Origin of the sequence: Kribbella sp. NPDC051137 (assembly GCF_040682535.1) — a bacterium.
Taxonomy (GTDB): domain Bacteria; phylum Actinomycetota; class Actinomycetes; order Propionibacteriales; family Kribbellaceae; genus Kribbella; species Kribbella karoonensis.
This window is the reverse complement of sequence record NZ_JBFBBI010000008.1, coordinates 56,493-113,964: the sequence shown is the minus strand read 5'-3', so window position 1 is coordinate 113,964 and position 57,472 is coordinate 56,493. Positions and strand designations below refer to the sequence as shown.

The following is a 57,472-nucleotide window of genomic DNA, read 5'->3' as shown; positions in this document are numbered from 1 at the left end:
CAGCCCGCTCAGCGCCCAGCCGCCGCCACGCCGCGAGTGCCCCTTCACCATCGTCACCTGGCCGCTCATCGGCCCGTCTCCTCTCGGAACAGCGTGGACACCGACCGCAGCGCGAAGGTCGCGATCAGGATCGTGCCGATGACCACGATCACGCCCGCCGCGGACGCCCGCCCGTAGTCGTGCGCGGTGTAGAAAGTCTGGTAGATCGTGTACGGGAGGTTCGCCGTACCGAGGCCGCCGGAGGTGATCGTGAAGACCGCGTCGAAGTTCTGGACGACGTAGATCGACCCGAGCAGCGCCGACAGCTCCAGGTACTGCCGCAGGTGCGGGAGCGTCATGTAGCGGAAGATCTCCCACTGGTTCGCGCCGTCGATCCCGGCCGCCTCGATGACGTCCAGCGGCCGGCTCTGCAGCCCGGCCAGCAGGATCAGCATCATGAACGGCGTCCACTGCCAGACCAGCGCGAAGATGATCGACCACAACGGCTGGTTGCTGATCCAGTCCGGCTGCGGAGCGTTGTCCCCGAACAACCACTTCAGTACCCCGTTGAACAGGCCGTACGTCGGGTTGTAGAGCGCGTGCTTCCAGAGCAGCGCGGCCGCGACCGGGACCACCAGGAACGGCGTGATCATCATCGTCCGGACGGCACCCCGGCCGCGGAACTTCCGGTCCAGCAGCAACGCGATCAGCAGCCCGAGGACCAGGCTGATCAGGACGACGCCCGCGGTCAGCAGGATCGTCACGAAGATCGCGTTCCGGGTGTTGGAGTCGGTCAGCACCCGGCGGAAGTTCGCGAACCCGGCGAACCCGCGCTCGTCCGGGTAGTACGCGTTCCAGTCCATGAACGACACGATGATCGTGACCACGAACGGCAGCTGGGTGACGACGATCATGAAGATCAGCGCCGGCAGCAACGGCCCACGACGGGCCCAGTCACCGGCCTTGCGCATCGCCGTGCCCTCGGAGCCCGCGGCCCGCGCCGCACGACGGCGGCCCGGCCGCGCTTCGGTTTCGGTACTCATCGACGTCCTCGCTTCGCTCCGGGCGCCGATGAGGCACGAGGCACGCTGCGTTTGATGATGAACTCGCTTCGCTCGTTCATGAGGCCCTCACTTCGCCATCCGCGAGCGATACCGCTCGGCGACGTCGTCTGCCAGTTTCTGCCCGTGTTTCAGTGCGTCGTCGACGCTGGTCTTACCGGCGATCGCCGAGCTCACGTCCTGACTGATCTGGGTCCCGAGGTCCGGGAACTCCGGGATGTCGACGAACTGGATGCCCGGCGCCGGCCGCGGCTGGACACCCGGGTTGTTCGGATCCGCGTGCTCGATCGCGCTCTTGGTCGGCTCCGCGAACGCGGCCGCCTCCTTCAGGTACTCCGGGTTCTCGTACGTCGACGCCCGCTTGCCGGCCGGAACGTTGGACCAGCCAACCTTCTGGCCGACCAGGTTCTCGTAGTCCTTGCCGGACGCCCAGGAGATGAACTTCCAGGCGTTGTCCTTCTTCTTCGACGCCTCCTGGATGCCCCAGGACCACGCGTACAGCCAGCCGGAGCTGTCGGTCTTCACCACCGGCGCCGGTGCGTAGCCCATCTTGCCCTTCACCGGCGAGTTCGGCGCCTCGAGCGATCCGGCCGCCGACGTCGCGTCGTACCACATCGCCGTGTTGCTCTGGATGGTGTCGTTCAGGCACTCGGTGAAGCCCGCCTGCGGCGCACCCGCCTCGCCGTGCGCGCGGACCAGGTCGACGTAGAACTTGGTCGCCTCGGTGAACTCGGGCGAGTCGACCTGCGCCTGCCAGTCCTTGGTGAACCAGGTCCCGCCGAAGGTGTTCACGACCGTGGTGAGCGGGGCGAACAACTGGCCCCAGCCGGGCTGGCCGCGCAGGCAGATGCCGCGCATCCCCGGCTTCGCGTTGTCCACCTTGGCGGCGATGTCCGCGACCTGCTGCCAGGTCGGCTTCGCCGGCATCGTGATGCCCTTCGACGCCAGGATGTCCTTGCGGTACATCAGGAACGACGACTCACCGTAGAACGGTTCGCCGTAAATCTTGCCGTCGTCGCCGGTCATCGACTGGGTCATCGGCTTCAGGATGTCGTTCTGGTCGAACGACGGATCCTTGGCGATGTAGTCCGACAACGGCGCGATCCACTTGGACTTCGCGTAGATCGGGATCTCGAAGTTGCTCACCGACGCGACGTCGTACTGACCGGCCTGGCTGGAGAACTCCTGGCTGATCTTGTCCCGGACGTCGTTCTCCGGCAGCACGGTGAAGTTCACCTTGATACCGGTCTGCTTGGTGAAGTTGTCGGCGGTCAGCTTCTGCAGGTCCACCATCTGCGGGTTGTTCACCATCAGCACGTTGATGCTGTCCGCACCGCCACCGCCGGCACCGCCGCCCCAGCCCGCACAGCCCGTGACCGCGGTCATCAGCAGCGCGACCCCGACCGCTCCGCTGCGTTTGCGCCTAGTCAGCACATCTGCCTCCGCTCATTTGAGCACGCCTCCGCTCACACCATGAGTAGACCGGGAGGGCACTTGACCTGTCAAGAGTCTGTGCAACACTTGTGTCCGGTGGTGCTCATATGAGCGGGGAGGGTTGTGATGGAGACCTTCGGGCCGGCACAGCTGGTACTGACGGCGTCGATCGCGCGGCGGTACTACGTCGACGGGCGGTCGAAGGTGGAGATCGCCGACGAGTTCCGGCTCAGCCGGTTCAAGGTCGCGCGGTTGCTCGACCAGGCGCGCAGCAGCGGGCTGGTGCGGATCGAGATCAGCCACCCGGGTGCCATCGACCTGGACCTCTCCGCCCGCCTGCAGGAGGCGCTCGGGCTGCGCCGGGCGATCGTCGTCGACACCCCCGAGGTGGACGAGCCGGCGCTACGGACCCAGCTCGGCAAGGCCGCCGCGGACCTGCTGTCCGAGATCGTCACCCCCGACGACGTGCTCGGGCTGGCGTGGGCGCGCGCCGTCACCGCGATGACCGAGCAGCTCACGAGCCTCGCCCCGGTGCCCGTCGTACAGCTGACCGGGGCGCTCACCCGGCCGGACGTCGAGGCGAACTCGGTCGAGCTGGTCCGGCACACCGCGCGGCTCTCGGGCGGTCCGGCGTACCTGTTCTACGCGCCGCTCGTGGTACCGGACGCCGCGACCGCGCGGGCGCTGCGGCAGCAGCCCGAGGTCGCCGAGGCGATCAGCCACTTCGACTCGGTGTCGAAGGCGGTGGTCGGCCTCGGCTCCTGGGACGCCGGGCAGTCGACGCTGTACGACGCGATGGACGAGAAGGCCTGCGAACAGCTCCAGCGCCGCGGCGTGGTGGCCGACATCTCCGGGGTGTTCGTGGACGCCGACGGGGTCGCGGTGCAGAGCCGGGTCACCGACCGGGTGATCGCGATCAACGCCGAGCAGATGGACGCGATCGACGAGGTGATCGCGATCCCGTACGGTCTCGCGAAGGTGGACGCCGTCCGCGCCGCCGTCCGGAGCGGGCTGGTGAACGCGATCGTTACCCACGCACCCCTGGCGAAGGCGCTGCTGAACGAGACAGACTAGCGCGCGATGCCTGACGAGACATTGCTGCTCGGCGGGACTGCGAACCGCGGGTTCGTCGTGCGGGTCGGAGACACCGTCCGACGACCGCTGCGCGCCAGTAGTACGGCGACGCACGCGCTGCTGGAGCACCTCGAGCGGGTCGGGTTCGACGGTGCGCCGCGGTTGCTCGGCGTCGACGAGCAGGGCCGCGAGGTGCTGTCGTACCTGCCCGGCGAGACGGTGCAGGCGCCGTACCCGGCGTGGTCGATGACGGACGAGGCGCTGGACAGCGTCGCCGTGCTGCTGCGTGAGTATCACCAGGCGGTGGCCGGCTTCCGGCCGGCCGGACTGGAGTGGGCCGAGCCGGTGCCTGCCGATTATGTGACCGGGCTGATCAGCCACAACGACCCGAACCTCGACAACGTGGTGTTCCGGAACGGCGTCGCGGTCGCGCTCATCGACTTCGACCTGGCCGGGCCCGGGTCGGCGCTGTGGGACGTGGCGACCGCGGTACGGCTGTGGGCGCCGCTACGACCCGACGCGGACATCCACGACGTACGCCGTGGTCGCTCGCTGGGCCGCTTCCGCCGCTTCGCGGACGCCTACGGGCTGGCCGGGGCGGATCGCCGGCGGTTGGTGGACGCGGCGGCCGACAACCACGTGTGGTGCATGGACTACGTCCGCCGCGGCGCCGAGTCCGGCCACCCTTGGTTCCGCCAACGCTGGACCACCGGCGAGGCGGAACTCACCGACCGCACCAACACCTGGTTCAAGACCCAGACCGAGGCTCTCCACCAGGCTCTGCTCTGAAGACCGCCGCGTTGCGTTCGCGGACGGCCTGGACCTCGGCTTCGACGCGGCCTTCCCAGTACTTCTCCTGCAGGCGCCGGATCCAGTGCGGGATGAAGACCGCCGGACTCGTGGGCAGCCACGGTATGTCGGCGTCGGTCAGCAGCGTCAGCACGAAGCCGAGGACCGTCACGCCGACGAGAACGGCCCAGCCGTGCCGGCAGATCCACGGACCGTCGTCAGCGATCAGCCCGCGCCGAGTGACCGCGCCGACCGCCAGGAACACTGCCGAGAGGGCGACGACCGCCACCAGCGCACCGAAGACCCACCCGTGCACGTCGGCCCAGGGTCCCTGCCGGACGAGCATGAGCACGACGGTCACGGTGGTTGCGATCGCGGCCAGCCCGTAGAGCGCGGCGCCCAGCTTCAGCTTCGGCATATCTGGTTATCGCGGGAGGGGATTGGCTGTTACTGCACGAAGTGGAAGAGAATGAGCCGGTGCGTTCACGGGTGGTGTTGCTGGCAGGGCCTTCCGGCGCGGGGAAGTCGCGGCTGGCGGAGCAGGTGGGGTTGCCGGTGGTGCGGCTGGACGACTTCTACCGGGACGGGGACGACGAGGCGATGCCGCGGTCGCCGCTCGGGATCGTCGACTGGGACGACCCGCGGTCCTGGGACGGCGAACGTGCGGTCGCGGCGCTCGAGCAGTTGTGTACGACGGGGTCCGCGGACCTTCCGGTCTACGACATCGCCGCGGACGGGACGGTCGGCCACCGTCCGCTCAGCATCGGCGACGCTCCGCTGATCGTTGCTGAGGGCATCTTCGCGGACCAGATCACCGGCACCCTGCGGGAGCGCGGCCTGCTCGCGGCGGCGATCTGCGTCTACCACCACCAGGTCGTCACGTTCGCGCGGCGCTTCCAGCGCGACCTTCGCGAGCACCGCAAACCCCCGCTGACGTTGCTCCGTCGCGGTCTGTTGCTGCTCCGGGACGACCCCCAGGTGGTCGCCCGCTGCGTCGTCGCCGGCTGCGAACCCCTGCACCCGAAGGCCGCCCGGGCCCGGATCGAGACCCTTCTCACCGCGTCGACCCGGTCCTGAAAACAAGATTGTTCGCCTGAAGTTAACCAACTTCTGTTGGTATCGGTGCCGATCATCGGATGCACTCGGGGGCGAGTGGCCGAACGGAGAGGGACCGTGACACGGAATGCTGCAGGTGTTGCCGTTGTAGTGACCGCGTTGCTGCTGGGTGTGACGGCCTGCGGAAGCGACGGAGGTAGTTCGGCGAGCGCTGCCGAGAAGCCGGTCGCGAAGCACTCGGCGCTCACCGGTAGCGCGGGCAAGACCACGAAGAGCGCCCTCGCCGACCTGGTCGTGCTGCCGCGCGGGTACGTCGCAGACCCCGGCAACCCTACCGGCGCCTTCACGGCGACGTCGTACCTCAACACCTGGTCCGCCGACCCGGCGCTGGACCGCGCGCTGTTGCTGAACGCCGGCTTCGTCGAGGGGTACCGGGCGACCCGGCTCAGCCCCGACAAGAAGAAGCGCTACACCGTCCAGCTCTTCAAGACCGGCTCCGCCGCGAAGGCCCAGGCCCTGCGGAACGGCCTCTGGAAGCAGGACACCCACGACCACCCGTTCGCCCTCCCGGGCGCGCTCTCCGACGCGAACGTCGAGTACGACGGCGGCACCGACCTGTCCGTGGCCACCGCCGAGGCCAGTCTGGCGATCGGCGCGACGGTCGTGGAGCTCACCGTCCGCGAGACCGCTGCCCTGGGCACGACGCTCACCCCGGACACCGGCCTCATCACCACGCTCGCCAAGGACCAGCGCACCCGCCTGACCGCGCCGTCGAACTGATCAGCCCGTGATCCGGTCGATCACCAGCGGACCCGGCTCGTAGGAGTCCGCGACCGCGACCGCGTCGGTCAGCGACTCCAGCGCGCGGTCGATCCGCGTCGCGTCGTCGGTGTGCAGCGTCAACAGCGGCTGCCCCTCCTGGATGCGGTCCCCCGGCTTGGCGTGCAGCTCCACACCGGCCACGGCCGAGACCGGGTCCTCCTTGCGCGCCCGCCCGGCACCGAGCCGCCACGCGGCCACGCCGACGGCGAGAGCGTCCAGCTTGGACAGTACGCCGGACGCCGGCGCCGGTACGACGTGCTGCTCGCGCGCGACCGGGAGTACGGCCGCCGGGTCGCCGCCCTGGGCCGAGATCATCGCCCGCCAGGCGTCCATCGCCGTACCGTCGCGGAGCTTCTCGACCGGGTCGACGCCGGTGACACCGGCCGCGGTGAGCATCTCGTTGGCGAGGGCAACGGTCAGCTCGACGACGTCCGCGGGACCGCCCCCGGCCAGCACCTCGACCGACTCGCGCACCTCCAGGGCGTTCCCGGCGGTGCGGCCGAGCGGAACCGACATGTCCGTGAGCAGGGCAACCGTCTTCACGCCGGCGTCCGTGCCCAGGGCGACCATGGTCTCGGCCAGCTCGCGGGCGTCGGCGAGTTCCTTCATGAACGCGCCGGAGCCGACCTTCACGTCCAGCACCAGCGCGCCGGTGCCCTCGGCGATCTTCTTGCTCATGATCGAGCTGGCGATCAGCGGGATCGCCTCGACGGTGCCGGTCACGTCGCGGAGCGCGTACAGCTTCTTGTCCGCCGGGGCCAGGCCGTCACCGGCCGCGCAGATCACCGCGCCGACCTCCTCCAGCTGCCGCATCAGCTCGTCGTTCGACAGCGCCGCGCGCCAGCCCGGGATCGACTCCAGCTTGTCCAGCGTGCCGCCGGTGTGGCCGAGACCGCGGCCGGACAGCTGCGGTACGGCGACCCCGCAGGCCGCCACCAACGGGGCCAGCGGCAACGTGATCTTGTCGCCGACGCCGCCGGTCGAGTGCTTGTCTGCGGTCTTCCGGGACAGCGCGCCGAAGTCCATCCGCTCGCCGGACGCGATCATCGCCGCGGTCCAGCGGGCGATCTCGCGGCGGTTCATGCCGTTCAGCAGGATCGCCATCGCGAGCGCGGACATCTGCTCGTCGGCGACGTCGCCCTTGGTGTAGGCGTCGATCACCCAGTCGATCTGGCCGTCGCTCAGCTCGCCCCGGTCGCGCTTGGTCCGGATCACGTCGACAGCGTCGAAGCTCATTACTCCTCCAGGAACTCAGGTCCGAACGCCTCCGGCAGCAGCTCGCGCAGCGGCCGGATCCCGCTCGTGGTCTCGATCAGCAGCGCCGGGCCGCCGTGCTCGTGCAGCAACTGCCGGCAACGCCCGCACGGCGTCAGCAGGTGCTCGTGCCGATCCACACAGGTGAACGCCACCAGCCGCCCGCCGCCGGTCCGGTGCAGCTCGGACACCAGCCCGCACTCGGCACACAGGGTGATCCCGTACGACGCGTTCTCCACGTTGCACCCGGCAACGATCCGCCCGTCGTCGGCGTACGCCGACGCACCCACGGGGAATCCGGAGTACGGCGCGTACGCGCGACGCATCACCTCGACGGCCGCCGCCCGCAGCGCCGGCCAGTCGATCTCACTCGGTGACGTAGGGCTCACCGTCGGCCTTCGGGGCTCTGACCCGGCCGACCAGGCCGGCGACCGCGATGATGGTGGCCAGGTACGGCGCCATCAGCAGGAGCTGCCCGGGGATCGGGGTCTGGATGATCTGCAACTGGGACTGCAGCTGGGTCGCGAAGCCGAAGAACAGCGCGGCGACCGTCGCGCCGATCGGGTGCCAGCGGCCCATGATCAGCGCCGCCAGGGCGATGAACCCGTTGCCCGCGGTCATCTCCTTGCTGAACGACCCGGCGTACCCGACCGTGAAGAACGCACCGCCGAGACCCGCCAGGATGCCGGCCGTGAGGACCGCGGAGTACCGGATCCGCTTGACCTTGATGCCGACCGTGTCGGCGGCCTTCGGGTGCTCGCCGACCGCCCGGATCCGCAGGCCCCAGCGGGTCTGGAACAGCACGAGCGTGACCACGACCACCGCGAGGTACATCAGGTAGACCAGGATCGTCTGCCGGAACAGGATCGGCCCGATGAACGGGATGTCGCCGAGCCCCGGGATCTTGATCGCCGACAGCACCGCCGGGGTGTTCAGCGCGTCCGCCTTCGGCTGCATGAACTGGTCGAACAGGAACCCGGTGATACCGGTCGCGAAGACCACCAGGACGACGCCGAGGACGACCTGGTTGACCAGGTACTTGATCGAGAACACCGCCAGCAGCGCGGCCATCACCACACCGCTCGCGGCCGCGGCCACCAGCGCCAGCGCGCCGCTGTGCGTCGTGCTGGACACCAGCGCGGCCGTGAACGCGCCGACCAGGAACTGGCCCTCGATCGCGATGTTGATGACGCCGGAGCGCTCGCACAGGACGCCGGCGAGCGCTCCGAGGATCAGCGGGGTCGCGAAGTTCAGCGTGCCCTGGAACTGGTTCGCCAGCGGGAACGTCTTGCCCGCGGACGCCCAGCACAGGAACGCGCCGATGAAGCAGATCCCCAGTACGGCCGCCAGCCAGCCGACGTACCGCGGCGGCACCCGGCGCCGGACCGACGGTACTGCGTACGCGACCGCCGCCGCGACGCCGAGGATGCCGAGGATCAGGCCGACCGGCTGCGCGGGCATCCCGAGCAGGTTGTGCTGCAGGTCGCCGGAGACCAACTGGAACGTCGCCTTGCCGCTCTTGGTGAAGATCGCCAGGCCGAGGCCGATCAGCGCGAACACCAGCATCACGCCGCCGACCCGCTGCCGACGGGTCCGCTCGGCCGGCGCCTCGATGACCTCGGGCTTCGGCGGCGCCGCCGGGACGGCGTCGGGAGTCGTCTCGCTCATCCGTTCCAGCCTTTCGCGAGGACGGCGCCGGCTCCGCGTTCCTTGGGCAGGAAGCGGAAGACCGAGCGCACCAGCGCCGGGGCCGCGACGAACAGCACGATCACGGCCTGCAGGACGGTGGTCAGGGTCAAGGGAGTCTGGGTGATCAGCTGCATCTGCAGGCCACCCGCGTTCAGCGCGCCGAACAGCAGGCCGGCCAGCACCGTGCCGATCGGCGTACCGCGGCCGAGCAGCGCGACCGTGATCGCGTCGAACCCGACCGACGCCGCGACCCCGTCGGTCAGCGGCAGGTCGGTGCCGAGCACCTGCTGGACGCCGGCCAGACCGGCCAGGGCACCGGCCACGACCATCGCGATCACGTACGCCTTGCCGACCGACATACCGGCGGTCCGGGAGGCGTCCGCGTTCGCGCCGACGGCCCGCAGCTCGAAGCCGATCGTCGAGCGGTTCAGCAGCCACCAGACGAAGACCGCGGCCAGCAGCGCGAGCACGAACCCGAGGTGCAGGCGGGTCCCGCCGAACTTCGGGAACTGCGCGTTCGCGTCGACGATCGGCGAGATCGGGTCGGTCCGGCCGGGGCGCCGGAACGCCGAGGTGGTCAGCAGCCAGGACAGCAGGTACAGCGCGACGTAGTTCAGCATGATCGTCACGATCACCTCGTGCGCGCCGGTCCTCGCCTTCAGCAGACCGACCACGCCGCCCCAGAGCGCGCCGCCGACCAGACCGGCGACGAGCGCCACGATCAGGTGCAGCACGGGCGGCAGATGCCACGCGAAACCGACGTACCCGGCCAGGATCGCGCCCGCGATCAGCTGGCCCTGGGCACCGATGTTGAACAACCCGGTGCGGAACGCCAGCGACACCGCGAGGCCGCCGCAGATCAAGGGTGTTGCCTGCGTCAACGACTCGCTGATCGGCGTCCACCCGCCGAACGCGCCGGCCGCCAGCGACTTGTACGCCTCGCCGACCGCGCTCGCCGCGGCGGAGAAGGTGTCGCCCGGCGCGGCACCGAAGTACCCGATCGCGGTCTGCACCTGCTTGTCGCCGACGATGATCAGGATCGCGCCGACCACCAGCGCCAGCACGATCGCGCTCAGCGAGACCAGGCCCTGGACCGCCCACGAGGGCAGGCCGGACCGCTCCGGTTCCCTGGCCGGCGCGGGCGCGGGCGCGGCTTCCGTTTCAGTGCTCATCAGATGGTTCCCAACGTGGTCGGGTGTTCGATCGCCTCGTCGTGCGCCTCGTGCTTCGACGCGCCGGCCATCATCAGGCCCAGCTCGTCGCGCGGCGTGTCGGCCGGTACGACGCCGACCACCTTGCCGCGGTACATCACCGCGATCCGGTCCGCCAGCGCGGCGATCTCGTCGAGTTCGGTGGACACGATCAGGACCGCCGTCCCCTGGTCGCGTTCCTGCACGATCCGGCCGTGCAGGAACTCGATCGAGCCGACGTCCACGCCGCGGGTCGGCTGCGAGGCGACCAGCAACTGCAGCGGACGGGACAGCTCGCGGGCCAGCACGACCTTCTGCTGGTTGCCGCCGGACAGCGACGAGACCGGCAGGTCGATGCCCTGGGTGCGGATGTCGAACTCCTCGACCCGGGCGTGCGCGTTCTTCTCGATCTCGGCGGTCCGCAGCGACAGGCCGTTGCCGTACGGCGGCTTGCGGTACAGGTCGAGCACCAGGTTCTCCGCGACCGAGAACGAGTCCACGAACCCGTCCTGCCAGCGGTCCTCCGGCACGTATCCGATACCGGACTCCAGCCGCTCCCGGGTGGACCGGGTGGTCAGGTCGGCGCCGTCCAGCGAGATCCGGCCGGCCGCGACCGGGGTCAGGCCGAGCAGCGCCTCGGCCAGCTCGGTCTGGCCGTTGCCCTGGACACCGGCCACCGCCAGGATCTCGCCCGCCCGGACCTCCAGGTCCACGTCGTCGACAGCGGTGAACCCGCGCTCGTCGATGACGGTCAGCCCCTCGACCCGCAGTACGACGTCCTTCGGCTGGGCCGGCTCCTTGTCCACCACCAGGTCGACCGCGCGGCCGACCATCAGCTCGGCGAGCTCCTCCTCGGAGGCCGACGGCTCCGCCTGACCGACCACCTTGCCGCGGCGGATCACGGTGATCTTGTCCGCGATCGCCTTGACCTCCTTGAGCTTGTGGGTGATGAAGACGATCGACGTACCGTTCTCCCTGAGCTGCCGCATCACGCCGATCAGCTCGTCGATCTCGGCCGGCGTCAGCACCGCGGTCGGCTCGTCCAGGATCAGCACCTGGGCGTCGTGGCTGAGCGCCTTGATGATCTCCACCCGCTGCTGGATGCCGACCGGGGTGTTCTCCACCAGCGCGTCCGGGTCGACCGCCAGGCCGTACCGGTCGGAGAGCTCGGTGACGAGCGTGTGCGCCTTCTTGCGGTCGAGGACACCGCCGGCCCGGGTGCTCTCCCGGCCGAGCATGATGTTCTCGGCGACGGTGAACACCGGGACCAGCATGAAGTGCTGGTGCACCATGCCGATGCCGTGCCGGATCGCGTCGCTGGGCGAGGTGATCCGGACCTTGTCGCCGTCGATCACGATCTCGCCCGAGTCGGGCTGCAACAGCCCGTAGAGCATGTTCATCAGGGTGCTCTTGCCGGCCCCGTTCTCACCGAGCAGGCAATGGATCTCGCCCGGCTCGATCACCAGGTCGATGTGGTCGTTGGCGACCAGCGAGCCGAAACTCTTGGTCAGCCCGGAGAGCTCGAGATGCATGCGCAGCCTTCCCTTCAGACGGCGAGCCAGGAGGCGACCTTGTGGGTCTGCCTACCTGGCTCGCACCGTACTACGCAAAAGTGTGGCGGATCAGGACGCCTTGGGCTGAACCTTCGACTCGATGACGATCTTGCCGCTGATGATGTCGGCCTTGATCGTGTCCAGCTCGGACTTCACGTCGGCCGGGATCTTGCCGTCGAAGTCGTGGAACGGCGCGATCGCCGTACCGCCGTTCTGCAGCGTCCCGGTGAACTGGGTGTTGTCGAACTTGTTGTCCAGCACCGACAGGACCGCGTCCTTCACGGCCACGTCCATGCCCTTCTCGACGCTGGTCAGCAGCGTCGAGCAGTACTCCGCGGCGCTCACGCAGCCGTCGGTGTCGACCCAGATCGCGTTGACCTTGCCGCCGCTGGCCTTGGCCGCCTGCAGGCCGCCGAGGCCCGACGGGCCGGCCACCGGGAACAGGATGTCCGCGCCCTGGGTGATCAGGTTCTGCGCGTTGTTCTGGCCCTTGGCCTTGTCCTCGAAGTCGCCGGTGAACAGGCCCTTCTGCTTCTGGTCGTCCCAGCCGAGCACCTGTACGTTCTTGCTCTTCTGCTGGTTGTAGTAGCGCACGCCCTGGGCGAAGCCGTCCATGAAGATCGTCACGGTCGGGATCTGCAGGCCGCCGAACGTGCCGACCTTGCCGGACTTGGTCATCGCGGCGGCCAGGTAGCCGGCCTGGAAGCTGGTCTGCGCGGTGTTGAACAGCAGCGGCTTCAGGTTGGCGATCGGGGCCTTCGGCGCCGAGTCGACGATCGCGAACTTGATGTTCGGGTTCGCCTTGGCGGCCGCCTCGGTCGCGTCCTCGAGCTTGAAGCCGACGGCGACGATGACGTTGCACTTGGCACTGACCATCGCGGTCATGTTCGTCGTGTAGTCGTTGTCCGACTTCGACTCGGCCTTGACCTCGGTCAGGCCCTTCTCCTTGACCGCGTCCTGCAGACCCTTGTAGGAGGTCTGGTTGAACGACTTGTCGTCGAAGCCCCCGGAGTCGGAGACCATGCAGGCCTTGAAGTTCTTGTTGGCGTCGCTGCCGCTCGAGCTGTTGTCGGTCGGCTTGCTGCCACAAGCGGCAACGGCGAGCGTCAGCACGCCCACGATCGCCGTTCCCCGCACGTACTTCTTCACCGGACGTCTCCTTCGTCGACCAGAATCCTTTAACCGGCACGCCTTCCCCCACGTACCATCCGCAGACTATAGGGCGCGGTCCGTCTTTCTTTGAACGTCGAGCAGGCCTCGATACCGGAAAGTGACCGGCGTTTGCGTCACATTTCGACAACTTCTCCGGCGCGGTCACCGGCTGCTGTTTCCAGATCACGGTGTGCACGCTCCGTGCTTACGCTCACGTTCTGTGGTCGGCGCGCTGGGTGAAGGGGGATGACACAATCGCGGGATGAGTCATCAGCTACTGGTCGCGGACGTCCTGGCGCGGGTCGAGGCGGTGCGCGAGGACATGGTCGCCGTACGCCGTGACCTGCACGCCCACCCCGAGCTCGGGTGGCACGAGGTACGGACGACCGAGCTGCTCGAGAAGCAACTGGTCGGCGCCGGGCTGTCGCCGCGGGTGCTGCCGACGGGGACCGGGCTGATCTGCGACATCGGCGCCGGCGACACGTGCGTCGCGCTGCGGGCCGACATCGACGCACTGCCGGTGCCGGACGGCGTGGAGGCGCCGTGGCGGTCCCGCGTCGACGGGGTGGCGCACGCCTGCGGGCACGACGTACACACGTCCGCACTGCTCGGTGCGACCCTGGTGCTCGCCGGGATGGCCCGCGACGGGCAGCTCGACCGGCGGGTCCGGGTGATCTTCCAGCCGGCCGAGGAGGTCATGCCCGGCGGCGCCCTCGGGGTGATCGCCGCGGGCGGGCTGGACGGCGTACGGCGGATCTACGGGCTGCACTGCGATCCGCGTCTGCAGGTCGGCCAGGTCGGGCTCCGCGTCGGTGCCCTGACCGCCGCCGCCGACCGGCTTCTCGTCCGCCTCACCGGACCGGGCGGGCACACCTCCCGCCCGCACCTCACCGCCGACCTGGTCTACGCGCTCGCGACGCTCGTCTCCGAACTCCCCGCCGCCCTCTCCCGCCGCGTCGACCCACGCGCCGGCATGTCGCTCGTCTGGGGCCGGATCACCTCCGGCTCGGCCGCCAACGCCATCCCGTCCCGCGGCGAGGCCGAGGGCACCCTGCGCTGTCTCGACGTCAGCGCCTGGCGCCTGGCCGCCGAACTCATCCCCGACCTCGCCGCCCAGATCGTCCGCCCGTACGGCGTCGAGGTCGACACCGAGGTCACGCACGGCGTACCGCCCGTCATGAACGACACCACCGCGATCAGCGTCCTGCAGAACGCCGTACGGCAAACCCTCGGGACGAGCGCCATAGCCCAGACGGACCAGAGCCTCGGCGGCGAAGACTTCGCCTGGTACCTCGAACACGTCCCCGGCGCCATGGCCCGCCTCGGCGTCCGCCCACCCACCCAGGAGTCGGCCGCCGACCTCCACACCCCCGGCTTCACCCCCTCCGAAGAAGCCATCACCCTAGGCACCACAATCCTGACCTCAACCGCCCTCCTGGACTAAAGGACACCGGCGTCGTCGGGCGGCGGCGGCCTTTAGAAGGTGTCGGCGGGGACGTAGACGCCCCAGACTTCGCGGAGGGTGTTGCAGACTTCGCCTACGGTGGCTCGGGACTTGAGGGCCTGTTTCATCGGGTAGAGGCAGTTGTCGTTGCCTTCGGCAGCTTTCTTGAGGGCGGCCAGGGATTCGTCGACAGCTGTTTGGTCGCGGTTGGCGCGGAGGGACGCCAGGCGGGCGACCTGCTGGGCTTCGATGGCGGGGTCGACGCGGAGGGGTTCGTACGGTTCCTCCTCGGCGATCTTGAACTTGTTCATGCCGACGACGACCCGTTCGCCCGCGTCGATCTGCTGGGCGATCCGGTACGCCGAGCGCTCGATCTCCTGCTTCTGGAAGCCCTGCTCGATCGCGGCCACCGCACCGCCGTACTCCTCCACCTGCTCCATCAACGAGACGGTGGCGGTCTCGACCTCGTCGGTCAGCGACTCGACGACGTACGAGCCGGCGAAGGGGTCGACGGTCGCGGTGACGTCGGTCTCGTAGGCGAGGACCTGCTGGGTGCGGAGCGCGAGGCGGGCGGCCTTCTCGGTCGGGAGGGCGATCGCCTCGTCGTACGAGTTGGTGTGCAAGGACTGCGTGCCGCCGAGGACCGCGGCGAGGCCCTGGATCGCGACCCGGACGAGGTTGACCTCGGGCTGCTGGGCGGTCAGCTGTACGCCGGCCGTCTGCGTGTGGAAGCGGAGCATCAGCGACTTGGGGTTGCGCGCGCCGAACTCGTCCCGCATCACCCGCGCCCAGATCCGCCGCGCGGCCCGGAACTTCGCGACCTCCTCGAGGAGCGTCGTACGCGCGACGAAGAAGAACGACAGCCGGGGCGCGAACTCGTCGACGTCCAGCCCGGACGCGACCGCCGCGCGGACGTACGCGATCCCGTTCGCCAGCGTGAAGGCGATCTCCTGCGCGGGCGTCGCACCGGCCTCGGCCATGTGGTATCCGGAGATCGAGATCGTGTTCCAGCGCGGCAGCTCCGCCTTGCAGTACGCGAAGATGTCGCTGATCAGCCGCAGCGACTCCTTCGGCGGGTAGATGTAGGTGCCGCGGGCGATGTACTCCTTCAGTACGTCGTTCTGGATCGTGCCGGTGAGCTTGTCCCCGGAGACGCCCTGCTCCTCGGCCACCAGCTGGTACAGCAGCAGCAGGACGGACCCCGGCGCGTTGATCGTCATCGAGGTCGACACCTGGTCCAGCGGGATCTTGTCGAACAGCACCCGCATGTCGTCGATCGAGTCGATCGCCACCCCGACCTTGCCGACCTCGCCGTGCGCGATCGGGGCGTCGGAGTCGTACCCCATCTGGGTCGGCAGGTCGAACGCCACCGACAGGCCCATCGTGCCGTGGTCGATCAGCTGGTGGTACCGCTGGTTCGACTCGGCCGCGGTACCGAACCCGGCGTACTGGCGCATCGTCCAGGGCCGCTGGGTGTACATCGTCGGGTACACGCCCCGGGTGTACGGGTACTGCCCGGGCTCGCCGAGCTTGGCCGCCGGGTCGAAGCCGTCCAGCGGCTCGTACACCGGCGCGAACTCGAACCCCGACTCGCTGCGATGACTCATCCCCCCAAGGTATTCCGAACCACCGCCGCACTGGTATGCACCAGCGCACGTCACCGATGTGTGCTCCAGCACACGCCCGGGGTAGATTCCGTCCCCTCGATCGCGAAAGGACGCCGATGTCGTACAGCCCAGCCGCGGCACCACAACCGACCCGGCGCCCCGCCCGGAAGGCGGTCTGGCCCTTCGTCCTGTCCGGCGTACTGGCCTGCGCGCTCGTCGCCGGTGCGGTCGTCTTCTTCGTCGTACGCCGGGACACGCCGGCCGCCACCGGTCCCGCGGACTCGGCGACGGCCGGCTCCAGCCGCATGCTCGCCGAAGGTGTGACCGCGGGCGGCACGATGACGGGCGCCGCGAAGACACTCGCGACGGCCTTGACGGGGCGCGGGCTCGAGTGCAGCGTGCGGTTCACCACCGCTGACGGCGGTCATTCAGGCTGTTTCCTCGCGGCCGGCGGCGGGACGGTCGCGGTCGAGTATCAGTACCAGGCGGACGGTGCGGTCAACGCGCTGACCCTGGTGATCAAGGGCAAGAGCGAGACGGCGCCGATCCTGCAGACGTTGACGGCGACGATCGGGCAGGTCGTGTTTCCGGCCGACAGGTCGGCCGTGCTCACGACGATGCGCCAGAGCTGGGGCGGCGCCGTGGAAGGAAAGTGGGGAAAGTACGAGATCGTCGGCCGCGGCTCGCCGACGCGGCTCGACGCGGAGAAGTTCGGCAACAAGCAACTGAAGGTTCCGTCCCTGCACCTCGAGACCACTGAGCTCGGGTTGGCGAAAGCACTGAACGCCGACGGATACACCTGCGCCGGCATCCAACCGACCTGCCAGGGCCAGTACGCCGGTAAGCCGGGACTCGCGCTCAAGTTCTCCGGACCGGACGACGGCGGCATCACCTACCTCGTCGCGACCGCCGCGACCGGCACCACCAGCGAGAAGGCGTTTGCACAGCTCCGGAGCACGGTCTTCGGGCATTTGCGGGGCGACGCGGTCGCACCGGTGCAGGAATGGATCTCCCAGCACCTCGGCGGCGGATCGCACATCGCCTACGTGGCCGGCTGGCGGGTGGACCTCGAGGTGACCGCCGGCAAGCAGATCCGGTTGACGCTGTTCAACGAGGAGTTCTTCCTGCAGATGACCTGAGTCAGCGGCGGAACGCGAGCGCTTCGGGCGACAGGTGCTCGTACAGATCACATGCCAGGTCGGTGAGGGTGTCGGCGAGGGACTGGTCGGTGAGGCGGCCGTACGCCATCACGTTCACCTGGCCCTGGTGGGCGGACTGGAAGATGAAGTGGGCCTGGTGGGCGCGCTTGTCGTTGGTCAGGAAGGCCGTCACCGACGGTGTCAGCACCGCCTTGGCGAAGTCCGGGCGGGCCGTGCCGGTGGCGAAGAGGGCGTCGTACGCCGGGTCGCCGGTCAGGTACTCGTCGTCGAAGCGCGGGATCGTCCCGGGCGGTGCGAGCGCCTTCGGGACCGTCATGCATTCCGGCCACAGCGCCGGTACGTCGATCTTCACGCAGACGGCCCACCGGCGCTGCCGCCACAGCGCGGCGACGTGTTCGTACCGCTCGATGTGGTGGCCGCGGTGGTCGAGCTTCTGCAGGAACGCGATCGCCCCGGCCGGCGACTCACCCAGCAGCTCCGGCGGCATCGTCGAGATCGGCCCGTCGCCGGGTCCACCGCCCTCCAGCGCGAACGCCGGTATCAGCTCCAGCAGCCGGCCCGCGAAGTCCGCCAGCGCGCCGAGCTGCGGCGGCTCGGTCACCTTGCCGTCGCGCCAGACGACCAGGGTGGCGCCGTCGATCCCGAAGTGCGGCGGCTCCGGGTCGTCCAGCAGCAGCTCCATCACCCGCGGGTTCACCACGTCGTACGCGAACTTCCGGTCCTCGCCCGTCACCCTGAACCGCTCGTTGAACTGACCGCTCTCGAGGTCGATGTCATGCCCCCGTGCGACGTCGCCGCGCGCGGACCGCCGTACCGTCAACGCCGGCAGTGCGCTCGGCAGCTCGACGACGGCCGCCGCGCAGATCCCGCTCCGCAGACCGCTCGATCCGGTCGACGAGGACTGCGGCAGGTCCGGCGTGTAGTACCAGCTGAACTGCATCAGCAGCCCGGGCCGCCCCGCGATCGTGTTCCCGGACAGCAGGTCCTGTACGTCGTGACTCGTGCCGTCGGAGAACGGCGTACCGCCGAAGCGGTCGAGCAGCCCGTCCGTCCCGGTCGTGTACCGCCAGCCGTTCCGGGTCCCCCACCAGCTGATCAGGTTCTTGTCGACGTCCCGCTGGGTCGCGCGGCTCGCCCACCACCACAGCAGCGCGCCGAGCACGACCACCACTGCGACCACGATCCCCAGAGTTCGCATACGACCAATCAAGCACATCCCGGGTGCGGGTCAGCGCCGCCTGGCGGAGAACCGGTGTTCCGGACGGCCGGTGGCGCCGTACGCGAGGTCGAGGTCGACGAGGCCGCGCTGCACCAGCGCCGCCAGGTACCGCTGCGCCGTGGGCCGGCTGAACCCGAGGGTGTCGGCGACGTCGGCCGCACTCACCGTCGTCGCGGCGCCCGCGACCGTGTCGAGCACCCGCGCCATCGTGGCGGGCAGCCGGCGACGTTGCCGGGCGTCCGTGGCCGGTGACCGGAGCATGCTGTACAGCGTGTCGACGGTGTCCTGGTCGGCCTCCCGCGCCTCGCTCAGCCGGAGCCGCCATTGCTGGTACGCCTCGAGCTGCTCGCGCAGCGCCGGGAACGCGAACGGCTTGACCAGGTAGTAGATCGCGCCCAGCTGGATCGCCGCCCGGACCGACTCGATGTCCCGGGCCGCGGTGATCAGGATGAAGTCCGGTACGCCGGTCCCCGACGACGCCGACGACTCCGCTGCCAACTGCCGGACGAGGTCGAGCCCGGTCCGGTCCGGCAGGTACATGTCGAGCAGCAGGAGGTCCGGCCGGGCGGCGGTGATCAGCTCATGCGCCTCAGCCGCCGTGTGTGCCTCACCGATCACGACGAACCCGGGAACCTTCGCAACGCTCCGGGCGTGCGCCTGCGCGACGTGGAAGTCGTCGTCCACGACCAAGGTGCGGATCACGACACGGTCTCCTTCGCCCGGCTGCGCAATGGCAGCTGCACCTCGAACCTGGCCCCCGACGGTGACGCGACGGTAATCGTGCCGCCGGCCCGCCGGACCAGCCGGTGCACGAGAGCGAGTCCGACTCCGCGCCGCATCCCGCCGGCCCGCGGCTCCTTGGTGGAGTACCCGTCCGCGAACACCTCGTCCAGCTTGCCGGCCGGGATTCCCGGACCGGTGTCGGAGACCACCAGGTGCACCTGACTGGTACGGCCGTTGAGTTCCACGGTCACCCGGCCGCGGGGATGCGTCGCCGCAGCCGCACCGGAGACGGCGTCGATGGCGTTGTCGATCAAGTTGCCGAGGACGGTCAGCAGCGGCGTGTAGTCGAGATCGGCCACCGGGAGCTCGCTGCCGGGCGCGAGCCGCACTTCGACGTCCCGCTCGGCCGCGACGGTCGTCTTCGCGATCAGCAGCGCGGCGACCACCGGCGGCGCGATCCGGGACCGTACGACGTCAGCGGCCAGCGAGGACTGCCCGATCACCTGTTCGGCGTACGCCGTCGCCTCCTCGACCTCGCCGATGCCGAGCAGCACCGACAGCACGTGCAGCCGATTCGAGTACTCGTGTTCCTGCGCCCGCAGGGCCGTCGTCAGCGCCTCCACCGAGTCGAGCTGGCGGACCAGCGCCTCCAACTCGGTACGGTCCCGGATCGTCACGACACAGCCGGCGTTCCGGCCGGCCACGATGACCGGCATCCGGTTCAGCACCAGCAGATGTTCGTCGGTGACGACCACCACGTCGGTGCCCTCGACGGCGCCGGAGAGCAGGTCGCGCAGCCGTCCCGCCGGAACCAGCTCGTCGAGCCGCTGGCCCAGCTGCGCGGTCTGCAGCTCGAGCAGCCGGCGGGCCTCGTCGTTCAGTACGTTCACCCGCCCGCCGGGGTCGAACGCGATCACGCCCTCCCGGATGCCGTGCAGCATCGCTTCGCGCTCCTGGACCAGCGCGACGATCTCGGCGGGCTCGAGGCCGAACGTGACGCGCTTGATCGTGCGGGCCAGGATCAGCGAAGCGACGACCCCGACCGCGAGTACCAGCGCGGTGTAGAAGACCACCGGCCAGACGACCTGGCTGACCCTGGCCGCGACGTCGCTCTCCCGGATGCCGACCGAGACCTCGCCGATCGGCGTACCGGCGGCGTTGCGGATCGGCACCCGCGCGTTCGCAGACCGGCCGAGGTTGCCGTTGTCAACGCCGGTGTGCACCCGGCCGTCGAGTGCCACCACCGGCTCCTCGACCCGCTGCCCGATCAGGGCAGCGATCGGGTGCGTGTACCGCGTTCCGTCCGCACCGATGACCACGACGTACCACGCGCCGGTGTCGGCCACCACGTGCGCGGCGGCCGCGCGCAGCTCGGGGCGAGCCGACGGATCGGTCAGAGCCTGCGCGGCCAGCGGCAGATCCGCGACCGAGGAGGCGATGTTCGCGGCCCGCTCCTCGACGTTGGCGTCGGCGGTCTGCCGTGTCACCGACACGTACAGGGCCAGGCCCGCGGCCATCGTCACGCCGACGATCGCGAGTACGGCGAGCAGGATCCGGGACGCCAGGGTGGCTCGCGGTAATCGCACGCGGCACCTCCTTCCGGCTCGGCGATCACCCCAGGGTGGCTGAGAAGAACGCACAAAACCACGGCTATCGCGACTAACTTGCGCAACGCGGACAAGGGTTCCGGCCGCAGTCTCCTGCTTCCTAGTGTGACGCCACTCACGACAGAAGGAGCCAACATGGCGGCCATCGAGCTACGCGGGGTGACCAAGCGTTTCCCCACCGCCGACGGCGGAACGTACACGGCGCTCAAGGATCTGGACCTCACCGTCGGCGAAGGCGAGTTCTGCGCCGTCGTCGGTCCGACCGGATGCGGCAAGTCCACCACCCTGACACTGGTGTCCGGGCTCGAGCAGGCGTCCGAGGGGCAGGTCCTGGTCCGCGACCAGCCGGTGACCGGTATCACCCCGACGACCGGATTCGTCTTCCAGCAGGATGCGGTCTTCCCGTGGAAGACGGTGCTCGACAACGTGTCCGCTGGGCCGGCCTTCCGCGGCGTACCGAAGGCCGATGCCCGGGCTCAGGCCCGGGACTGGCTGCGCCGGGTCGGGCTGACCGGCTTCGAGGACCGGTACCCGCACCAGCTCTCCGGCGGCATGCGCAAGCGGGTCGCGCTGGCCCAGAGCCTGATCAACCAGCCGGACATCCTGCTGATGGACGAGCCGTTCAGCGCCCTCGACGTACAGACCCGTTCGATCATGTCGACCGAGCTGTTGTCGCTGTGGGACCAGACCAAACCGGCGGTCGTCTTCGTCACCCACGACCTCGAGGAAGCGATCGCGCTGGCCGACAAAGTGGTCGTCCTGACGGCCGGACCGGCGACCGTGAAGGCGGAGTTCGGCATCGACCTGCCACGGCCGCGGATCGTTCAGGAGATCCGCTTCGATCCGCGCTTCGTCGCGCTGTACGAGCACATCTGGACGGCCCTGCGCGCAGAGGTCGAAGAGGCGTACGCGCGCAGTACCGCGGTGGCGGCATGAGTGGCCGGCGGTCCCGGACGGCGCGGCGCCGGCTGGTCCTCGGGCTGCGGATCGGTGTGCTGGTGCTCTGGCTCGGCGGCTGGGAGCTGGCCGCCCGGACGAAGCTGGTGGATCCGTTCTTCTTCGGCCAGCCGAGTGCGGTCTGGTCGCAGATCGTCACCTGGATCACCCAGGGCACGGCGCAGGGCAGCCTCGGCGAGCAGATCTTCGTGACGATGGAGGAGGCCGTGATCGGCTTCGTCATCGGCGTCGCCGCGGGCGTCGTGGCCGGCATCGCGCTCGGCCGGAGCAGGCTGCTCGCGGACGTACTGGCGCCGTACATCAAGGTGATGAACTCGGTACCGCGGATCGTGCTGGGCTCGCTGTTCCTGGTGGCGTTCGGGCTCGGCCTCACCTCGAAGGTGCTGCTGGTCATCGTGCTGGTCTTCTTCGGCGTGTTCTTCAACGCGTTCCAAGGCGCCCGCGAGGTGGATCGCAACCTGCTGGCCAACGCCCGGCAGCTCGGCGCGTCCCGCTGGCAGGTCACCACCCACGCGGTGCTTCCGTCGGCGTTCACCTGGATCCTCGCCAGCCTGCACGTCAGCTTCGGGTTCGCGATCATCGGCGCCATCGTCGGCGAGTTCCTGGGCGCCGAGAAGGGCCTCGGGATGCTGATCAAGACAGCCCAAGGCAACTTCAACCAGAGCGGTGTCCTCGCCTGCATGGTCCTGATGGCCGCGGTCGCGCTGCTCGCCGAATTCCTCATCACCCGGCTGGAGCGGCGACTGCTGCGCTGGCGCCCCGCGCCGGCCGGCGACGCCGACCTCGCCTCGCTCTGACCCCACACCCCTGCACAGCAAGGAGAAACTCATGAGAACACGTACCGCGGTCGTCGCGGCGACGGCGTCCGCCGTCGCGCTGGCGATCACCGGCTGCGCCAACAACGCGCAGGGCGGGTCGACCCAGGCAGTCGCCGGATCGACCTCCAGCGTCAGCGGCGACAAGGTCACGATCATGGTCGGTGGCCTGGACAAGCAGATCTACCTGCCGTTCATGCTGGCGAAGCAGCTCGGGTACTACGACAAGGTCGGCGTCAACGTGGCGCTGGTCGGTGAAGGCGCCGGCGTCGACGCCACCACCGAGATGATGGCCGGGAAGGTACAGGGCACCGGCGGCTTCTACGACCACACGATCGCCCTGCAGGCGCAGGGGAAGAACGCCGAGGCGGTCGTGTCGATGCTGCAGGTTCCCGGCGAGGTCGAGCTGTGCCGCAGCGACCTCCAGGGCACCGTGCACAGCCCCAAGGACTGGAAGGGCCGGCACCTCGGGATCACCGACGTCGGATCCTCCACCGACTTCCTCACCCAGTACCTCGGCACCCAGAACGGCATCGACCCGTCGCAGACCACCCGGATCGGCGTCCAGGCGGGCAACACGTTCATCGCGGCCATGCAGCACAAGCAGATCGACTGCGGCATGACCACCGAGCCGACCGTGTCGAAGCTGCTCCAGGACAAGACGGCGTACATCCTCGAGGACATGCGGACCGCGGCAGGCGCGACGAAGTCGCTCGGCGGCACGTATCCGGCCACCTCGCTGTACATGCAGACGAGCTGGGTGCAGTCGCACAAGGACGTCGTACAGAAGCTGGTCACCGCGTACGTCGCCACGCTGAAGTGGATCCAGACGCATACCGCCGCCCAGATCGCGGACCAGATGCCGGCGGACTACTACGCCGGTGTCGGCAAGGCCGCGTACACCGCCGCGCTGGACAGCGAGAAGGGCATCTTCAACCCGACCGGCATCATGCCCGCCGACGGCCCGAAGACCTGCCTCGCCGTGCTCGGGGCCTTCAACCCGAAGGTGAAGGGCAAGTCGATCGACCTGACCAAGACCTACACCAACGAGTTCGTCCAGGCCGCTCAGCCGCTCAGCTGACCTGGATCAGCCGCCGGGTGGTCACCAAGTGGCCACCCGGCGGCCCTTGAGCCGTCGACAGGGCATCGACGCCGTGTCACGAGAGTGTCGCCCAGGGTTCATGAGCGGTGAGGAACCTTCGAAGTGTGCGAATCGTGATGGTGGCCGAGACCTTCCTGCCGCAGATCAATGGCGTGGCGAACACGGCTCGCCACGTCGCCGACCGGCTCCGCGCCCGCGGGCACGACCTGCTGATCATCGCCCCCGGACCGGGCCCCGACAGGTACGGCGACGTCCCGGTGCTGCGGGCCCGCAGCTTCCGGACGCCGGGCTACAAGGAGTACCCGGTCGGTCTGCCGGATCCGTCGATCGAGCGGGCGATGGCCGACTTCAAGCCGGACCTCGTGCACCTCGCCTCGCCGTTCATCATCGGCGCGTACGGACTCCGCGCGGCGCGGAAGCTCGGCGTACCGACGGTCGCGATCTTCCAGACCGACATCGCCGGCTTCGCCCGCCAGTACCCCTGGTACGCCGCCGCGGACCGCGGCATCTGGCGCTGGGTGAGCCGTACGCACTCCCGCGCCGACCGCACGCTCGCCCCGTCGACCTCGGCCGTCGACGCGCTGGTGCAGCGCGGTGTGCCGCGGGTCCACCGGTGGGGACGCGGCGTGAACCTCGACCTGTTCGACCCGTCGAACCGGGACGAGCAGTGGCGCCGGGAGATCTCGCCGGACGGCCGGCCGATCGTCGGGTACGTCGGCCGGCTGGCCGCGGAGAAGAAGGTCCGGCGGCTCGCCGAACTGACCGGCCTGGACTGCCGGATCGTGATCGTCGGCGACGGGCCGGACCGCGCCGCACTGGAGAACACGTTGCCGACGGCAACTTTCCTCGGGATGCGCCGGGGCGCCGACCTGGCCCGGATCTTCGCCGGGCTGGACGTGTTCGTGCACACCGGTGAACACGAGACGTTCTGCCAGACGATCCAGGAGGCGCAGGCCTCCGGCGTCGCCACCGTCGGCCCGGCCGCGGGCGGCCCGCTCGACCTGATCCACCCCGGCGAGAACGGCCTGCTGTTCGAGCCCGGCAAACCCGGTTCGCTGCGGGACGCCGTACGGACGCTGCTCGATCACCCGACCGCCCGCGGACGGATGGCGGCGAGCGGCCTGCGGCGGGTGCAGTCCCGGACCTGGCCGGCCGTCGTCGACGACCTGGTGGACCGGCACTACGCCGAAGTACTCCGGGACGCCGCCGCCGTACGGCGCGTCGCATGACGGGCTTGCGGATCGCGCAGCTGGCGAACTTCGTCGGGCCGACGTCCGGCGGGATGCGGACCGCGATCGAGCACGTCGGCCAGGGGTACGTCGAGGCCGGCGCCGAGCGGATCGTGATCACGCCGGGCGAGAAGGACGTGGTGATCGACACCGAGCTCGGCACCGTGGTCCGGGTGAAGGCCCCGAAGGTGAGCGGCGGCTACCGGCTGATCACCAACCCGTGGACCGTGATCGACATGCTGAAGAAGTTCGGGCCGACCACGGTCGAGATCTCGGACAAGTCGACGCTGCTCCCGGTCGCCCGCTGGGCCCGGCGCAACGACATCGGCACGGTCCTGTTCAGCCACGAACGCCTGGACGCGATGCTCGCGCTCGGTGCCGCGCGACCGGGTCAGCTCGGCGGGAACGACGTACTGCGGCCGGGCCGGATGCTCGGCGAGCGTCAGGTGGGGTGGGGTGCCGACGGGGTGAAGTACAGCCAGCTCCACATGGTCGCCACGGTCGCGGCGCTGTACAAGATCCTCGGCCGGACGTACGACGCGGTCGTCGTGACCTCGCGCTACGCGGCCGCCGAGTTCGACGACGTGACCACGCCGCTGGTCCGGATCCCGCTCGGGGTCGACCTGGACACGTTCCACCCGTCGCTGGGCGAGCCCTCGGATGACGGCGTACTGAAGCTCGTCCACGCCGGGCGCCTGTCGCGGGAGAAGAGCCCGCACCTCGCCGTCGCCACCGCCGCCGAGCTGCACCGCCGCGGCGTGAACCTGCGGATGGACGTGTACGGCACCGGGCCGCACCTCGACGAACTGCTGGAGATCGCGGGCGACGCCCCGGTCCACTTCCACGGGTACGTCGACGGCCGCCGTACCCTCGCCAAACACCTCGCCGAGGCCGACATCGCGCTCTCCGTCTGCCCCGGCGAAACCTTCGGCCTGGCCGTCCTGGAGGCGCTGGCCGCCGGCACCCCGGTGGTCACCGCGAACACCGGCGGCGCCCGCGAACTCGTCGACGAAACCTGCGGCCGCTGGGCCCCCGCCAACCCAACAGACCTCGCCGACGCCGTCCTCGCCCTGTCCCGCCTCCCCGGCCGGAGAGGAGCAGCCCGCCAGCGCGCGGAGCTCTATACCTGGCAAACCTGCACCAACCGGATGCTCACCCTCCACAACCGGCTGGCTCAGGGGCGGCTCGCGGCCTGAGCCGAACACCTTCTGTCGTTCGGTACCCGGTTCAGGTCAGGTGGTCGTAGTCGCCGCGGACCCAGGCGGCGTGGCGGTCGGCGGAGCGGCGGACCACTGCTTTGGCGTCGGTCGGGATCGAGGCGCCGAAGTTGTTGTAGAGGCGGTCGTACTCGAACGGGTCCAGGGAGCGGGCGACGCGGTCGACGACGGCGCCGGAGAGCGGGATGCGGTTCGGGTAGCTGCGCATGAAGCTGACCGAGGTGCGGTCCGGGTTCGCGAAGATCGTGTCGCCGGACAGGATCACTCCCTTGCCGTCGGCACCGTTCGCCCAGTGCACGACCGCGCTGCCGGGGAAGTGACCGCCGGGTTGCAGGACGGTCACGCCGGGTAGCGGGGTGAGTCGGCCGGACCAGGTACGGATCACCGGGTCCTGGCGGGCGACCCACTCCTTGTCCGCCTCCGCGACGTACACAGGGACGTTGCCCAGCCGGTGGCTCCACTCGACCTGGACGCCGTACATGTGCGGGTGGCTGGCGATGATCGCGGCCACCTCGCCGAGTTCGCGGACCCGGCGGACGGCGTCGTCGTCCAGGTACCCGATCGGGTCCCAGAGCAGGTTTCCCGCGGTCGTTGTCAACAGCATCGACTGCTGGCCGATCCCCACCGGCGGCTTCGAGCGGAGGCCGTACAGGCCGGGCTCGACCTCGTCGATCGTCACCTCGGTACCGGCCAGTTCGTCGAGCGTCGTCCAGTGCTGCCCGTCGGCGGGCACCCACTGCCGCTCGTCGTTGCAGATCGCGCACACCTCGACCTGCTCGGAGTGCTCGACCGCACAGGTCGCACAGATCCAGAAACTCACCGTGTTGTTCCCCTCATCCGTCATGCCCTGAAGTCAACGAACTCAAGTCAAGTTGAAGTCAAGCCCTCCGTCGAGGGCCACTCGCGGCGCGTCCGGATGGGCCATCGACGCGACGGATCTCACACCTGACAGGACCTTTCGGCCAGTACAGCGGGATTAGCATCGAACCGACCTGGATTCCGCCAGGTTTCTTCGGTCCGATCGGAGGACGGGTTTGCCCAGCAAACCAGCCGGCACGCTCTACCGCGGCCGGGAGGGCATGTGGTCATGGGTCGCGCACCGGATCACCGGTGTCGGGATCTTCTTCTTCCTGCTGGTGCACGTGCTGGACACCGCGCTCGTCCGGGTCTCGCCGCACGCCTACAACGAGGTGATCGGCACCTACAAGAACCCGGTCGTCGGACTGCTCGAGGTCGGGCTGGTGGCGGCGATCCTGTTCCACGCGTTCAACGGCGTCCGGCTGATCCTGGTGGACTTCTGGGCCAAGGGCCCGCGCTACCAGCGGCAGCTGATGATCGGTGTGCTGGTGCTCTGGGTCGTGCTGTTCGTGCCGTTCGTCATCCGTCACCTCTCGCACGTCTTCGGAGGCTGAGATGACCGATATCGCCGCACCGCGGACAAGCAGCCGTCGCAGCCGAAGCAACTTCGAGCTCTACAGCTGGCTGTTCATGCGGCTGTCCGGGCTGGCCCTGGTGATCCTGGTGCTCGGGCATCTGTTCGTGAACCTGATGCTCGGCGGCGGGATCACCGCGCTGGACTTCGGGTTCGTGGCCGGCAAGTGGGCCAACCCGCTCTGGCAGGTCTGGGACCTGCTGATGCTGTGGCTGGCGATGCTGCACGGCACGAACGGCCTGCGCACGATCATCAACGACTACGCCGAGAAGGACCAGACCCGCTTCTGGCTCAAGGCCCTGCTGATCACCGCCGCGATCGTGGTCGTGGTCCTCGGCACCCTGGTGATCTTCACCTTCGACCCCTGCCTCGACCCCAACTCCACGTTGTCGGTCTGCAAATAAAGGATCTTGATGCAGCAGCACCAGTACGACGTCATCATCGTCGGCGCGGGTGGCGCCGGGATGCGCGCGGCCCTCGAGTCCAGCAAGCGCACCCGGACCGCCGTACTCACCAAGCTCTACCCGACCCGTTCGCACACCGGCGCGGCCCAGGGCGGCATGTGCGCCGCGCTGGCGAACGTCGAGGAGGACAACTGGGAGTGGCACACCTTCGACACGGTCAAGGGTGGTGACTTCCTGGTCGACCAGGACGCGGCCGAGGTGATGTGCAAGGAGGCCGTCGACGCGGTCCTCGACCTGGAGAAGATGGGTCTGCCGTTCAACCGGACCGCCGAGGGCAAGATCGACCAGCGGTTCTTCGGCGGTCACACCCGCAACCACGGCGAGGCCGTCGTACGCCGGTCCTGCTTCGCCGCGGACCGTACCGGTCACATGATCCTGCAGACGCTGTACCAGCAGTGCATCAAGCAGAACGTCGAGTTCTTCAACGAGTACTACGTTCTCGACCTGCTGATGACCGACGGCAAGGCGAGCGGCGTGGTCGCGTACGAGCTGGCCACCGGCGAGCTGCACGTGTTCTCGGCGAAGTCCGTGATCTTCGCGTCCGGCGGTTTCGGCAAGGTCTTCCGGACCACGTCCAACGCACACACGCTGACCGGTGACGGGATGGGCATCGTCTGGCGCAAGGGCCTGCCGCTGGAGGACATGGAGTTCTTCCAGTTCCACCCGACCGGCCTGGCGGGTCTCGGCGTACTGCTGTCGGAGGCGGCCCGTGGTGAGGGCGGCATCCTGCGGAACAAGGACAACGAGCGCTTCATGGAGCGCTACGCGCCGACCGTCAAGGACCTGGCGCCGCGGGACATGGTGGCCCGCGCGATGGCGAACGAGGTCCGCGAGGGCCGCGGCTGCGGTCCGGACGGCGCGTACGTGATGCTCGACCTGACCCACCTGGAGCCGGCACACATCGACGCGAAGCTCCCGGACATCACCGAGTTCGCGCGGACCTACCTGGGCGTGGAGCCGTACACCGAGCAGATCCCGGTGTTCCCGACCGCGCACTACGCGATGGGCGGCATCCCGACCAACATCAAGGGCGAGGCGCTGGCCAACAACGAGGAGGTCATCCCCGGCCTGTACGCCGCGGGCGAGGTCGCCTGCGTGTCCGTGCACGGTGCGAACCGGCTGGGCACCAACTCGCTGCTGGACATCAACGTGTTCGGCCGGCGCGCGGGGATCGCGGCGGCGGAGTACGCCGAGACCGCGTCCTTCGAGGAGCTGCCGGCCGAGCCGGAGAAGTACGTCGTCGACCTGGTCGAGGGCCTGCGGAACTCGACCGGCGAGGAGCGGATCGCCGCGATCCGGTCCGACCTGCAGGCGACGATGGACCTGAACGCGCAGGTGTACCGGACCGAGGGCTCGCTGAAGCAGGCGCTGGTCGATATCGAGGCGCTCAAGCTCCGCTACGCGAACGTGGCCGTCCAGGACAAGGGCAAGCGGTTCAACACCGACCTGCTCGAGGCGGTCGAGCTGGGCTTCCTGATCGACCTGGCCGAGGTCCTGGTCGTCGGTGCGCTGGCCCGCAAGGAGTCCCGCGGCGGGCACTTCCGCGAGGACTACGACAAGCGCGACGACGTGAACTTCATGCGGCACACGATGGCGTACCGCGAGGTGGACGCCGACGGCAACGTGGACATCCGCCTCGACTACAAGCCTGTCGTGCAGACCCGCTACAAGCCGATGGAGCGCAAGTACTGATGGACGTCAAGGTCAAGATCCTGCGGTACAACCCCGAGGTCGTCGACGAGGCCGAGTGGAAGACGTACTCCGTCACGCTCGAGCCGACCGACCGGGTGCTGGACGCGCTGCACAAGATCAAGTGGGAGCAGGACGGCACGCTGACGTTCCGGCGGTCCTGCGCGCACGGTGTCTGCGGCTCGGACGCGATGCGGATCAACGGCCGGAACCGGCTGGCCTGCAAGACGCTGATCAAGGACCTGAACCCGGAGAAGGAGATCACCGTCGAGCCGATCAAGGGGCTCGCGGTACTCAAGGACCTGGTCGTCGACATGGACCCGTTCTTCGAGGCGTACCGCTCGGTGATGCCGTTCCTGGTCACGGACGGTCACGAGCCGACCCGGGAGCGGATCCAGTCGCAGGCCGACCGGGACCGCTTCGACGACACCACCAAGTGCATCCTGTGCGCGGCGTGTACGACGTCCTGCCCGGTGTTCTGGTCCGACGGGCAGTATTTCGGCCCGCAGGCGATCGTCGGCGCGCACCGGTTCATCTTCGACAGCCGCGACGAGGGCACCGAGCAGCGGCTGGAGATCCTGAACGACAAGGAAGGCGTCTGGCGCTGCCGGACCACCTTCAACTGCACCGAGGCCTGCCCGCGCGGCATCGAGGTCACGAAGGCGATCCAGGAAGTGAAACGAGCGCTCATTTTCCGCCGGGTCTGACCTTGCGCTCTCCTCACGGTAGAATTCTGCCGCCGACCTGACCCTGCCTTGCGGGGGAGATCTCTGCCTTGGGGGGTGACAGTGGAGCCGCGCCTGCGTGAGCTGTCCGACCGCTTCTACCGTCGCTCGGTGGAGCTGTTGGAGCGCTGCGGCCTGCCCAGGAGCATGCCGCCGTTCCTGGTCGTCGGGGTGCTCGCGGCGGTGACGTCGATCGTCGTCGCGGTCCTGCACCTCTCCACACCCGAGGCCGTGGCCGACAGGCCGCCGACGGTCTCACCCGCCGTCGCCGGGCCGCCCGGGACCTCGGTGGTGAGCTCGGCCCGCGCGCAGGTGCTGTCGATGACGATGGCGACCCGCAACCGCTGGGCCGCCGGCTGGTCGGACTGCACCACCGGTCCCTCCTGCAAGTACGCCGCGGTGATCGACCGCGACGGTGTCCGTGCCACCGCGCCTTTGTGGCCGGTGCCGTACGTGACGCTGCAGACCGGGACCGAGGCGATCGCGGTCGCGCCGCCGGTCGAGGGCACGCTGGACGGCAGCGCCTCGATGATGTTCCGGCTGACGTACGACGGCCCCCAGCTGACCAAGCTCCGGTACCGGGTGCCGACCACCACGTTCTCGTCGGGCGAGGTGCTGTCCGACCAGATCGTGCCGGGCCGGATCGTGGTGGTGAACCCGCAGGAGTCGACGGTCCGGGTCCTCCAGGGCCGCGGCACCCGCTCGCCGATCTGCGACAACTCCGGGCGGTGCTGGATGCTCAGCGGGATAGCCCGTACCGACATCGTCTGGACCGACGACGGCGGCAGGACCTGGGGTGCCCAGTCGCTCGACACCCACAACCAGCTCGGCAAGCTCGCGGTCAGCCCCGACGGGCAGACGCTGGTCAGCACCACGGTCGTCGTCACCGACTCCGGGCAGCAGGTCGCGAAGATGGCGATCTCCACCGATCGCGGCAACCACTGGACCGCGGTGCAGAACCCGCCGCCCAGCCTGAGTACGCCGCCGGTCGCGTTCGACGACGGTACGGCGATGATGATCGGCGGGCCGCCCGGCGCCCGGCCGCGGGTGTACCGGGTCAGCGAGGGCGCCGCGAAACTGAACGGCGGGTATCCGGGTGACCTGGCCGACCTGTCGGGCGACCAGCACCTGCTGTACGGCCCGGAGGTGCCGAAGCGCCGGACCACCCAGGTCGTGCTGAGCACCGACGGCGGGGCCACCTGGACGAAGTTCGCACCCCGCTGAGCCCCGCTGAGCCCGGCTGAGCCCGCGGCTCAGTGGTGCTTGGTGGCGCCCTTGAGGGTCTTGTCGACGGCGTTCCTGGGCCCGTAGACGGCGATGCCGACCAGGTCGAGCTCCGCGGTGCGGACGGCCTTCACCGCGGCCCGGTTGTCCTGGTCGTTGCCGGTGGCGAACAGGTCCTGCGTGAACACCGAGTGCTCGATGCCGCGGCCGAGGGCGCGTTCGTGCGCGGTGGTCATGAACTCCTTGGACCCCTCGAACACCATCACCGGCTGGCGGAACATCGGGAGGTACCGGGCCCCGTCCGCATCTTCGTACGGCTCGCCGATGATCTCGGGATGCGTCCCGGCGATCCCACTGACCAGGAACGCGGTCACGTTCAGCCGCTGCCAGACAGCCAGATCGTCCCGCAGTAGAACGGCAATCTTCGTATCGAACTTTTCCACGATCCCGATCCTCGCCCGGCGGCCGGCCGCGGGTCTTGTACGTTCTTAACCACCGGTGAGCAACTGCGTCACCTGCAGCGTGAGGTAGAAGGACCGCAGCAGTGCGATGGGCGGGTCGCCGCCGAGCCCGGTCGGGTACACGTCGAAGCCGGCCACCCGGAGCGCCCGGTGGTGCCGGTCCAGCTCGCGGTTGAAGCTACCGGCCGAGGTCGCGCCGGTACCGCGCTCGGCCTGCCGGACCAGCCAACTGCGCAGGTCGAGCAACTCGGGCGGTGTGGTCGCGGTCGTCGCGGGCGGCGCCGGCCTGGTCGCACGGCGCCGTCCCGGAGCGGAGCCGAAGTGCAAGGCCTCGACCGCGTGCCCGGCGGGACGATCCGGGTGTACGAGGCTCAGCGGTTCACCGACCAGCCCCTCCGCGGTACGCCGGATCCTGGCGACGACGAGCGTGCCCGGCGTGGGCTGGGCCCGCGCCTCCAGCTTGTCGACCGCGTGACTGGTCTCCGCCGAGTACGGCAGCCGCAACGGCAACACCTCTCCCGCCGCGTCGGTGACTGGCCAGTCGAGGCATTGCATCACCTCGTCGAACTGCGCGGGCGCGAACACGGCGGGACGCAATACGGCCCACTCGCGTTGTGGACCGTCCTGCTCCAGCACGCTCAGCGGCCGCCCGCCCAGCAGCTCCGACCAACGATCCACCACCGGTACGGCGTCCGCGATCGACGCACCCGGCAGCTCTTCCCCGAACGCATGGGTACTGTCGACGCCCGAGAGGCGGCCGTTCGACGTGAGCCGCGCGCCGGTCAGCCGCACGCGCGCGCCGGTCGCGTCCGCCGGACAGTTGAGTCCGTCCCACGGACCCGGCATTGTGTAGCGGCCGCGAGGATCGAACATCAGGCTGCTCGGCCGGCTGTCCGTCCAGGTCACCGGCCGGCGATCGTCGACGGACCAGAACACCACGGTCAGCCCCGCGAATCCGGAGGCGGTGCGCCACGGATACGCGCCGAGGCCGATGAGCTCGAGCCTTCCGGCAGGCTCGAAACGTCCGCGTGCGGATCCGGCCAGTCGGGGTAGGTCGCCGAGCGCGTTGAGCGCGCTGACCAGCGCATACGCCGTGGCGAGCTGTTCGAGCAGGAGTTGCTCGTCGGCCTGAGCCGAGCGGTGCAGCGTCAGCTCGATCTGCCCGGCCGTCCCGCGGAGCAGCCCCGCGAGCCGGTAGTACTCGGCCCCCTGCGCCGACACGGCGAGCGTCTCGTACCGCTGGAGCAACGACTCCGAGAGATGCGCGACCCCGAGCTGGACGGTGTCTCGCAGCAGCTGCTCGACGGCGACCCGGAGCTCGCTGCCGTCCCTCCGTCGCACCGGCCGCCGGCGCTCGAACGGCTCCAGCTCCAGACCACTCGCCCGTTGATACCCGAGGACTACCGCGACCTGGTACTTCTCCAACCCCGGCACCTTGCCGTCGGCAACCAGTCCGTCGAGACCGCCGCCCATCCAGTGGAAACTGATCCGCGGACTCCGCAACGTCAGCACCAGATGCCGGCTCTGCTCGACCCGGATCCCCTCCACCACGTCCAGGTCCTCGACGTACTCACGAGCCCAGCGGTACGCCGTCGTACCGGCGAACGCCTTCAGGTCGGCCGGCGTCAGCCGGAGCAGCTCGTCGCCGATCTCCTCGTCCGCGGATCCGTCGTCGCTCAGCCACAAGCCCGCGGCGATGACGTGCTGGCAGGTCGATCCGCTCGGACAGCTACAGATCGCGGCCGTCGGCCCGGTCACGTCGAACGTCACGGTCGCGGACCCGACGGCTACGTCCAACGATTCAGGGCCTTCAGCGACGACTGTCGGTTGTTGCAGCTTGAGGACCTTGCGGGCGCGGCGCAGCAGGCCCTTCGACGCGAGTGCGGCCCAGGCGTCGTCGTCGTACCGCCGGAGGACGGCGACGAGCTCGGGGCGGATACTCATCCGGTCACCTCGACCAGCCAGGACGCCAGTTGTCCCGGTGTCAGCGCGGCGATCTGCATGCCTTCGTCGGCGAGCCGGCCCGCCGTCGCCTTGTCGTAGAAGGGTTCCGCGGCTCCGTCGAGCGCCGCGAGACCGAGCAGTTTCACCCGCGCCTCGGCCAGCTCGCGGACCGCGCGGACCAGGTCGGCCTGTGAACCGCCCTCGCAGAAGTCCGTCACCAGGACGAGCACGGTCCGGTGCGGGTTCTCGACGAGCTGGGCGCAGTACCGCACGGCCTTGGCGGTGTCGGTGCCACCACCTAGCTGGACGCGCATCAGCACGTCGACCGGGTCCTCGGCGTACTGCGACAGGTCGACGACCGAGGTGTCGAACACGACCAGCCGGATCCGGAACGCGGGCAGACCGGCGAGGATGCCGGCCATCACCGCGCTGTGGATGACCGAACCGGCCATGCTGCCGCTCTGGTCGACGCAGACGATGATGTCCCACGGCAGCCGGCGGGCGTTGCGCTCGTAGAACAGCACGTCGGCGAGCACGATCCGCTGCCCGTCGGGGTCGTAGTTCTTCAGGTTCCGGCGGATGGTGCCGCGCGGGTCGAAGTTCGCGGCGACCTTGAGTGGTGAGTGCCGGTGCTGGTTGAGCCGGCCGGCCAGGGCGGACCGGACCTCGAGCTCGAGCCGGCGGCGGAGCTCCTCGACGACCTGGCGGATGATCTGGCGGGCGACCGCGAGCGTCTCCTCGCCGAGATGGCCCTTCAGGGCGAGCAGGGTCTTCAGCAGGTCCTCGTCCGGTTCGAGGCGGCCGAGCAGCTCGGGGTCGGTGATCAGCTCGGTCAGCCCGTACCGGTCGAGAGCGTGGCGCTCCACGAGCTCGACGGTTTCCCGGGGGAACAACTCCCGCACCTCGGACAGCCACGTGACCAACGTGGGTGCCGACCCGCCACTGCCGCCCGGCTGGATGCGGTCCGTGCGACCGCCCTGACCGGAGCCGTCGCCGGAACCGTCTCCGGAGCCGTCACCCGATCCGCCGTCCTGCTCCCGGACGCCGCGTCCGCCGTACTCACGTCCGTACAGGAAGTCCAGCGCGGCCTCCATCCGGGCCTGCGGACTTCCCGAGGGCGCCGATCCGAGCTGCCCGTTCGCGTACCGCCCCAGGACCAGGCGCCACCGCTCCACGTCCTCGCTCACGCCGACCACCCGCTCAAGCCGTCGCGCTCCAGCAGTGCGCGGGCCTGCTCGGAAACCTGCAGTCGTCGCTGTACGTCGTCAGCCGTGGCTGTCCGGATCGTGAGCGACCCGAGGTCGTCCAGCCCTTTGAGCGCGGCAATCACCTTCGCAACCCGATCGGTTTCCACCGGTGTGAGGTCCGCGAACGCCAGCCGCAGTTCCGGCAGGTGCCGCACGAACGTCGCCTGATCCCATCCCGTCAGCCGACGGTCGAGCTCCACCAGCAGGCTGTGCTCCTGCCACGCCGCCTCCCGTGCGGTCAGCAGCAGGCCGGACACGAACGCCACCCCGTCCGCGGGCGACACCCCGCCGGCCAGATGACCGGCGACCCGGGCGACCACGTCGTCGGCACTCGAACGCCCCGCAGAATAGGCGATTCCGGCCGCCGCACCCCGCACGAGCGGCTCCACGTGCCCGTCGGCGACCCGGTCCACGAGGTCCCAGTAGAGGTCGGCGTCGAGTTGACCGCCGGCCTCAGCGACCAGCAGATCGCGGAGCCGCACGAGCGCGTCCGCGGTCGGGCGCGGATCGCCGACGAGCTGACGGCCGAGATAGACGGCCCGTTGGTACGCCGTCCCCAGCAACTCCGGCACGTCCCCGAGCTTGCGCGCTTCGAGCGGCTCACGCGCCTCCCACAACAGGGCGAGCTGCGTGACCGCGACACCGACCGCGGCGAAGGACGCGTCCGCCGCGAAGCTCGCCCTCACCAGGTCGAGCGTCTCTCCGACCTGGTCGTGCAGACCGAGGACGCACGCCTGTGCGAGCAGGGCGACCGCGTTCGGCGCGCCGACAGCCGTCGTCCGGCGGTCCGCGAGGAGCTCGGCGAACCGGACCGTGACGGCGGTCGCCACGGTCGAACCGTAGATCGATGCCTCGACCAACGATCCTTCGACGGACGGCGACCAGGTGTAGTCCCACTTCTCGTGCAGGCGGCCGAGACCAGTGCCGTGCACGAAGTCGGGCCCCGCGGTCCGATGCGCGAAGGGTACGCCGAGCAGCACCAGCCCGTGCAGCAGACGGGAGGCCTCGCGGTGCGCCGCGTTGCGGTACAGGTCGAGAGACGTGGACTGCCGGCCGAGCTCGTCGACCCGGAGCCGATGTCCACGAAGGCGTTGCAGAGCGTCCTCCACGAGCGGCGTCCGGCCCGCACCTGGTGGCAGCTTGCCGATCGCGTCACCGGTCAGGGTGTATCTGCTCGCGGCGCGAACCAGCACACCCTCCACGTCGGCGTCGCCCTTGACGAAACAGCTCAGGACCGCGTCGAGCAGGTCGCTGCGCAGCGGCGCCGGACGCTCCCGCAGCGCGGCCAGCCGGAGTGCCTGCTCGAAGGCGGCGACCACCGACGGCAGCGGCAGCGGCAATCTGTGCCGCTCGCGCAGCTCCATGCTGATGTCGAGCAGCGCGGTCAACGTCGCCGCGACCCGCGGGTCCTGATCGGCGGGCGGATCGCTGAGGTTCGTCCACAACCGCTGATGCCAGGCGGGCGAGGTCATACCGGCGGAGTAGCCGTTGAGCCGCTCCAATCGCTCGAAGGTGTAGCGGATCAACGCAGAATCGCCCGTCACGTTCGCGGTGTCGATGATCGGCCGCGGCGGCGGATCCGCCAGCAGCTGAGGGAACGCGACCGCGTGGAACCCACCGACGACCACCAGCACCGGTCCGCCGCCCGGCGCCCTCGTGTCCAACGCGTCCAGCACCTGCCGGACCATCTCGGCCTCGCGTTGCGTCGTACCGTCGGCCGCCAGCTCCGCCGCGGTCCGGTCGCTTCGGGCGAGGGTGCAGTACGCCGCCATCCGCGCGATCTGTTCGGCGGTGCCGGTCGAGCGGGCGTCGGACTCGAAGAGCAGCTCCCACAGGTCTTCGTCGTCGGCGCAGCCGAGCCGTTTCGCCAGCAGACGCAGGCTTTCGCTGTGCCGGTAGTGCCGTTCGTCGAGCAGCGACTCGCCCTCGTCGCCGGTGTCCTGCCGCGCTTCTTCGACCAGGTGCTGCTCGGCGAGGTCCAGGTCGATGAAGCGGGCCGGGATACCGGCCGCGGCCGCGTCGCGCAGCGCGACCAGCTCGGGCGAGTAGTCGCAGAACGGGTAGTACGCCGCCCAGCGGTCCTGGTCACGGTTCGCGTACGTGTAGACGGCCAGCGGCATCTCGGCGTCGGCGTGCGTCAGCAACGGGATGAGTGGCGTGAAGGCTCGCGGACCTTCGACCAGCACCGCGCTCGGGCGGTGCTCCTTGATGAGACGACGCACCAGCAACGCACACGCAGGACTGTGGTGCCGGACCGGTACGACGACCAGGTCGTCGCGGACCAGCCCGGCAGCCAGGTCCCGGATCTCCCCCGCGTCCATCGGGCGTCAGCGATCGAGCTCGCCGCGGGCCTGGAAGACACGGCGCCACTGGCTGTCTGACCTCGCGCGCTGCTTGACCACCACGTCGAAGTAGTGCCGCAGCTTCTTCCCGTCGTCCGGATTGTCCTTCAGGACCGTACCGATCAACTGCCGGGCCACGTGCTCACCGCCGACCTTGCCGTCTCCGAAGTACTGCGCATCGAGACCCGCGGCGTACCCGACCGCGACGGCCTCGGCCGACGACAGCACCGCGCTCGGGCGCTCGATCACGGTGCCCTCCGCGGTGACGCCGTCGCGCAGGTCGTGGAACGCGGTGACCAGCAGCGACACGACGTCGTCGGTGAGCCGCGTCTGCACCTCGGACAGGGCGAGCAGCGTCGCAGTCTGCTGTTTGACCAGCGACTCCTCCAGCCTCCGGTCCGCGATCGGCCGCACGGTCTCGAAGTTGAAGCGGCGCTTCAGTGCGCTCGACATCTCGTGCACACCGCGGTCGCGCAGGTTGGCCGTGGCCAGCACGTTGAACCCACGCTCGGCGAACACCGTGGCCTCGGCACCGGTCAGCTCCGGAACGTGGATCACCTTGTCGGACAGCACCCCGATCAGGACGTCCTGGATCTCCGGCTGGACCCGCGTCACCTCCTCGAAGCGGCACGGCTTGCCCTGCTCGGCCGCGACGTACATCGGGCCTTTCACCAGCGCCCGCTGGGTCGGTCCCTCGGCGAGCAGGAGGGCATAGTTCCACGAGTAGGTGATCTGATCCTCCGTGGTGCCGGAGGTGCCCTGGATCGTACAGGTCGAGTCGCCGCCGATCGCGGCCGCGAACAGCTCGGACAGCATCGACTTGGCTGTCCCCGGCTCGCCCACCAGCAACAGGCCGCGATTGCTCATCAGTGTGACCACACAGCGATCCACGAGCGCGTCGTCGCCGTAGAACTTCTGCCGTACGCCGAGCTCACGGTCGCCGAGCACGAACGTCCGGACCGCCCGCGGCGACAACCGCCAGCCGGCCGGTCGCGGGCCGCTGTCGGCGGCTCGCAGCCGGTCCAGTTCCCCGGCGTGCACGACCTCGGCCGGCTCCCGCAGAATCGTTGCCTTGTGCATCAGATCCTCGTCTTCTTCTCCCAGTCCGGATCGAATCCGGACCCGTCCGAGGCCATCAGCCGGAGGTCGTTGTAGACCTCCGACAGCAGCACCGCCGGAATGTCGCCGAGCAGCACGCCGGCCCCGGGCGCGTCCGATTTCGCCGCCCGCAGCACGCGGAGCGCGCCGAGCGCGACCGTCCGGTTCTCCTCCGGCAGCGTGTTGCCGGTGAAGCCGACCTCGACGGTCAGCCCGAGGGTCGGGAAGCGCTTCTTGTACTCGTAGAACCAGCCGGCGTCCTGCGGTGTACCGCGGGTGTACCCGAGCTTGCCGCACCGGCCCCGCAGTGCGAAGGCCTCGACCAGATGGCCCTCGAAGTCGCGCAGGAACGGGTCTTCGGCGCGCTCCGGCGGGAGCTTGAAGACGCCCTTGCCGAACTGCTGGAACAGCGGCACGACCTCGTAGTCGTCGAAGTGCTGCTGCCAGCCACGCACGGTGTCCTCGTCGAGCAAGGTGTCGTGCGCGATCCGCACCACGGCATCGGCCGGCAGCTCGACCTCGTTGTCGTCCGCGTCGCTCAGCGTGCCGTCGTCCAGCGGCCGGAACACTGTCTTGCCGTCGGCCACCCACGCGAGCCGCTGGACCAGACGGCGCACGATCGGATGCCCGTTCAGGTACAGCTGCCAGTCTTCGAGCGGCCACGTCCGCTCGGTGCACAACGCCTCGTACAGCCGGTCGGTCTGCAACTGCACGACGGCCTTCAGCTCGCGCTTCACGGTCGTGAACGCCTTCTTCGCCGTCTTCACCGCATCGGCGTCGTCCGACTGCCGCGCCGCGGGCAGCGCCTTGATCTTCTTGCCCTCCGGGGACAACAGCGCGACGGTCAGATCCGGCTGCAGTACGGCGGTGAACACACGGTCGCCGTACGAGAGCTCGATCCGGCCGTCCTCGTCGAAGCCGGCCACCGGGACACTCCGGTCGGCGAGCTCGTTGATCGTCCAGCCCTTCCGCTCCGCCAGCGCCTCGGCCTGCCGGGTCGCCTCGTCCTGGAAGCTCTTCGTCCGGAACCGGGACCCGACCGACAGCATCAGCTGGATCGCGCTCGGGTGGTCGATCCAGGCCAGCATCGCGATCAGCGCCTTGCCCTGTGCGGCGCGGGTGCCGTACCACTCCTTCAGATACCGGGCGACCGGCGCCGCGGCCCGCTCCCCCGCACAGGCCGCCGCTACCGCGAGCATGCCCTTGCTCGCACTGGCCGAGCCCGCCGGGCGGTTGCTGTAGTCCGGCAGGTAGTGCGCCGTGACCTGCGCGAGGCTCATCCCGGCGAGTGGGCTCTTCGCGCTCCACTGCGGGTATCTGGTGAGGTAGCTGACCTGCACCTTCGCCGCGGACAGCGCGAGCTTGTGCGCCTCCTCCGGGCTGATCCGCAGGACGTCCTGCGCCATCCAGGCTTCCAGCAGGTGCTGCCCGAGCTCCTCCCGTTCCACCGGGTCGAACATCCCGCAGTACTTGCGGAGCAACGCATTCGGCTCCGGGGACTTGTTCTTCACGGCCTGGACGATCAGCCACTTCGTCAACTCGGGCGGCACGACCTCGCCGTTGTCGGACCAGTGCACCTCCGGCAGCTGGTCCCAGCGCATCCACTCGAGGCCCTTCGGCAACCCCTTCGCCAACCCGGTCTCGGCATCGTTGCGCAGGCTCTCCCGGTCGACGTACTTCTCGACGGGCAGACCGAAACTCTCCAACGCATCGAGCAACGCGCCGGTCGTCACGTCGTTCTTCTCCTTGCCGAGCGCGGCTTCCAGCGCCGGCACGGCAGGCTGGTACGCCAACCGCTGCAACCATTGCGCGGCGACAGCACGTACGTCGGCCTTCTTGTCCTGCAGCGCCGCGACGGCCCGCTGCTCGAACCCGTCCACGCGGGCCAGCGCATCCTGAGCCGCCCGGCGCTTCGTCTTCTGCTGGCCGAGCGCGGTGCGGGTCAGCGCCTCGACCGCTTCCGCGGGCAGCACCGGCAATGTCGCCAGCGCCCGGAACGGCATCTCGTCGTCCATGTAGAAGTCGCCGGTGATCTCCAGCATCTCCAGGTACTGCGGCAGGGCGTAGCGCACGAACGGCGCGACCGCCTCGTCCGGCCAGTCGGGGGCCAGCGCGCCGTACCCCCTGCGCTTGTGCCGATCGACGACCAACTCCCGTCCGTCCAGACCCAGCTCGTCGAGGATCAACGCGACCTCGAGCAGCGTCGGATGCCCGGTCTCGCGGAACAGCGTGTTGTAGACGCTCGCCGCTTCCTCGCTCAGCAGACCGGCGTGCTTCGCGATCAGGCCGCCCGCGCGCGCCATCACCACCGTCGCCGCGACCGGGCCGAGGCGACTCGCGTACTGGCTGAGGCACCAGGACACCCAGCGGTGCGGCATGTCCTCGGTGGAAGGCTTTCCCGGCACGCCGGTCTCGAGCGTGCGCAGGACCTCCTGCAGGTCGCTCTCGGACAGACTTCCCTTCCCGTTCCAGCCGGGATAAAACGGTCCGGCGTCGCGCTCCCACACCTCACGCAGCACGTCCAGGAGTTCGTCGGTGACCGGAACCCTGAGGCTGATGTCGGGAAGCTTCAACGGCTCCTCGTCGGGCGTCGCCCAGGCGTCGGTCAGTGCACGGACACTCGCGGAGCGGTCAGCCGCGGCGGCCTCCTCGGCCCAGCGCCGCTGGGCCTCGTCAGCTGTTGCCCACAGCCTCTTCAGCGCCTCGAGCCGCTGCTCCGGCTTGCCCTTCACGGCCAGCACGCGCAGTTCACCGGTCACCCCGGCAACCGTCAGGTACCGCTCGGCGTCCGCACGCACTTCGCGGTTGGGCGACGCGACGACGACGGCCAGCTCGGGCGCGAGCAACGGCAAGGTCCCCGCGGACAGGTGCCTCAGCAACGGCAGCGCGGACTGCTGGTGGGTGATCTTTTCGAGCGTCAACCCTGCGCGCAGCGCCGGCAGATTCCGCCGTACTGCGTCCTCGAAGCCGCTCAGGTGCGCGACCGCCGACACTCGGTGCTCCGGGAAGTAGCCGGTCCGGCCGGTCGGGATCGCGAACGCGATCAGCAGCATCGTTGCGGGTTCGTGGCCCTTCGCCACCAGCAGCTCCTCGAAGCGCTCGTGGCTGAAGTTCTCGTACTGCGAGGCGTTGGCCAGCTGGAAGAGCAGCGCGCCGATCCACGCCGGCTGTCCGGCCATGTCGCGCGGGTAGTACTCCGGCGTCCCGGTCAGCACCTTCCCGAGCAGATCGGCCCACCGGCTCAGAACCTCGATCGGCAGCTCGGACAGCCCGTTCACGAAGTGTTTCAGCGCATCGCGCGCCGGTGCCGGATCGTAGGCGTGGCCAATCACCGCGAGATGCCAGGCCGACATGTACCCGGCCAGCTCGTCGAGCGCGGACAACGGCGGCGACCCCGTCAGCACGTAGGACACGAGCTTGTCGTGCAGCCCGTGGATCCCCTGTGCCACCGGCTCCGTCGCCGTCCGCAAGGCCGTTTCGAGATCGGCCGGCACCGATGTTTCCGTCATCCCCACCCCCAGGTCGTCCAGTCCCCGCAACCTACCGACCGGCTCCGACAGTTTCGGGCCAGAGGCTCAGCAGTACGGCGGGTTCGACGTCACCGAGCTGCACACCCGCAGGAACAGATTGAAGAGCCGGTAGAGCTGGAGCATGTCGGCTTCGAGGGTCACGGTGCGGTCGTCGCGGCGTGTCACGCCCGGGATCGCGGTGAGGTGGGTCGCTACCGAGGCGGACTGCCAGCGGACGGCGAGGGTGTGTAGGCCGGGGCGTGGGTCGCGGTGGGTGCGAGTGCGCAGGGACTCGGTGGTGGTGGATTCGATGGCCTCGCGGGCTTCGGCGATCGGGACCAGTTGGGCGGCGAAGCGGTCCTTGGCGTACTTGACCGGGACGGTGGCGACCGTTGGATCCCAGGCTTTCATCTCGTCGCAGGCGGTGTCGTCGCCGGTCAGCAGGGCGACCGGTACGCCATGGGCCGCGGCAGCCGCGTGCAGGAGGCCTATCTCGCCGGTGGGTTGGTCGTCGAGCCAGATGTCTTCGATCTCGTGGCCCATGAAGCTGTGGCTGAGGACGCCGAGGACGCCGGCGCGGGCGTGGAAGCCGATGCAGATGGCCGCGTCGTACTCGGGGGTCAGACCCTCCATCATGCCCATCGGCTTCGGGCGACCCTTGATCAGCAGGGCGCGCGGGTCGAGGAGGTCGGGCAGCAGGTTGCGCATCGGGCCGTGCGCGTCGTTGACCAGCACTTCGGTGGCGCCGGCGGCGTACGCGCCGCGGACCGCGGCGTTCACGTCCTCGGTCATCAGCACCCGGGAGCGCTCGTAGTCCCGCCCTGGCGGCTGCACGTCCTCCGCGTCGACGACCCCGGTGATGCCTTCCATGTCCGCACTCACATAGACCTTCACACCCCAGAGCGTATGTTCTGAGCATGAGCAGCGGCGCTGAGGTCCGGGCGTGGCGGCCTGGGGTGCCCGGGGTCGTCGAGGTGCTGCACGCGCATTTCCCGACGCATGCGTACCCGAGCCACACGCACGACGCGTGGACCGTGCTGATCGTCGACGAGGGCGCCGTGCGGTACGACCTGGACCGGCACGAGCACGGGCTGGCGCAGGCGCAGGTGTCGTTGTTGCCGCCGCACGTCCCGCACGACGGGCGGTCCGTGCGGCCGGAGGGATTCCGGAAGCGGGTGCTGTACCTGGCGCCGGACCGTCTCGATCCGCGGCTGATCGGCGCGGCGGTCGACCAGCCCGAGTACGTCGATCCGCTGTTGCGGCACCGGATCCACCAGTTGCATCGGGTGCTCCGTGACGGGCTGGAGGAGCTGGAGGCCCAGAGCCGCCTGCTGTTCATCGAGGAGCGGCTCCAGCAGCACCTCAGCCGCCGGGTCGGAGAGCCCCCGCAAGCCCCGTCCGGAGTCGCAGGTCAGCTGCGGGAGCTGCTGGATTCGCGGGTCGCGGACGGGGTCAGCCTGGAGGAGGCGGGGCGCATCATTCAAGCGCATCCGGTGCACCTCGTGCGGGCGTTCAGCCGGGAGTACGGAATGCCGCCGCACCGGTACCTGACCGGGCGGCGGGTCGACCTGGCCCGGCGGTACCTGTTGGACGGGCGGCCGACGGCCGAGGTGGCGACGTTGGCCGGGTTCTACGACCAGTCGCACCTCAACCGGCACTTCAAGAAGGTGCTCGGCGTCACACCGAGGCGTTTTGCGGCTTCTTAGCCTCTTTGTACGCGCGGACACCCCAGGCACCGAGCAGCGCCGCGATCGCGAAGTTCACGATGATCAGGATCGTGTGCGCCACGTAGTACCCGGTCGGGCGGTCCTCGGTGTCCATCAGCGCCTTGATGAAACGCGCGTACGTGATCACGTTCCAGGCGGCGATACCGAGCAGGACAAAAGCGTGCTTGCGTTCGAGCTTCACCTAGCCATTGTGACCAGGCCGGTCCACCGTCCTCAGCAGCTGGGTCCGGTTCGCGACCCCGAAGCGCCGGTACAGGCGGGTCAGCTGGGACTCCACCGCCTTCACCGACAGGTACAGCGCCGCTGCGATCTCGCGGTTGGTGGAGCCGTCGCGGACCATCGAGACGATCTGCTGCTCGTTGTCGGTCAGCTCCGACGGCTGCCGGCTCCGGCTCGGTACGTCGAGCCGCGCCAGCTCGGTCTCCGCGACCTCCCGCCAGGCGGGTGCGCCGTACACCTCGAACTGCTCGATCGCGTCCAGGAACGCGGTCCGGGCGACCGAACGGCGGCGGGCCTGACGCGCGATCCGGCCGCGGGTCAGCTCGCCGCGGGCCAGGTCGAGCCGGTAGACCCGGTCGCCCGCCGTACGGAGGGATTCGTCCAGCAGCTCCAGCGCCGCGGCCGGGTCGCCCTGCTTGGCGACCAGCAGCGCCTCGGCGCGGTCCAGGCCGAGCTTCACCACGCCGCGGTCCAGGTTCGCGGCGCGGGTCCGGATCTCGGCGATCAGCGCCGCCGCGTCGTCCAGCCGCCCCGCCGCGACCAGCGCCTCGGCGTAGTCGGCGTGCCACGGGATGATCGCCGGGTCGAACGGCATCGCGGTGTCGCCGGACTCCGCGATCGCGTCGAACGCCTCGACCGCCCGTTGCGGGTCGCCGGCCAGTACGGCGGTCTGCCCGACCGCGGCCAGCGCCGGGCCGGTCCACTCGTCGTTCCCGACCAGCCGGACGGTTTCGAGCGCGGCCTCCGCGCGCTGCCGCGCCATCGCCGCCGTACCGCCGGCCCACTCGGCGCGGCTCGCGATCACCAGGCCGACCTCGCACTCGTCGCCGATGTCCTGCATCAGCTGGTGGCACTCGTGCCCGGCGGCCAGCGCGTCGGCGCCGCGGCCGCTGCGCTCGTAGATCGCCGTCGCGGAGATCAGGACGGAGGCCAGCCAGCGCATCGCGCCGTGGTCGCGGACCTCGTCGGCGAGCGCGTTGATCGCGGTGATCGCCTCGGCGGTCCGGCCGCGGAACAGCTCCTGCATCGCGGCCATCTGGCGGGCGTTCACGGTGGTCCGGGTGAGCGGCAGGCCCTTCGCGAGCTCGGCGGCCTGCTGCAGCAGCGCGTCCGCGGACTCGCCGGCGTCGCGGACCACCAGCACCGAACTGGCCGCGCTCAACGCGTCCACGACCGCCTCGGTGTCTCCGGCCTCCCGCGCCAGCTGCTCGGCGATCCGCGCGTCCTCCTGCGCTTCGTCCAGGCTGCGGTCGAAGTAGTGGCTGTTGGCACGCTCGATCCGGACCCGCGCCTCGAGCGCCTTGTTCCCGGCGGCGGCCTCGAACGCCTCGGCGAGCAGCTCCACCCGGCGCTCCCGGTCCGGCCAGACCGCGTCGGCGCAGAGCAGCAGGGCGGGCACCTTGGTCTCCGGCGTGGTCGCGACCTGGACGGCGAGCCGCGCCATGTCGGCCGACTCCGCCGGGTGGCCGGCGGCGACCGCGTCGTCGGCGGCCCGGGTCAGCCTGCGGGCGCGCTCGTCCGGCTCGGTGACCGGCGTACGCTCCGCGCTCAGCCGCCACAGGTTCGCGGCGGCGCCGGGCGCGCCCCGGCCGGCGGCGACCGCGGCGGCCTCCTCGATCGCGGCGGCCAGCCGGACGTCGGCCTCCTGGGTGGCGAGCGCGCGATGGGTCGCGTTCTCGACCGGCTCGTCGACCACGGCGGCGAGCTTCGCGTGCGCCCGGCGGCGATCCGCCGACGTCGCCTCGGCGTACACGAACTCGCGCAGCAGCGGGTGCGTGAAGCGGAGCCGTTCCGCGGAGACGTCGATCAGGCCGAGCGTCTCGGCCGCGGCCAGGTCGGCGTCGATCGGGCGGTCCAGCGACCGGGCGAGCTGGGTCGTGGTCGGGCGCGGTGACGAGGCGGCGTGCAGCAGTAGCTCGTGGGTGTCGGCGGACAGGTCGGCGAGCCGCTCGCCGAGCAGGGTCTTCAGGCGGTTCGAGACCGGGAGCGGGTCGTTGGGCGAGACGCTCTTCGGATGCCGCAGTACGGCGCGACCGAGCTCCAGGGCCATGAACGGGTTGCCGGCGCTGGCGGCGAAGATGCGGCGCGCCGTACGCACCGGGAGCGGCGTGGACAGGCGCTGCCGGAGCAGGCCGAGTACGTCGGGCTCGGTCAGCGGCGGGACCTCGAGCTGCAGGACCGGCTCCGGGCACGCGCCGGCCATCACCGGGAGATCGCCGTCGGCCACCTGCTCGGTCGCCAGCACGTGCACGCCGTCGGACAACCGGCGAGCACAGAACGTGAGCACTTCGAGGCTGGACGGGTCGACCCACTGGATGTCGTCGACGACGATCAGCACCGGCCCCGTGGTGGCGAGGCGGCGGAGGACGTGCAGGACGGCGAGTCGTACCGCCAGCTCGTCACGGACCGTGTCCGGCGCGCTGGCCTTCAGCAGCGCGACCTCGAGCGGCTGGCGGAGGTGGTCGGGCAGCACCTGCCAGGCGAACTCGAGCTGGCCGGAGAGCAGGTCCAGGAGCGTGACGTACGGCAGGCCGGCCTCGGAGTTCGACGGGGCGGCGCTCAGGATCCGGCAGCCCTTGCGGCCGCGATCCGCGACGAGCGCCCGGCCGAGCGCAGACTTCCCGATACCGGTCGGGCCGTACAGCAGCACGCTGCCGCTGGTCTCGAGCTGCTTTGTTGCACGCTCGACCAGTGCGGCACGTCCGACCAGCTCGTCGTCTGTCAATCCAACTCCTCGAAGGATTACCTTCGGGGATTATCACAGCCCGCAGGCGCAATAACACGGCACGATGGTGCCGGGGCACGACTTGGCCCCGGCACGGTCCGCGACCTCCGCTAGATGGATTCGAGGTCGCGTTCGATCGCGGCCAGTTCCTCTTCGCTGCCCTGGACCTTCGGCCCGGTGAACCAGCGGCGGGCCGACAGGAACCAGTACGCCGCCGCGAATCCGAGCACGACCAGCACCGCCACCGGCGTGTAGTTGAACGTACTACCGGTGACCGGGCTGACCTGCGGCAGCATGAACAGGATCGTGATGAAGCAGACCCAGACGATCGCGACGACACCGATCGGCCGGCTCCAGCGGCCGAGGTTCCACGGCCCGGGCTGGAAGCGGTCGCCCTGGAGCAGCCGGAGCAACGTGGGCAGTACGTAGGCGATGTACAGGCCGATCACCGCGATCGACGTCACCGCGGCGTACGCGGTCGCGTTCCACAGGTACGGCAGGCCGAGCACGAACGCGCCGCCGGCGGCCAGCCAGATCGCGTTCGTGGGCGTCCGGGTGCGGTGGTTGATCTTGTGCCAGAGCGCCGACCCCGGCAGCGCGCCGTCCCGGGAGAACGCGTAGATCATCCGCGAGTTCGCGGTCACCGACGACATCCCGCAGAACAGCTGCGCGCCGATCACGACCAGCAGCAGGATCTTGCCGGTGACCGCGCCGGCCGCGTCGATGAAGATCTGCGCGGGCGGTACGCCGGTCGAACTCTTCAGCGCGCCGTCGTAGCTCTGGATCGCGAACGTCAGCCCGATCAGCAGCACCCAGCCGGCGGCCAGTGAGACCAGGATCGACATCACGATCCCGCGCGGCCCGGAGATCGCGGCGTTCTGCGTCTCCTCGGTCATGTGCGCGGAGGCGTCGTACCCGGTGAACGTGTACTGCGCCAGCAGCAGGCCGAGCAGGGCGACGTAGAAGGTCGAGCCCCAGCCGGTGTTGTTCACGAAGTGCCCGAACACGAACGACGCGGACTGGTGCTTGTCCGGGACGACGATCAGCACCACGACGATCGCGAGGACGCCGGCGATGTGCCACCAGACGCTGATGTCGTTGAGCTTCGCGACCAGCTTCACGCCGAACGAGTTCAGCAACGCGTGCACCAGCAGGATGATCCCGAAGAGCAGGATCGTGTGCCCAGGGGTGGCGGCGAAGCCGAACTGCAGGTCGAGGAACGCGTTCAGGAAGAACGCCGCGCCGAAGTCGATGCCGGCCGTCACGGCGACCTGTCCGAGGAAGTTGAACCATCCGGTGAACCACGACCAGGCGGCACCGTTGCTCGGCGCCAGCTTCGCGGCCCAGTAGTAGAGGCCGCCGGCGGTCGGGTAGCTCGAGCAGACCTCGGCCATCGCGAGGCCGACGAACAACGTCATCAGGCCGACGATCGGCCAGCCCCAGACGATCAGTGCCGGACCACCGGTGTTCATCCCGAACCCGTACAGGGTCAGGCAACCGGAGAGGATCGAGATGATCGTGAAGGACACCGCGAAGTTCGAGAACCCGGACATCGTCCGGGACAGTTCCTGGGCGTAACCCAACTGGTGCAGGCGTTGCTCGTCGTCGGTCGTCGGGGCGGTGGATTCGGCACGGTCGTTGCTCACTGCTGGCCTCCTGGACAGTGGCGCCTCAATGGTCTCCCCCCAGACCTTTAACTCATTGAGGCAGCCGCTCGGCCTGCGTGTCAAGGAGTCAGTCGAGAAAGCCGTGCAGCAGTACGGCGGTGCCCTGCAGGTGCTCCTGCATCGCGCGGCGGGCCGCCTCGGCGTCCCCGGCGAGGATGGCGTCGACGATCGCGGCGTGCTGCTCGTTGGAGTGCTCGATGTTGCGTTCCAGCAGCGGGATGGCGTCCAGCAGCTCGTTCAGACGCATGCGCACGTCGGCCATCGCGGACGTCAGCGAGGGCGAGCCGGTGACCTCGGCGATCGCCAGGTGCAGGCGGGAGTCGAGGCGGCGGTAGTCGGTCAGACTCGCGGCGGCGGTCTCGGCCAGGCAGCGTTGCAGGTGGTCGCGTTCGGCGTCGGTGAGCGCGCGGGACGCGGCGGCCTCCGCGGCGCCGGTCTCCAGGACGCCCCGGAGTGTGAGTGCGTCGCCGAGGCCGCCGGCCAGGTCGCGGGCGAGGCGTTTGGCCGGCGTACGGCGGGGTTTCGGGAGCTGCTCGTTGACGAACGTTCCGCCGTACCGGCCTCTTCTGGACTCGACGTACCCTGCCTCGGTGAGCGCGTGGATCGCCTCCCGGAGCGTGACCCGGCTGACGTTCAGCCGGGCCGCCAGCTCACGCTCCGGCGGCAGCCGGTCGCCGGGCACGACGACGCCGAGCTTGATTGCCTGCAGCAACCGCTCGACCGTCTCCTCGAACGGGTTCCCGGCCCGCACCGGCCGGAACACCGCGTCATCTGCCTGAACGACCATGACCCAAGGTTAGAGCGGGGTCACGTACGCGCCCGAGATTCCGCCGTCCACCAGGAACGTGTTGGCGGTGATGAACGACGAGTCGTCGCTGGCGAGGAAGGCGACCGCGGCGGCGATCTCCTCGGGTTCCCCGAAGCGGCCCATCGGGACGTGCACCAGGCGGCGCTCGGCGCGCTCGGGGTCCTTCGCGAACAGCTCGGTCAGCAGCGGCGTGTTCACCGGGCCCGGGCAGAGCGCGTTCACCCGGATCCCCTGGCGCGCGAACTCGACGCCGAGTTCCCGGCTCATCGCCAGCACGCCGCCCTTGGACGCGGAGTACGAGATCTGCGAGGTCGCCGCGCCCATGACCGCGACGAACGACGCCGTGTTGATGATCGAGCCCTTGCCCTGGCGCTGCATGTACGGGATCGCGGCCTTGCAGCACAGGTACACCGAGGTCAGGTTGACCTCCTGGACCTTCCGCCACGCTTCCAGGCCAGTGTCCAGGATCGAGGCGTCGTCGGGTGGCGAGATGCCGGCGTTGTTGAACGCGATGTCGACCGCGCCGTACGTGTCGAAGGCCTGCCGGAACAGGTTGTCGACCGCGGCCGGATCGGTGACGTCGGCCGGTACGAACAGTCCGCCGGCCTCGTCCGCGGCGTCCTTGCCCGCCGCCGGGTCGAGGTCGCCGATCACGACGTGGGCGCCTTCCGCGGCCAGCCGCCGTACCGTCGCCAGGCCGATGCCGCTGGCGCCGCCGGTCACCACCGCGACGCGGCCTTCGAGCCGGTGAGCGTTGACGTCCATATCTCAGTCCTCCGTGCTGATGAAGATGTTCTTGGTCTCGGTGAACGCGGTCAGCGCGTCCGGACCGAGTTCCCGGCCGAGGCCGGACTGCTTGTAGCCGCCGAACGGTGTCGAGTACCGGACCGACGAGTTCGAGTTGATCGAGAGGTTGCCCGCCTCGATCCCGCGACCGACCCGGATCGCCCGTCCGACGTCGCGGGTCCAGATCGATCCGGACAGCCCGTACTCGCTGTCGTTGGCGATCCGCAGCGCATCCGCCTCGTCCTCGAACGGAATCACCGCGACCACCGGCCCGAAGATCTCCTCGCGCTGAGCCTCCTCCGACCCCGGCGCCAGGACGGTCGGCGGGAACCAGAACCCGGCACCGGTCGGCGCACTGCCTTGAAAGGCGGGGTTCTCGGCGTACGAAGCGACCCGCTCCAGTTGGGTCTTCGATATCAACGGCCCCATCTCCGTCGCCGGATCATTGGGGTCGCCAACCTTGAAGCCCTTGACGGCAGGCTCGAGCAGTTCCATGAACCGGTCGTACGCCGACCGCTGCACGAGGATCCTGCTGCGTGCACAGCAGTCCTGGCCGGCGTTGTCGAACACGCCGTACGGCGCCTGCGCCGCCGCCTTCTCCAGGTCCGCATCGGCGAAGACGACGTTCGCGGACTTGCCGCCCAGCTCGAGCGTCACGCGTTTCACCTGGTCCGCGCAGCCGGCCATGATCTGTTTGCCGACCGTGGTGGATCCGGTGAAGACGATCTTGCGGACCGCGGAATGCGTGACGAAACGGTTTCCGACAACGTTTCCCCTGCCGGGGACGACTTCGAGGACGCCGGGCGGGAGGCCTGCTTGCAGCGCGAGTTCGCCCAGGCGGATCGCGGTGAGTGGGGTGAGCTCGGCGGGCTTCAGTACGACGGTGTTGCCGGCCGCCAGCGCGGGCGCGAAACCCCAGCCCGCGATCGGCATCGGGAAGTTCCACGGGACGATCACGCCGACCACGCCGAGCGGTTCCTGGAACGTCACGTCGATTCCGCCGGAAACAGGAATCTGTTGTCCGAAAAGGCGTTCCGGGGCGGCCGAGTAGTACGTGAGCACGTCACGGACGTTGCCGGCTTCCCAGCGGGCGTTGCCGATCGTGTGGCCGGCGTTCTCCACCTCCAGCGCGGCCAGATTCTCCAGGTCCGCGTCGACCGCGTCGGCGAACCGCCGGAGCAGCCGCCCGCGATCCGCCGGCGCCACGTTCCGCCAGGAATCAAACGCTTTCCGGGCCCGTTCGATCGCCGCGTCCGCGGCCGCCACGTCGGCAAGCTCGATCGTCCGGACCACCTTCTCGGTGGCCGGGTTGAGTACGTCGTACCTCATCGGGTGCTCCTGATCAGTGCGGTGAACAGCCGCAGGTCGTCGGGGGTTTCCTCCGGGTGCCACTGCACCCCCAGGGCGAACGGTGTGCCCTGCACCTCGGCGGCCTCCACCGTGCCGTCGTCCGCACGAGCCGTGACCTGGAGACCGGGCGCGACCACATCGAGGGCCTGGTGGTGGTAGCAACTGCCGGTCGCCCGCTCGCCGAGGATCCGCGCGGTCAGCGTGCCGGGCTCGACCTTCACCTCGACCCTCCCGAACACCGCCGGCCCGGGTCGGTGCCCGTCATGCGCAACGACATCGGGCAGATGCTGCTGCAACGTCCCACCGAGCGCCACGTTCAACATCTGCAGCCCTCGGCACACCGCCAGCAGCGGCAGTTCACGGTCCAAGGCCTCCCGGATCAGGACCGCTTCGTGGTGGTCCCGGTCCGGGCTGGTGCCGACCGTCTCGGGATGCGGCGTCGCGTCGTACGCCCCGGGGTCGACGTCACATCCGCCCGCGATCACGAGACCGTCCAGCAGGCCGAGTACCGACGGATCGGTGCCGACCGGCGGCAGGAGGAGCGGCGTACCACCGGCGGCGGCAACCGCGTCCAGGTAGACCCGCGGGACGAGGGCGGCCTCGCGGTGCCAGATACCCCAGGCGGCCGGTTCGAGGTACGTCGTGATGCCGATCCGCGGCCGATCAGAGGCGTTCGAAACCACGGACGCGCTCCCAGTCGGTGACGGCCGCGTCGTACGCGTCGAGTTCGACGCGGGCGGCATTGGCGTAGTGGTCGACCATCTCGTCGCCGAACGCCGTACGGGCGAGCTTCGAGCCGGTGAACAACGCGGACGCCTCGCGCAGCGTGGACGGGACGTGTTCCTTGTCGGACTCGTACGCGTTGCCCTCCAGCAGCGGCTCGAGTTCCAGTTCCTGCTCGATGCCGTGCAGGCCGGAGGCGATGATCGCGGCGACCGCGAGGTACGGGTTCACGTCGCCGCCCGGCAGCCGGTTCTCGACCCGGAGCGAGTCGCCGTGGCCGACCACGCGCAGCGAACACGTCCGGTTGTCGAGACCCCACGCGACCGCGGTCGGCGCGAAACTCCCGTGGACGAATCGCTTGTAGGAGTTGATGTTCGGCGCCAACAGATACGTGAACTCGGACAGGCAGGCGAGCTGTCCGGCGATGAACTGCTCCATCAGTTGGGAGAACCCATGATCACGGTCACCGGCCAGCACCGGGTCGCCGTCGTCGGCGCGGAAGCTCAGGTGGATGTGGCACGAGTTCCCCTCGCGTTCGTCGTACTTCGCCATGAACGTGAGGCTCTTGCCGTGCTTCGCCGCGATCTCCTTCGCGCCGGTCTTGTAGATCGAGTGGTTGTCGCACGTGACCAGCGCCTCGTCGTACCGGAACGCGATCTCGTGCTGACCGAGGTTGCACTCGCCCTTCGCGGACTCGACGTACAGGCCGGCGCCCTCCATTCCGTTCCGGATGTCGCGCAGCAACGGCTCGATCCGAGAGGTGCCGAGCAACGAGTAGTCGACGTTGTACTGGTTCGCCGGGACCAGGTCGCGGTACCGCTTGTTCCAGGCGGACTCGAAGGTGTCGTCGAAGACGATGAACTCGAGCTCGGTCCCGACGTACGCCTTCAGCCCGCGCTCCGCGAGCCGGTCCAGCTGCCGCCGCAGCACCTGCCGCGGCGAGGCCACCACCGGCGTACCGTCCAGCCACTGCACGTCGCACAGCACCAGCGCGGTCCCCTCCAGCCACGGCACCAGCCGCAGGGTGTCCAGGTCGGGCGCCATCACCATGTCGCCGTACCCACGCTCCCAGGAGGACATCGCGTACCCGTCGACCGTGTTCATGTCGACGTCCACCGCCAGCAGGTAGTTACACCCCTCGGTCCCGTGCTTCAGCACCTCCTCCAGGAAGTACCGAGCCCCACACCGCTTCCCCTGCAACCGCCCCTGCATATCCGTGATCGCCACCAACACGGTGTCGACCACCCCGTCCGCCACCAGCCGCCGCAACTCCTCAACACCCAACACGACCACTCCCAGGAGCCTATTGGTCTGTTTCCAGTCCATTGACGCAGCCAGTCGAACCCCTGTCAACCCGGCGCGGTGGTGCCGTGGCACTGGGGGGACAGGGAATGGGTTGGCAGGGGTGGGGTGGGTGGGGAAAATCTGCGGACTCGGCCGCACCGCCCAGGCGGCCCGATCTCTGGAGGACCGCTATGCGATCTTTCCTCACCCGTCCGCGCGCTCTGGCCGTGTTGCTGGCCGGGACCGCGCTCGCGTTCAGTCCGCTCGGCGGGCAGGCGACGGCGAAGGCGCCGCTCGACCAGCTCGGGAATCCGGCGTGTTTCACGCCGGCGGAAGGGGCCGCCGCCCGTGGCGGCTTCGGGGCTGACACCCGCGAGTTGTCGGTCAAGGAGCAGCAGGCGATCGACGCCCGTACGGCGCAGATCCTGAAGAGCAAGGGGCACGACCCGAAGCGGCTCGCTGCGGCGAGTGTGCCGGTGTACGTGCACGTGATGCTGAGTACGTCGGGTGCCGGTGACGTCACCGACAACCAGATCGCGCAGCAGATCGCCGAGCTGAACCAGGACTACGCCGGACAGGAGTCGTCGCAGGCCGCGAACACCGGGTTCAGCTTCTACCTGGCCGGGACCGACCGGATCAAGAACGACCAGTGGCACAAGGACAAGCAGTCGACGCAGTACCGGTCGCAGACCCGCCAGGGTGGGAAGAACGCGCTGAACATCTGGCTCGTCGACTTCTCGTACCTCGGGATCGCGACCTTCCCGTGGGACTACGCGAAGAACCCGAAGATCGACGGCATCCGGGTGCAGTACAGCTCACTGCCCGGCGGTTCGGCGACCAACTACAACGAAGGCAAGACCGCGTCGCACGAGGCGGGGCACTGGTTCGGGCTGTACCACACGTTCCAGGGCGGTTGCACGAGTACGAACGACTCGGTGGCCGACACGCCCGCGCAGAGCAGCGCGTCCAGCGGCTGCCCGACCGGGCGGGACTCCTGCTCGCTGCCGGGGCTGGACCCGATCCACAACTACATGGACTACTCGTACGACTCCTGCTACAACCAGTTCACCCCCGGCCAGTCAAGCCGGATGAGCGACATGTGGACCGCCTATCGGGGATGAGACCCGACTGTGACATCTGGACCGTTCGGCAACTAGAGTGCGGCCGATGCGTTTGCTTCTGACGGCCTGCGCTACCACCGCCCTGGTGGTCGCCGGACCTCTGACAGCGACTGCCGCCGACCAGGGCCCGCAGGGCCAAGGAAAAATGGTCGGCGGTGAGTTGCTGACCGCGAAGCCGACGGTGGTCGCCGACGGGGCGTCGCCGCCGGCGGTGCAGGCGTCGGCGTACGTGGTGGCCGATCTGGACAGCGGTCAGGTGCTGGCGGCCAAGGCCCCGCACGCCAGGCTGCGCCCGGCGAGCACGCTCAAGACGCTGACCGCGCTGGTGCTGCTGCCGCGGCTGAAGAAGACCGATCCGGTCATCGGCACGACGGCCGACGCCGGCATCATCGGCAGCAAGGTCGGGGTGTACCCGGGCCTGCACTACACCGTCGACCTGCTGTTCCGCGGAATGTTCCTGGCCTCCGGGAACGACGCCGTCCACGCGCTCTGCTCGCACGACCAGGGCGGAATCCCGGCGACCATCCAGCGGATGAACGCGAAGGCGAAGGACCTCGGCGCGCTCGACACCACGGTCACGGACCCGACCGGGCTGGACGCCGACGGGCAGTACTCCAGCGCGTACGACCTGGCCCTCTTCGCGCAGGCGGGCCTCGCCCGGCAGGACTTCGCCATGTACGCGTCCACGAAGTACACGAACTTCCCTAACGCCGGGAACAAGGGCACGTACCAGGTCGCCAACCAGAACAAGCTGCTGTTCAGCTACGACGGTGCGCTCGGCGTGAAGACCGGGTACACCACGCTGGCCCGCAACACGTTCATCGGCGCCGCCCGCCGCGACGGGCACACCCTGGTGGTGACGATGATGAACGCGCCGCACGGCATCACCCAGGACGCGAGCAGCCTGCTGACCTGGACGTTCGCGAACTACGGCAAGCTGAAACCGGTCGGCACGCTGGTCAAGCCGGCCGCCGCGCCGCCGAAGACGCAGGGCCAGGGCAAGAACGGCACCGACGACAAGCCGACCGTCCGCAAGGCCGGCGAGCCGCCGACCCGCGCCGCGCTCGGCCCCGGCCAGGCGGTCACGTCCCTCGCCTTCCGGATCCCGGTCTGGGCGTACGCCGGACCCCCCGTCCTCCTCCTCGGCCTGTTCCTCCGCCGCCCCAGAGCTCTCCGGCGTCGCCGGCACTGATCCGTCAGGCGCGTCGTACGCTGCGCAGCGCCCGCAGGCCCTGAACGGCGAGCGTGGTGATCGTGGCTCCCAGTACGGCGCCCGCGGCGACGGCGACCGTGTCCGCCTTGCGTTCCGGGATCGGGACGACCTGGTAGCGCTTGCCGGGTGGTCCGAGGAGCAGCGGTTCGGCCTCGCGTTCGGCCTCGGGGGAATCGGCCTGCTCGTCGACGACCTCACGGTCGAGCGTCGCCTCCTTGGTCCACGCCGCGACCAGCATGATCACGCGGGTCAGCAGGTAGATCCACACCAGCAGCGCGAGCGGCAGGGCGAGGGCGCCGTACGCCGCGTTCGAGCCGATCACGTGGCTCACGTAGAGGTTGCCGAGCCGCTGCGCGAGGTAGAACACGATGCCGCCGGCCAGCGCCGCGATCAGCGCCACCTTGCGCGGCAGGATGATCCGCGGCAGCGCGGTCTGCATGTACAGGAACAGCACCGCACCCGCAGCGACACCGACGACAACGCTGATCGCGCCGATCCCCCAACTGGCCAGCCAGGTCCCGTCCAGATCGGTGGCGTCGACGATCCGCCGGGACAGGCCGGTCAGGATCGAGGAGGCCCCGGTCGCGATCAGGCCGATCAGGCCCAGGCCGATCAGCGCGCCGAGGTCGACGACCTTGAGTTTGACCGCGTTGCCCGGTTCGTCGTCCAGCTCGTGCATCGACCGGATCGACGCCCGCAGCGAGTCGATCCAGCCCAGGCCGGTGAGCAGCAGCGACACCCCGGAGATCAGCCCGATCGTCCCCGCGTGCGCGATCAGGCCGTCGATGTCGATCCGGTTGCCGATCCCGGGCAGGTTCTGCCGGAGCGCCGTCTTCAGGGCCTTGATCGCCTCGCCGCCGAGCAGCGGGCCGGTGATCGCCGCGGCCAGCACGATCAGCGGGAACAGCGACAGGAAGCCGAAGAAGCTCGTCGCTCCGGCGAGCCGGTTCCCGCGGCGGTTACCGTACCGTTGCCAGGCACGCCACAACTGGGTCCGGCTGAACCGCCGCCAGACCGCCTTGAGCTTCCTCATGTGTCTCCTGTACCCCGAGTGCGGAGACTCAGCCTGCCAGCGGGAACGACCTCTGTGGGCGCCACACGCCGTCGGCGCCGTGTTCGTAACGGCTGAAGTACTCGACCTCGAAGTCGCAGTCGTACTCCGACAACGCGTCGTACGCCCGGTCGAGGGCGTCCTTGTCCAGGTCGTGAGCCACCGTGACGTGCGGGTGGTACGGGAACTTCAGGTCGACCTGCAGCGGGCCGGAGCGGACCTGCGACTGCAACACCTCGCACGACGAGATGCCCTCCGCGAGCGGCACGAACACGACCGGCGAGATCGGCCGGAACGTCGCCGTACCGCGCAGCCGGATCCGGAACCGCGGGAACCGGGCGGCGACCGCGAGCAGGTGCTCGTCGATCGTCTCCAGGTCCCCGGCCGCGATGTCGGTCGGCGGCAGCAGCGTCACGTGGGTCGGGATCGACGCGGCCATCGGGTCGCCGAAGTCGGCCCGGTACTTCTGCAGCTCCGTGCCGTACGGCTCCGCGATCGGGATCGCGACCCCGATAGTCGTCATGCGCCGG

The 57,472-nt window shown here is 69.6% G+C and carries 52 protein-coding genes (2 of these 52 only partly in view); 19 read left to right on the top strand and 33 right to left on the bottom strand.

The window, feature by feature from the left end:
• From AB0M51_RS38605 to AB0M51_RS38595, 3 genes are all read right to left on the bottom strand, one after another.
• Positions 1-69, bottom strand: partial view of a carbohydrate ABC transporter permease gene (locus AB0M51_RS38605; protein WP_344199267.1) — the beginning only. It extends 777 nt beyond the left edge of the window; 69 of the gene's 846 nt are visible here — the first part of the coding sequence; its start codon is at positions 67-69; its stop codon lies beyond the left edge, outside the window.
• A complete protein-coding gene (locus tag AB0M51_RS38600) occupies positions 66-1,022 on the bottom strand; it encodes a sugar ABC transporter permease (RefSeq protein ID WP_363753558.1) in 957 nt (318 codons plus the stop codon). The genes AB0M51_RS38605 and AB0M51_RS38600 overlap by 4 nt, the downstream gene beginning before the upstream one ends.
• A gap of 87 nt (positions 1,023-1,109) precedes the next feature.
• Positions 1,110-2,474 carry a sugar ABC transporter substrate-binding protein gene (locus tag AB0M51_RS38595; protein ID WP_344199272.1) on the bottom strand — a complete coding sequence of 455 codons (1,365 nt, stop codon included), beginning with the start codon at positions 2,472-2,474 and terminating at the stop codon, positions 1,110-1,112.
• A 126-nt stretch (positions 2,475-2,600) separates the two neighbouring features.
• On the opposite strand from AB0M51_RS38595, the gene AB0M51_RS38590 reads away from it, so the two are divergent.
• Together AB0M51_RS38590 and AB0M51_RS38585 are read left to right on the top strand one after the other, a co-directional pair.
• Entirely contained in the window at positions 2,601-3,548 is a 948-nt protein-coding gene (locus AB0M51_RS38590; protein ID WP_363753554.1) for a sugar-binding domain-containing protein, read from the top strand.
• A gap of 6 nt (positions 3,549-3,554) precedes the next feature.
• Positions 3,555-4,337 (top strand): phosphotransferase, encoded by a 783-nt coding sequence (locus AB0M51_RS38585; protein WP_363753551.1) that lies wholly within the window; start codon positions 3,555-3,557, stop codon positions 4,335-4,337.
• Here the strand turns inward: AB0M51_RS38585 and AB0M51_RS38580 are convergent.
• On the bottom strand, positions 4,297-4,755 hold the full coding sequence (locus AB0M51_RS38580) for a hypothetical protein (RefSeq protein WP_363753548.1): 459 nt from the start codon (positions 4,753-4,755) through the stop codon (positions 4,297-4,299). The two genes, AB0M51_RS38585 and AB0M51_RS38580, sit on opposite strands and share 41 nt — an antisense overlap.
• A gap of 59 nt (positions 4,756-4,814) precedes the next feature.
• On the opposite strand from AB0M51_RS38580, the gene AB0M51_RS38575 reads away from it, so the two are divergent.
• Both AB0M51_RS38575 and AB0M51_RS38570 read left to right on the top strand, forming a co-directional pair.
• Complete coding sequence (locus tag AB0M51_RS38575) at positions 4,815-5,414, top strand: ATP-binding protein (RefSeq protein ID WP_363753545.1); 600 nt, start codon at positions 4,815-4,817, stop codon at positions 5,412-5,414.
• A gap of 96 nt (positions 5,415-5,510) precedes the next feature.
• On the top strand, positions 5,511-6,173 hold the full coding sequence (locus AB0M51_RS38570) for a hypothetical protein (protein WP_363753542.1): 663 nt from the start codon (positions 5,511-5,513) through the stop codon (positions 6,171-6,173).
• Here AB0M51_RS38570 and AB0M51_RS38565 read toward each other — a convergent pair whose 3' ends face one another.
• The 6 genes from AB0M51_RS38565 to AB0M51_RS38540 form a co-directional block, all read right to left on the bottom strand.
• Complete coding sequence (locus tag AB0M51_RS38565; protein ID WP_363753539.1) at positions 6,174-7,451, bottom strand: thymidine phosphorylase; 1,278 nt, start codon at positions 7,449-7,451, stop codon at positions 6,174-6,176.
• Positions 7,451-7,858, bottom strand: coding sequence for a cytidine deaminase (locus AB0M51_RS38560; RefSeq protein WP_363753536.1), 408 nt, complete (start codon positions 7,856-7,858; stop codon positions 7,451-7,453). Before AB0M51_RS38560 ends, AB0M51_RS38565 begins: the two co-directional genes overlap by 1 nt.
• Entirely contained in the window at positions 7,836-9,137 is a 1,302-nt protein-coding gene (locus AB0M51_RS38555; RefSeq protein ID WP_344199293.1) for an ABC transporter permease, read from the bottom strand. The genes AB0M51_RS38560 and AB0M51_RS38555 overlap by 23 nt, the downstream gene beginning before the upstream one ends.
• Entirely contained in the window at positions 9,134-10,330 is a 1,197-nt protein-coding gene (locus AB0M51_RS38550; protein ID WP_344199296.1) for an ABC transporter permease, read from the bottom strand. Before AB0M51_RS38550 ends, AB0M51_RS38555 begins: the two co-directional genes overlap by 4 nt.
• Complete coding sequence (locus tag AB0M51_RS38545) at positions 10,330-11,880, bottom strand: ABC transporter ATP-binding protein (RefSeq protein ID WP_344199298.1); 1,551 nt, start codon at positions 11,878-11,880, stop codon at positions 10,330-10,332. Before AB0M51_RS38545 ends, AB0M51_RS38550 begins: the two co-directional genes overlap by 1 nt.
• Positions 11,881-11,970: 90 nt before the next feature.
• Complete coding sequence (locus AB0M51_RS38540) at positions 11,971-13,050, bottom strand: BMP family ABC transporter substrate-binding protein (protein ID WP_344199300.1); 1,080 nt, start codon at positions 13,048-13,050, stop codon at positions 11,971-11,973.
• Between the two features lie 265 nt (positions 13,051-13,315).
• Here AB0M51_RS38540 and AB0M51_RS38535 point away from each other — a divergent pair, with 265 nt between their 5' ends.
• Positions 13,316-14,497 (top strand): amidohydrolase, encoded by a 1,182-nt coding sequence (locus AB0M51_RS38535; RefSeq protein WP_344199303.1) that lies wholly within the window; start codon positions 13,316-13,318, stop codon positions 14,495-14,497.
• Positions 14,498-14,529: 32 nt separating this feature from the next.
• On the opposite strand, the gene AB0M51_RS38530 is transcribed toward AB0M51_RS38535, so the two are convergent.
• On the bottom strand, positions 14,530-16,104 hold the full coding sequence (locus tag AB0M51_RS38530; protein WP_363753529.1) for a methylmalonyl-CoA mutase family protein: 1,575 nt from the start codon (positions 16,102-16,104) through the stop codon (positions 14,530-14,532).
• 116 nt (positions 16,105-16,220) lie between these two features.
• On the opposite strand from AB0M51_RS38530, the gene AB0M51_RS38525 reads away from it, so the two are divergent.
• A complete protein-coding gene (locus AB0M51_RS38525; RefSeq protein WP_344199313.1) occupies positions 16,221-17,243 on the top strand; it encodes a hypothetical protein in 1,023 nt (340 codons plus the stop codon).
• Position 17,244: 1 nt separating this feature from the next.
• Here AB0M51_RS38525 and AB0M51_RS38520 read toward each other — a convergent pair whose 3' ends face one another.
• Genes AB0M51_RS38520 through AB0M51_RS38510 form a run of 3 tightly spaced genes read right to left on the bottom strand, consistent with a single transcriptional unit; the run spans position 17,245 to position 20,792 of the window.
• Entirely contained in the window at positions 17,245-18,462 is a 1,218-nt protein-coding gene (locus tag AB0M51_RS38520) for a hypothetical protein (protein ID WP_344199316.1), read from the bottom strand.
• 30 nt (positions 18,463-18,492) lie between these two features.
• Entirely contained in the window at positions 18,493-19,185 is a 693-nt protein-coding gene (locus tag AB0M51_RS38515) for a response regulator (protein ID WP_363753524.1), read from the bottom strand.
• Entirely contained in the window at positions 19,182-20,792 is a 1,611-nt protein-coding gene (locus tag AB0M51_RS38510) for a sensor histidine kinase (RefSeq protein WP_363753521.1), read from the bottom strand. The genes AB0M51_RS38515 and AB0M51_RS38510 overlap by 4 nt, the downstream gene beginning before the upstream one ends.
• A gap of 156 nt (positions 20,793-20,948) precedes the next feature.
• Here AB0M51_RS38510 and AB0M51_RS38505 point away from each other — a divergent pair, with 156 nt between their 5' ends.
• The 5 genes from AB0M51_RS38505 (at position 20,949) to AB0M51_RS38485 (ending at position 26,112) form a co-directional block, all read left to right on the top strand.
• The gene (locus tag AB0M51_RS38505; protein WP_363753518.1) at positions 20,949-21,749 is read left to right on the top strand and encodes an ABC transporter ATP-binding protein; all 801 of its coding nucleotides are present in this window, start codon (positions 20,949-20,951) and stop codon (positions 21,747-21,749) included.
• A complete protein-coding gene (locus AB0M51_RS38500; RefSeq protein ID WP_363753515.1) occupies positions 21,746-22,567 on the top strand; it encodes an ABC transporter permease in 822 nt (273 codons plus the stop codon). Before AB0M51_RS38505 ends, AB0M51_RS38500 begins: the two co-directional genes overlap by 4 nt.
• Positions 22,568-22,598: 31 nt before the next feature.
• Positions 22,599-23,666: an ABC transporter substrate-binding protein gene (locus AB0M51_RS38495; protein ID WP_363753512.1), complete on the top strand. Its 1,068-nt coding sequence runs from the start codon at positions 22,599-22,601 to the stop codon at positions 23,664-23,666.
• 125 nt (positions 23,667-23,791) lie between these two features.
• Entirely contained in the window at positions 23,792-24,916 is a 1,125-nt protein-coding gene (locus AB0M51_RS38490) for a glycosyltransferase family 1 protein (protein ID WP_344199318.1), read from the top strand.
• Entirely contained in the window at positions 24,913-26,112 is a 1,200-nt protein-coding gene (locus tag AB0M51_RS38485) for a glycosyltransferase (RefSeq protein ID WP_363753509.1), read from the top strand. The genes AB0M51_RS38490 and AB0M51_RS38485 overlap by 4 nt, the downstream gene beginning before the upstream one ends.
• A gap of 31 nt (positions 26,113-26,143) precedes the next feature.
• Here AB0M51_RS38485 and AB0M51_RS38480 read toward each other — a convergent pair whose 3' ends face one another.
• On the bottom strand, positions 26,144-26,977 hold the full coding sequence (locus AB0M51_RS38480; RefSeq protein WP_344199327.1) for an MBL fold metallo-hydrolase: 834 nt from the start codon (positions 26,975-26,977) through the stop codon (positions 26,144-26,146).
• 190 nt (positions 26,978-27,167) lie between these two features.
• On the opposite strand from AB0M51_RS38480, the gene sdhC reads away from it, so the two are divergent.
• From sdhC to AB0M51_RS38455, 5 genes are all read left to right on the top strand, one after another.
• Complete coding sequence (gene sdhC, locus AB0M51_RS38475) at positions 27,168-27,545, top strand: succinate dehydrogenase, cytochrome b556 subunit (protein WP_344199329.1); 378 nt, start codon at positions 27,168-27,170, stop codon at positions 27,543-27,545.
• A 1-nt stretch (position 27,546) separates the two neighbouring features.
• Entirely contained in the window at positions 27,547-27,969 is a 423-nt protein-coding gene (locus AB0M51_RS38470) for a succinate dehydrogenase hydrophobic membrane anchor subunit (RefSeq protein ID WP_344199331.1), read from the top strand.
• 9 nt (positions 27,970-27,978) lie between these two features.
• A complete protein-coding gene (gene sdhA, locus AB0M51_RS38465) occupies positions 27,979-29,721 on the top strand; it encodes a succinate dehydrogenase flavoprotein subunit (protein WP_344199333.1) in 1,743 nt (580 codons plus the stop codon).
• Positions 29,721-30,425, top strand: a complete 705-nt coding sequence (locus AB0M51_RS38460; protein ID WP_344199335.1) for a succinate dehydrogenase iron-sulfur subunit — start codon at positions 29,721-29,723, stop codon at positions 30,423-30,425. The genes sdhA and AB0M51_RS38460 overlap by 1 nt, the downstream gene beginning before the upstream one ends.
• Before the next feature lie 129 nt (positions 30,426-30,554).
• Positions 30,555-31,667, top strand: coding sequence for a hypothetical protein (locus AB0M51_RS38455; protein ID WP_344199338.1), 1,113 nt, complete (start codon positions 30,555-30,557; stop codon positions 31,665-31,667).
• A 29-nt stretch (positions 31,668-31,696) separates the two neighbouring features.
• Here AB0M51_RS38455 and AB0M51_RS38450 read toward each other — a convergent pair whose 3' ends face one another.
• The 7 genes from AB0M51_RS38450 to AB0M51_RS38420 form a co-directional block, all read right to left on the bottom strand.
• Complete coding sequence (locus tag AB0M51_RS38450) at positions 31,697-32,110, bottom strand: DUF2000 domain-containing protein (protein ID WP_344199340.1); 414 nt, start codon at positions 32,108-32,110, stop codon at positions 31,697-31,699.
• A 45-nt stretch (positions 32,111-32,155) separates the two neighbouring features.
• Complete coding sequence (locus AB0M51_RS38445; protein ID WP_344199342.1) at positions 32,156-34,072, bottom strand: hypothetical protein; 1,917 nt, start codon at positions 34,070-34,072, stop codon at positions 32,156-32,158.
• Positions 34,069-35,259: a VWA domain-containing protein gene (locus AB0M51_RS38440; RefSeq protein ID WP_344199344.1), complete on the bottom strand. Its 1,191-nt coding sequence runs from the start codon at positions 35,257-35,259 to the stop codon at positions 34,069-34,071. Before AB0M51_RS38440 ends, AB0M51_RS38445 begins: the two co-directional genes overlap by 4 nt.
• Positions 35,256-37,640 carry a DUF5682 family protein gene (locus AB0M51_RS38435; RefSeq protein WP_344199346.1) on the bottom strand — a complete coding sequence of 795 codons (2,385 nt, stop codon included), beginning with the start codon at positions 37,638-37,640 and terminating at the stop codon, positions 35,256-35,258. Before AB0M51_RS38435 ends, AB0M51_RS38440 begins: the two co-directional genes overlap by 4 nt.
• A gap of 6 nt (positions 37,641-37,646) precedes the next feature.
• On the bottom strand, positions 37,647-38,741 hold the full coding sequence (locus AB0M51_RS38430) for an AAA family ATPase (protein ID WP_344199349.1): 1,095 nt from the start codon (positions 38,739-38,741) through the stop codon (positions 37,647-37,649).
• Positions 38,741-42,268 carry a DUF4132 domain-containing protein gene (locus tag AB0M51_RS38425; RefSeq protein WP_344199352.1) on the bottom strand — a complete coding sequence of 1,176 codons (3,528 nt, stop codon included), beginning with the start codon at positions 42,266-42,268 and terminating at the stop codon, positions 38,741-38,743. Before AB0M51_RS38425 ends, AB0M51_RS38430 begins: the two co-directional genes overlap by 1 nt.
• Positions 42,269-42,334: 66 nt before the next feature.
• Positions 42,335-43,162 (bottom strand): M55 family metallopeptidase, encoded by an 828-nt coding sequence (locus AB0M51_RS38420; RefSeq protein ID WP_344199355.1) that lies wholly within the window; start codon positions 43,160-43,162, stop codon positions 42,335-42,337.
• 23 nt (positions 43,163-43,185) lie between these two features.
• On the opposite strand from AB0M51_RS38420, the gene AB0M51_RS38415 reads away from it, so the two are divergent.
• Positions 43,186-43,974: an AraC family transcriptional regulator gene (locus AB0M51_RS38415; protein ID WP_344199357.1), complete on the top strand. Its 789-nt coding sequence runs from the start codon at positions 43,186-43,188 to the stop codon at positions 43,972-43,974.
• Here AB0M51_RS38415 and AB0M51_RS38410 read toward each other — a convergent pair.
• The 8 genes from AB0M51_RS38410 to AB0M51_RS38375 all read right to left on the bottom strand — a co-directional run bounded on the left by AB0M51_RS38410 (position 43,946) and on the right by AB0M51_RS38375 (position 53,560).
• The gene (locus tag AB0M51_RS38410; protein ID WP_344199359.1) at positions 43,946-44,176 is read right to left on the bottom strand and encodes an SCO4848 family membrane protein; all 231 of its coding nucleotides are present in this window, start codon (positions 44,174-44,176) and stop codon (positions 43,946-43,948) included. The two genes, AB0M51_RS38415 and AB0M51_RS38410, sit on opposite strands and share 29 nt — an antisense overlap.
• Entirely contained in the window at positions 44,177-46,939 is a 2,763-nt protein-coding gene (locus AB0M51_RS38405) for an AAA family ATPase (protein WP_344199361.1), read from the bottom strand.
• A gap of 110 nt (positions 46,940-47,049) precedes the next feature.
• A complete protein-coding gene (locus AB0M51_RS38400) occupies positions 47,050-48,585 on the bottom strand; it encodes an amino acid permease (protein ID WP_344199363.1) in 1,536 nt (511 codons plus the stop codon).
• An 88-nt stretch (positions 48,586-48,673) separates the two neighbouring features.
• Complete coding sequence (locus tag AB0M51_RS38395; RefSeq protein WP_344199366.1) at positions 48,674-49,393, bottom strand: FCD domain-containing protein; 720 nt, start codon at positions 49,391-49,393, stop codon at positions 48,674-48,676.
• Between the two features lie 9 nt (positions 49,394-49,402).
• Positions 49,403-50,179, bottom strand: a complete 777-nt coding sequence (locus AB0M51_RS38390; protein ID WP_344199368.1) for a 3-oxoacyl-ACP reductase — start codon at positions 50,177-50,179, stop codon at positions 49,403-49,405.
• A gap of 3 nt (positions 50,180-50,182) precedes the next feature.
• Entirely contained in the window at positions 50,183-51,529 is a 1,347-nt protein-coding gene (locus tag AB0M51_RS38385) for an aldehyde dehydrogenase family protein (protein ID WP_344199370.1), read from the bottom strand.
• On the bottom strand, positions 51,526-52,233 hold the full coding sequence (locus AB0M51_RS38380; RefSeq protein ID WP_344199372.1) for a gamma-glutamyl-gamma-aminobutyrate hydrolase family protein: 708 nt from the start codon (positions 52,231-52,233) through the stop codon (positions 51,526-51,528). The genes AB0M51_RS38385 and AB0M51_RS38380 overlap by 4 nt, the downstream gene beginning before the upstream one ends.
• Positions 52,214-53,560 (bottom strand): glutamine synthetase family protein, encoded by a 1,347-nt coding sequence (locus AB0M51_RS38375; RefSeq protein ID WP_344199374.1) that lies wholly within the window; start codon positions 53,558-53,560, stop codon positions 52,214-52,216. The genes AB0M51_RS38380 and AB0M51_RS38375 overlap by 20 nt, the downstream gene beginning before the upstream one ends.
• A gap of 188 nt (positions 53,561-53,748) precedes the next feature.
• On the opposite strand from AB0M51_RS38375, the gene AB0M51_RS38370 reads away from it, so the two are divergent.
• Complete coding sequence (locus AB0M51_RS38370) at positions 53,749-54,678, top strand: zinc metalloprotease (protein ID WP_344199376.1); 930 nt, start codon at positions 53,749-53,751, stop codon at positions 54,676-54,678.
• Between the two features lie 46 nt (positions 54,679-54,724).
• The gene (locus AB0M51_RS38365; protein ID WP_344199378.1) at positions 54,725-55,870 is read left to right on the top strand and encodes a D-alanyl-D-alanine carboxypeptidase; all 1,146 of its coding nucleotides are present in this window, start codon (positions 54,725-54,727) and stop codon (positions 55,868-55,870) included.
• Positions 55,871-55,874: 4 nt separating this feature from the next.
• On the opposite strand, the gene AB0M51_RS38360 is transcribed toward AB0M51_RS38365, so the two are convergent.
• The 3 genes in view from AB0M51_RS38360 to trpS are tightly spaced (at most 28 nt apart) and all read right to left on the bottom strand, a layout consistent with a single transcriptional unit that may run on beyond the window.
• Positions 55,875-56,924 (bottom strand): YhjD/YihY/BrkB family envelope integrity protein, encoded by a 1,050-nt coding sequence (locus tag AB0M51_RS38360; protein WP_363753490.1) that lies wholly within the window; start codon positions 56,922-56,924, stop codon positions 55,875-55,877.
• 28 nt (positions 56,925-56,952) lie between these two features.
• Positions 56,953-57,465, bottom strand: coding sequence for a 2'-5' RNA ligase family protein (locus tag AB0M51_RS38355; protein WP_344199384.1), 513 nt, complete (start codon positions 57,463-57,465; stop codon positions 56,953-56,955).
• A protein-coding gene (gene trpS / locus AB0M51_RS38350; protein WP_344199386.1) for a tryptophan--tRNA ligase crosses the window boundary here: on the bottom strand, positions 57,462-57,472 show its end. It continues 1,042 nt past the right edge of the window; 11 of the gene's 1,053 nt are visible here — the last part of the coding sequence; its start codon lies off the right edge, out of view; it ends in the stop codon at positions 57,462-57,464. Before trpS ends, AB0M51_RS38355 begins: the two co-directional genes overlap by 4 nt.

Bases quoted from the DNA above. Each gene is read 5' to 3' on its own strand.
- AB0M51_RS38395 (WP_344199366.1), bottom strand. From the start codon at position 49,393: ATGGTCGTTCAGGCAGATGACGCGGTGTTCCGGCCGGTGCGGGCCGGG.
- AB0M51_RS38370 (WP_344199376.1), top strand. From the start codon at position 53,749: ATGCGATCTTTCCTCACCCGTCCGCGCGCTCTGGCCGTGTTGCTGGCC.
- AB0M51_RS38505 (WP_363753518.1), top strand. From the start codon at position 20,949: ATGGCGGCCATCGAGCTACGCGGGGTGACCAAGCGTTTCCCCACCGCC.
- AB0M51_RS38460 (WP_344199335.1), top strand. From the start codon at position 29,721: ATGGACGTCAAGGTCAAGATCCTGCGGTACAACCCCGAGGTCGTCGAC.
- AB0M51_RS38425 (WP_344199352.1), bottom strand. From the start codon at position 42,268: ATGACGGAAACATCGGTGCCGGCCGATCTCGAAACGGCCTTGCGGACG.
- sdhA (WP_344199333.1), top strand. From the start codon at position 27,979: ATGCAGCAGCACCAGTACGACGTCATCATCGTCGGCGCGGGTGGCGCC.
- AB0M51_RS38555 (WP_344199293.1), bottom strand. From the start codon at position 9,137: ATGAGCGAGACGACTCCCGACGCCGTCCCGGCGGCGCCGCCGAAGCCC.
- AB0M51_RS38565 (WP_363753539.1), bottom strand. From the start codon at position 7,451: ATGAGCTTCGACGCTGTCGACGTGATCCGGACCAAGCGCGACCGGGGC.
- AB0M51_RS38435 (WP_344199346.1), bottom strand. From the start codon at position 37,640: ATGGACGCGGGGGAGATCCGGGACCTGGCTGCCGGGCTGGTCCGCGAC.
- AB0M51_RS38535 (WP_344199303.1), top strand. From the start codon at position 13,316: ATGAGTCATCAGCTACTGGTCGCGGACGTCCTGGCGCGGGTCGAGGCG.
- AB0M51_RS38500 (WP_363753515.1), top strand. From the start codon at position 21,746: ATGAGTGGCCGGCGGTCCCGGACGGCGCGGCGCCGGCTGGTCCTCGGG.
- AB0M51_RS38590 (WP_363753554.1), top strand. From the start codon at position 2,601: ATGGAGACCTTCGGGCCGGCACAGCTGGTACTGACGGCGTCGATCGCG.
- AB0M51_RS38470 (WP_344199331.1), top strand. From the start codon at position 27,547: ATGACCGATATCGCCGCACCGCGGACAAGCAGCCGTCGCAGCCGAAGC.
- AB0M51_RS38430 (WP_344199349.1), bottom strand. From the start codon at position 38,741: ATGCACAAGGCAACGATTCTGCGGGAGCCGGCCGAGGTCGTGCACGCC.
- AB0M51_RS38445 (WP_344199342.1), bottom strand. From the start codon at position 34,072: ATGAGTATCCGCCCCGAGCTCGTCGCCGTCCTCCGGCGGTACGACGAC.
- AB0M51_RS38600 (WP_363753558.1), bottom strand. From the start codon at position 1,022: ATGAGTACCGAAACCGAAGCGCGGCCGGGCCGCCGTCGTGCGGCGCGG.
- AB0M51_RS38550 (WP_344199296.1), bottom strand. From the start codon at position 10,330: ATGAGCACTGAAACGGAAGCCGCGCCCGCGCCCGCGCCGGCCAGGGAA.
- AB0M51_RS38385 (WP_344199370.1), bottom strand. From the start codon at position 51,529: ATGAGGTACGACGTACTCAACCCGGCCACCGAGAAGGTGGTCCGGACG.
- AB0M51_RS38360 (WP_363753490.1), bottom strand. From the start codon at position 56,924: ATGAGGAAGCTCAAGGCGGTCTGGCGGCGGTTCAGCCGGACCCAGTTG.
- AB0M51_RS38480 (WP_344199327.1), bottom strand. From the start codon at position 26,977: ATGACGGATGAGGGGAACAACACGGTGAGTTTCTGGATCTGTGCGACC.
- AB0M51_RS38485 (WP_363753509.1), top strand. From the start codon at position 24,913: ATGACGGGCTTGCGGATCGCGCAGCTGGCGAACTTCGTCGGGCCGACG.
- AB0M51_RS38365 (WP_344199378.1), top strand. From the start codon at position 54,725: ATGCGTTTGCTTCTGACGGCCTGCGCTACCACCGCCCTGGTGGTCGCC.
- AB0M51_RS38390 (WP_344199368.1), bottom strand. From the start codon at position 50,179: ATGGACGTCAACGCTCACCGGCTCGAAGGCCGCGTCGCGGTGGTGACC.
- AB0M51_RS38495 (WP_363753512.1), top strand. From the start codon at position 22,599: ATGAGAACACGTACCGCGGTCGTCGCGGCGACGGCGTCCGCCGTCGCG.
- AB0M51_RS38530 (WP_363753529.1), bottom strand. From the start codon at position 16,104: ATGAGTCATCGCAGCGAGTCGGGGTTCGAGTTCGCGCCGGTGTACGAG.
- AB0M51_RS38355 (WP_344199384.1), bottom strand. From the start codon at position 57,465: ATGACGACTATCGGGGTCGCGATCCCGATCGCGGAGCCGTACGGCACG.
- AB0M51_RS38545 (WP_344199298.1), bottom strand. From the start codon at position 11,880: ATGCATCTCGAGCTCTCCGGGCTGACCAAGAGTTTCGGCTCGCTGGTC.
- AB0M51_RS38520 (WP_344199316.1), bottom strand. From the start codon at position 18,462: ATGCGAACTCTGGGGATCGTGGTCGCAGTGGTGGTCGTGCTCGGCGCG.
- AB0M51_RS38525 (WP_344199313.1), top strand. From the start codon at position 16,221: ATGTCGTACAGCCCAGCCGCGGCACCACAACCGACCCGGCGCCCCGCC.
- AB0M51_RS38585 (WP_363753551.1), top strand. From the start codon at position 3,555: ATGCCTGACGAGACATTGCTGCTCGGCGGGACTGCGAACCGCGGGTTC.
- AB0M51_RS38415 (WP_344199357.1), top strand. From the start codon at position 43,186: ATGAGCAGCGGCGCTGAGGTCCGGGCGTGGCGGCCTGGGGTGCCCGGG.
- AB0M51_RS38580 (WP_363753548.1), bottom strand. From the start codon at position 4,755: ATGCCGAAGCTGAAGCTGGGCGCCGCGCTCTACGGGCTGGCCGCGATC.